This is a genomic window from Paenibacillus ferrarius (assembly GCF_002027705.1).
Lineage (GTDB): Bacteria > Bacillota > Bacilli > Paenibacillales > NBRC-103111 > Paenibacillus_E > Paenibacillus_E ferrarius.
This window is the reverse complement of record NZ_MBTG01000034.1, coordinates 1-57,671: the sequence shown is the minus strand read 5'-3', so window position 1 is coordinate 57,671 and position 57,671 is coordinate 1. Positions and strand designations below refer to the sequence as shown.

31 protein-coding genes (1 of these 31 running past the window's edge) are annotated in these 57,671 nt (G+C 45.7%); 1 reads left to right on the top strand and 30 read right to left on the bottom strand.

The genetic code is table 11. The features are described from left to right. From BC351_RS28765 to BC351_RS28695, 15 genes are all read right to left on the bottom strand, one after another. Positions 1 to 3,515, bottom strand: partial view of a glycosyl hydrolase family 95 catalytic domain-containing protein gene (locus BC351_RS28765; RefSeq protein WP_079417486.1) — the 5' portion only. It extends 3,088 nt beyond the left edge of the window; the window shows 3,515 of its 6,603 coding nt (coding positions 1–3,515); it begins with the start codon at positions 3,513 to 3,515; the stop codon falls past the left edge of the window. A 159-nt stretch (positions 3,516 to 3,674) separates the two neighbouring features. Next, positions 3,675 to 9,158 carry an NPCBM/NEW2 domain-containing protein gene (locus BC351_RS28760; protein ID WP_079417484.1) on the bottom strand — a complete coding sequence of 1,828 codons (5,484 nt, stop codon included), beginning with the start codon at positions 9,156 to 9,158 and terminating at the stop codon, positions 3,675 to 3,677. 159 nt (positions 9,159 to 9,317) lie between these two features. Then, positions 9,318 to 16,340, bottom strand: coding sequence for a discoidin domain-containing protein (locus BC351_RS28755; RefSeq protein WP_158082261.1), 7,023 nt, complete (start codon positions 16,338 to 16,340; stop codon positions 9,318 to 9,320). A gap of 157 nt (positions 16,341 to 16,497) precedes the next feature. Further along, a complete protein-coding gene (locus BC351_RS28750; RefSeq protein ID WP_079417480.1) occupies positions 16,498 to 17,814 on the bottom strand; it encodes an ABC transporter substrate-binding protein in 1,317 nt (438 codons plus the stop codon). A gap of 115 nt (positions 17,815 to 17,929) precedes the next feature. Further along, on the bottom strand, positions 17,930 to 19,570 hold the full coding sequence (locus tag BC351_RS28745) for a helix-turn-helix domain-containing protein (RefSeq protein WP_158082260.1): 1,641 nt from the start codon (positions 19,568 to 19,570) through the stop codon (positions 17,930 to 17,932). Between the two features lie 40 nt (positions 19,571 to 19,610). After that, positions 19,611 to 19,862: a hypothetical protein gene (locus BC351_RS28740; RefSeq protein ID WP_079417476.1), complete on the bottom strand. Its 252-nt coding sequence runs from the start codon at positions 19,860 to 19,862 to the stop codon at positions 19,611 to 19,613. A gap of 70 nt (positions 19,863 to 19,932) precedes the next feature. Next, complete coding sequence (locus tag BC351_RS28735) at positions 19,933 to 21,759, bottom strand: sensor histidine kinase (RefSeq protein ID WP_079417474.1); 1,827 nt, start codon at positions 21,757 to 21,759, stop codon at positions 19,933 to 19,935. Between the two features lie 264 nt (positions 21,760 to 22,023). Further along, a complete protein-coding gene (locus BC351_RS28730) occupies positions 22,024 to 24,045 on the bottom strand; it encodes a beta-galactosidase (RefSeq protein ID WP_079417472.1) in 2,022 nt (673 codons plus the stop codon). Positions 24,046 to 24,079: 34 nt separating this feature from the next. Then, entirely contained in the window at positions 24,080 to 24,961 is an 882-nt protein-coding gene (locus tag BC351_RS28725) for a carbohydrate ABC transporter permease (RefSeq protein ID WP_079417470.1), read from the bottom strand. Next, complete coding sequence (locus BC351_RS28720) at positions 24,958 to 25,833, bottom strand: carbohydrate ABC transporter permease (RefSeq protein ID WP_079417897.1); 876 nt, start codon at positions 25,831 to 25,833, stop codon at positions 24,958 to 24,960. Before BC351_RS28720 ends, BC351_RS28725 begins: the two co-directional genes overlap by 4 nt. Positions 25,834 to 26,111: 278 nt before the next feature. After that, the gene (locus BC351_RS28715) at positions 26,112 to 26,978 is read right to left on the bottom strand and encodes a carbohydrate ABC transporter permease (protein WP_079417468.1); all 867 of its coding nucleotides are present in this window, start codon (positions 26,976 to 26,978) and stop codon (positions 26,112 to 26,114) included. A 67-nt stretch (positions 26,979 to 27,045) separates the two neighbouring features. Further along, positions 27,046 to 27,918 (bottom strand): carbohydrate ABC transporter permease, encoded by an 873-nt coding sequence (locus BC351_RS28710; protein ID WP_079417466.1) that lies wholly within the window; start codon positions 27,916 to 27,918, stop codon positions 27,046 to 27,048. Positions 27,919 to 27,978: 60 nt separating this feature from the next. Then, entirely contained in the window at positions 27,979 to 29,259 is a 1,281-nt protein-coding gene (locus tag BC351_RS28705; RefSeq protein WP_079417464.1) for an extracellular solute-binding protein, read from the bottom strand. 51 nt (positions 29,260 to 29,310) lie between these two features. Then, the gene (locus tag BC351_RS28700; protein ID WP_079417462.1) at positions 29,311 to 30,393 is read right to left on the bottom strand and encodes an SIS domain-containing protein; all 1,083 of its coding nucleotides are present in this window, start codon (positions 30,391 to 30,393) and stop codon (positions 29,311 to 29,313) included. Beyond that, positions 30,390 to 31,364 carry an ROK family protein gene (locus tag BC351_RS28695; protein ID WP_079417460.1) on the bottom strand — a complete coding sequence of 325 codons (975 nt, stop codon included), beginning with the start codon at positions 31,362 to 31,364 and terminating at the stop codon, positions 30,390 to 30,392. The genes BC351_RS28700 and BC351_RS28695 overlap by 4 nt, the downstream gene beginning before the upstream one ends. Positions 31,365 to 31,617: 253 nt before the next feature. On the opposite strand from BC351_RS28695, the gene BC351_RS28690 reads away from it, so the two are divergent. After that, positions 31,618 to 32,682 (top strand): LacI family DNA-binding transcriptional regulator, encoded by a 1,065-nt coding sequence (locus BC351_RS28690; RefSeq protein ID WP_079417458.1) that lies wholly within the window; start codon positions 31,618 to 31,620, stop codon positions 32,680 to 32,682. A gap of 170 nt (positions 32,683 to 32,852) precedes the next feature. On the opposite strand, the gene BC351_RS28685 is transcribed toward BC351_RS28690, so the two are convergent. From BC351_RS28685 to BC351_RS28615, 15 genes are all read right to left on the bottom strand, one after another. Continuing rightward, positions 32,853 to 36,605: a CBM96 family carbohydrate-binding protein gene (locus BC351_RS28685; protein WP_158082259.1), complete on the bottom strand. Its 3,753-nt coding sequence runs from the start codon at positions 36,603 to 36,605 to the stop codon at positions 32,853 to 32,855. Between the two features lie 251 nt (positions 36,606 to 36,856). Beyond that, the gene (locus BC351_RS28680; protein WP_079417454.1) at positions 36,857 to 38,809 is read right to left on the bottom strand and encodes an alginate lyase family protein; all 1,953 of its coding nucleotides are present in this window, start codon (positions 38,807 to 38,809) and stop codon (positions 36,857 to 36,859) included. Positions 38,810 to 38,831: 22 nt separating this feature from the next. Continuing rightward, positions 38,832 to 39,947, bottom strand: a complete 1,116-nt coding sequence (locus BC351_RS28675; RefSeq protein ID WP_079417452.1) for a glycoside hydrolase family 88 protein — start codon at positions 39,945 to 39,947, stop codon at positions 38,832 to 38,834. Between the two features lie 47 nt (positions 39,948 to 39,994). Next, complete coding sequence (locus tag BC351_RS28670) at positions 39,995 to 40,867, bottom strand: carbohydrate ABC transporter permease (protein ID WP_079417450.1); 873 nt, start codon at positions 40,865 to 40,867, stop codon at positions 39,995 to 39,997. Between the two features lie 14 nt (positions 40,868 to 40,881). Further along, positions 40,882 to 41,796, bottom strand: a complete 915-nt coding sequence (locus tag BC351_RS28665; protein WP_079417448.1) for an ABC transporter permease — start codon at positions 41,794 to 41,796, stop codon at positions 40,882 to 40,884. 46 nt (positions 41,797 to 41,842) lie between these two features. After that, the gene (locus BC351_RS28660) at positions 41,843 to 43,462 is read right to left on the bottom strand and encodes an extracellular solute-binding protein (RefSeq protein ID WP_079417446.1); all 1,620 of its coding nucleotides are present in this window, start codon (positions 43,460 to 43,462) and stop codon (positions 41,843 to 41,845) included. Between the two features lie 520 nt (positions 43,463 to 43,982). Further along, complete coding sequence (locus BC351_RS28655) at positions 43,983 to 46,349, bottom strand: AraC family transcriptional regulator (protein ID WP_158082258.1); 2,367 nt, start codon at positions 46,347 to 46,349, stop codon at positions 43,983 to 43,985. A 169-nt stretch (positions 46,350 to 46,518) separates the two neighbouring features. After that, a complete protein-coding gene (locus BC351_RS28650) occupies positions 46,519 to 47,340 on the bottom strand; it encodes a PhnE/PtxC family ABC transporter permease (protein ID WP_079417442.1) in 822 nt (273 codons plus the stop codon). Between the two features lies 1 nt (position 47,341). Beyond that, entirely contained in the window at positions 47,342 to 48,127 is a 786-nt protein-coding gene (locus tag BC351_RS28645) for a PhnE/PtxC family ABC transporter permease (RefSeq protein WP_079417440.1), read from the bottom strand. Next, complete coding sequence (gene phnC, locus BC351_RS28640; RefSeq protein WP_079417438.1) at positions 48,117 to 48,917, bottom strand: phosphonate ABC transporter ATP-binding protein; 801 nt, start codon at positions 48,915 to 48,917, stop codon at positions 48,117 to 48,119. Before phnC ends, BC351_RS28645 begins: the two co-directional genes overlap by 11 nt. 41 nt (positions 48,918 to 48,958) lie before the next feature. Then, positions 48,959 to 50,020, bottom strand: a complete 1,062-nt coding sequence (locus BC351_RS28635; RefSeq protein ID WP_079417436.1) for a phosphate/phosphite/phosphonate ABC transporter substrate-binding protein — start codon at positions 50,018 to 50,020, stop codon at positions 48,959 to 48,961. Between the two features lie 43 nt (positions 50,021 to 50,063). Beyond that, entirely contained in the window at positions 50,064 to 51,203 is a 1,140-nt protein-coding gene (locus BC351_RS28630) for a phosphonoacetaldehyde reductase (RefSeq protein ID WP_079417434.1), read from the bottom strand. Next, positions 51,200 to 52,015, bottom strand: coding sequence for a phosphonoacetaldehyde hydrolase (phnX, locus tag BC351_RS28625; RefSeq protein WP_425270948.1), 816 nt, complete (start codon positions 52,013 to 52,015; stop codon positions 51,200 to 51,202). The genes BC351_RS28630 and phnX overlap by 4 nt, the downstream gene beginning before the upstream one ends. A gap of 230 nt (positions 52,016 to 52,245) precedes the next feature. Further along, positions 52,246 to 55,401, bottom strand: coding sequence for a glycosyl hydrolase family 95 catalytic domain-containing protein (locus BC351_RS28620; protein ID WP_158082257.1), 3,156 nt, complete (start codon positions 55,399 to 55,401; stop codon positions 52,246 to 52,248). Between the two features lie 104 nt (positions 55,402 to 55,505). Continuing rightward, positions 55,506 to 57,671: RICIN domain-containing protein (locus BC351_RS28615; protein WP_079417428.1), on the bottom strand; the 2,166-nt coding region annotated here is incomplete at its 5' end.

The window sequence follows — 57,671 nt, the reverse complement described above, 5'->3', positions numbered from 1 at the left end:
CCCTGATTATTGTTTTTAGCACCGTATAACTGCACTTTGGAGCCTGTAAAGTATAAGAGCGCATAAGCGTCCGATGTGTTTGAATAGTGGTTGTCACCGCTGAACGCGCCTGACTCGGATGCTGCGTAGCCCCAATCTGGGCCATACACAAACTGGTCAGCGCCTGCCCCTGTCACATTATCATTCACAGTTCTGTCGAATGAGAACTGAAACTTCTGATTGCTTCCCGTACCGGCTGTGCGCTGTACGAATTGTACGCCGCCTGATGTACTGCTTCCTGGAATCTCAATGACTTTACCGCTGAGCCGATTGTTAAATTGATAGTAACCGTCACCGGCATCTAATATGGACCATTCGTCATTATAAGTTGCATCTTTCGTGTAGCCAACTTGGACGATCCCCGCTCCATCTGCTACTGAGGCATTCTGAACAGCAAGCACTTTCGAACTGATTCTCGAGACAATTTTGTAATATCCGGGATCCGTCTTCATAAACAACCATTGTTGATTCGGCCCTGTGCCTGCTGACCATTGAATGATCTTGGTCCCGTCTGCGCTGGAACCGCCGTCTACATCCATGCGAAGCTGGCTGTTCTGAACGGTGAGGTTGAACGTTTTTTGATCGAATGGATCGCTCACGGGATTGACTTTCACCAATTGATTATCTGCATTCGTCAATGACGATTGGACCAATTGTGTACCTGAGGCACTACTGGCGCTTGGAACAGTCAATGCTTTACCGCTGCCGCGATTGACCAGCTTGTAATAACCGTTTGCTTGATCAACTAGTTGCCATTCATCGTTTAGATCAGCATCTGCGGTGTACGTTTGCTGCACAAGTAGTGCGCCATCGGATGTAGAGGCTCCAAGGACGGCGATTGCTTTATTGCTCTTGCTGTTGACGATTTTGTTGTAGCCATTCCCGAGGCTCACTACCTGCCATTGTTGGTTCGTTGCCCCAGATGATGGCATCTGAATAAGGGAAGCTTGTTCATCCGACGATGCGCCTGCGATATCCAGCATTTGGCCGCTGATCTTCATTTTTAGACTGTACAGTTGCCCATCTTTCGAAGGAATCGAGCTTATGGTGTACACATCCCCCACTTGCGTGTCAAAAGAGATCTGATTGCTGCTATCCGTCGTATAAGTAACGTTCTGACCTGCTTGATTGGTAACAATTGCCCCAGCAATATTGGGGTAAGAAAGCTTGGCTCTTGTTCCGGCAAGCGATTTGACCTGGATACTCGTCGCCCGGGATTTCGTCCAATCTACGCCAACTTCAAATCCGCCTCGCGCCACTATTCCCGAGAAATTTCCAGTTGTCCACGTTGAAGGCAAAGCCGGTAATATATCGATGATGTTGTCCACTTGACTTTGCACGAACAATTCCGGATAATAAGCGCCTCTTACTTGCCATTCGTTCACAAATTCACTTGTCGGATAAATGTCTGCAAGGGAAATTGCTCGATCCCCATCATATAGACGAGCCCACATGAACGCACTATCTGGATGGTATCCACCCGATCCACGCATGTTCAGCGAAACCTTAACGGCATTAAATAGTTCAGGCGTGTACTTTTTCGTGATCTGGTCGAGAAATCCAACGCCAATTAAATGGGAAGCATGGCGGTGGCTCGGATCTACGATCGAGTAGTCATTATTCCATTCCTTTATTTCTCCGCTGCTTCCAATTTGATAAGGAAGCAATTTCGGCAAGGCAGTTCGGATACGATTCAGCAAATCAACCTCCGCAGGAGAGTTTGCTTCCAGTATATTCCCTGCTTCAAGCACATTTTCAAACAACTCTCGAATGACTGTCATATCGATGGTTGAACCTTGACTGACTGCAATGGCAGTGCCATCTGACAATACATACTTCGTCTCGGGAGAGCTAGAAGGCGATGCAACCAGATAGCCATCCTTGTTTGTAACAAGTAAATCCAAGGCAAACTCTGCAGAACCCTTCATGAGCGGGAATGCTGTGCCCTGAAGATACGATTTGTCCTGTGTGAACCGATAATGATCATACATATTAAACATGAGCCACATGCCGCCCGTAAGCCAGATTGCCCATTCATTGTCACCTGCACTAAGTTCCGTTTTCGCCCACAAATCAGATGCTTGGGGCACCATCCACCCGTCAAAGCCGAAATCGGATTGCGCCGTTTTCGCCCCGTTTATTGATAAATTTCCAAGATACTTCCAGAGTGGATCGCCATTCTCTCTCAGATTCCCCGCCTCAATTAACGTATACGTTTTTTCTACGTTTTCATTAAACCAATGTGCCCCATATGAGTTCGTGTACCATTTGTTCATCCACATGCCATTCTGGTTCAGAGGACGGTCGAATGTATTGGCCCTAGAACCAGCAATGGAAACGTAACGGGCGTACTGGTAGGTAAGTGTGAACGGTTTGGAATTACCGTTAGCTTCCGTCCATAACCTGCGAAACAAACTCCGATGATCAGCTTGGTGTACATCCAAGAGCTGAGTATAAGTTTTGGCAAATGCAGCGTCCATGAGGCCCGTTACAATCGGAGTAGGATTATTGCCGCCTTGGCTCGGATTCGGATTGGTAAACGGATCTTTGTAACTAGTCGCGTCCGCATAGAGCAATTCGATAACCGCAGCGTTAGAAATGTTCAAATTACCATCAACTGCTGTTATGGTCCCTCCCGTCGTTCTGGCTCGAAGACGAGCATCAAATGTCATGCCTCTCCCGTTTTCCCACTGACTTGCGTAGTCATCGTATGGAGCCGTTCCTGTCATCTGGATCTCGCTCCCCGATGAAGATACCGTTCCATGTGTGTTCATTTCTGCCGGGAGCTCCATCTTAGCAGTCATGCTCATCGGCTGTCCGCTGTCATTGGTCATGCGTACGACCATAACGCGATCGGGGTTACTGGCAAATACTTCACGCGTATACGTCGTGTTCCCCACTTTATACTTGGTTGTAACCATCGACTTATCCAGATGAAGCTCTCGATTATAGTCCGTATATCCCGTCGTATTCGGGACATCCAGGACGATATTGCCAATCGGCAGAAATTCAGCCAATTTCTCTGATCCCCACATCCCCATTGCTGCCGTCTCAGCTGACTTTAATTTATTCTCACGATCCGTTACTGTCGTTGCTGTATCCGCCCCAGCAAGCAAACTTCTCGTCGCATCCAGCGCTGTTATGCGATTCGGATCAGATCGATTGAACGGTTCGCCGGAATTAAACGTTTTGTCATTAAGTTGAAGAATTTCGGTCGCTACGCCACCTGAAACTTTAGCGCCGAAGTAACCATTTCCAACGGGGGCTCCGTTAAAATCTGTCCCACTTGCCGGCGTTGACCAATTTATTTTCAAATCGTCCCAATTGCCCTTTTTCAGAACAGGCATTTCTGAGTTCCCTGTCTCAGCCGCAGATGCCTGCGAGATGGAAGGAACTCCTGATGCAAACAGCAACGTGACCAGCATTGATAACGAGGTTGTAATGGCTGTCATTTTTCTTAATTTTCGTATTCTCATCAAAATCTCTCCTTATTCGGGACAGTATCCGCATGCTTCGTTCTACTCATCATGCAGATGCATAGCCCTTATTTCATCAACAAGAAGAAAGGAGACTTACTGAATAAAGTCTCCTTCCCCGCACACACTTTTCTTTAATGAGTGATCAGATGTTTCGCATTAATTAATCAACTTCAAATATTGCATCGCTTGTTTGATAAGCACCGCAGCCTCTGCGCGAGTGGCTGCATCTTGCGGTGCAAAGGTTGTTGCTGTTTTCCCATGAACCAGACCTTTGCTAGTTGCTTCCGCTACCGCTTTGATTGCATAGTCCGACAACTGGTCTTGATCAGAGAATTGGTTATTCGCCACTGCTTCTGCTTTCGATTCTCCCTGAACGAGATGGACAGCTTTCATCATCATGGCGACCATCTGCTCTCTCGTAATAAGCTGATCCGGGTTGAATCGGCCCTCACCTACACCTTGAACCAAGCCGTACTTAGCGGCTGTACCTACTTCTGATGCATACCACTGGGTAGCGGCAACATCTGTGAACACGGATGGCGTTGTTTCCGTCGGTAACCCCAGTCCTCTTACGAGAAGTGCTGCAAACTGAGCCCGAGTCACTTGCATTTCCGGCGTATATGTGCGATCCGTTGTTCCGTCGATCACCATTTTGGAAGCCAGGCTCTCAACATCTTTCTGTGCCCAGTGTCCGTTCATATCGTCAAATGTTTTCTTGTTTTGAACGATCGCATACAGACTGTTCTTATTTCGGGTTATGATTGCTTCTGTTTTGCCGTTTTTCACAGTGAACACCGATGGTACAAACCTCAGCTCTCCTGTGATCGGATCGTAAACAACCGCAGTCGCAGTTGAAGAATCTTGAATGACTCCATCTACATTCATCACGCGTGTGATAAAACGGTTGCCAAAGTTCGTAATTTCCACTTCTTTATCCTTGGCTTTCAGAATCACTTTGTAATCGATCATATCGCTTACGCGTTTCATACCTTTATTTGCGATGGATTGTTCAAATTGCTGTTCATGCTGGCTTTTCGCTTTATCCATGCGAATGATCAGCATTGCGCCTTCCGTATTGACCGCACTCGCAACATCCTCACGGTTCAGGACAGATAGCGGCAAGTTATATGATCCCAAATGGCTTCTTAGGGTCAGAACCGTTCCTTTATTTTCTTTCATACTGTTGTACAAAATATCAAGCGGCAGCTCTGCGGCATTCCTTTCATACTCGCCTGGCATCTCGAAATTGAGGATAGAGCTGCCTGCAGCTTTAAGATCTGCTAATTTCTGCACCAGTCGTTCGCGATTGATGATTGCCGTTACAGCTGTTTGACTTTCTTGTACAGGCTCGATCCTAAGTTCCGTATCCTTGGGTACGTACTTAGTTGGATCTTCTTTCACTGGCGATGTGGTTGGATTGCCAGAACTGCTGGAACTGCCAGATCCAGAGTTAGTGCCTGGATTGTCATTTTGCCCAGATATCGTAATGACTTTGTTCCCATAGACCAGCGAACCGTCGTTTGCTGTGGCAACCACTTTTACGATTCCATCCTTCGCAGCTGCCAACAAACCGTTTACGTCAATTCTGGCTTTATCTGTAGGTGTTCTGCCATCCGCTTCATATACCGCCCATGTCACCGACTTATTCGTAGCATTGGCAGGAAGTACCGTAGCGCCTAATTGAAGGGTTCCGTTCTTCGCGGTAATCGTCGACCCATTGCCTGCGCTTGTGATGTTAATCGTTGCTACATCTACAGGATCAGTGCCTGGATCGATAATGTCCGTTTGACCGCTTATGATAATAACCATTTCCCCATGAACACCGGAACCATCAGTTGCCGTTACTACTACTTTCACGACGCCGTCTTTCACAGCCGTCAACAATCCGTTTGCGCCAATTGTCGCTTTATCCGTTACCGTCGTGCCATCCGCTTCGTATACAGCCCATGTCACTGTTTTGTTCGTGGCATTGGCAGGCAGCACCGCTGCTTGCAATTGAAGGCTTCCGCCCTTCGAGGTAATCGTCGTCGTCGAACTTGTGACAGCGATCGATAGTACGTTCACCTGTCCAATCTTGGTTAGCACAAACGCTTGCAGTGCGGTGTTCAACGCTGCCGTTTCAGCTTCGAATTCCTGCTTAGTAGCAGCATTCAGGTCTACAAGTTGCTGCGCATGTGCGATTGCTGCTAGCAGGGTTGATTTCGAGCCTGCTGGATAATTGCCGACTGCTGTTCCTACTACAGCAAAATCATATTGAACTTGGGCATTCGCGATAAGCGCCACTAGATTAGCTCTATACGTGTTTTCTGTAACCGTTACGTTCGCTACAGCGGGTATGACGGTGCCATCTACTGAACCATTCACGAGAAAACTGCCAGCTGATTTATACTTAGACGAATCTACCAGATCCCACTGAACCGACTTATCGGCAGTTGTCGCATTGTTATACACAACTGTGACACTCGCAGGCAGAACCGGCGGAACATACGTAGCCGTAACTACGTTTACTGGCATAACTCCCGAAATCACGGGTGTCGCTTCAACATTCAGCTTAGTCAGCTTCGCATTCGCCCAATCGCCGTGATCTTCACTGTTTCCATTGCCGGAATCAGTAACTTCCAATATTAGCTCTTTATAACCTTTAACATTCACCTTCACAAATTTGGCATCATCCGACACTCTCAACAAACTTCCGGAGTAAAGCGATTCGATCGTGTCATCGTTCTTCACTCCTGACACTTTAAACTGTATCGAGCCGTTGCCTTTGTAACTTCCGCCGTTCACTTCCTTATCTACACCGATAAAGGCGGAGAAGGTTTCATAATTAGCTCCAGTAAGATCATACTTGATCGTTGAATTGGCATGAGTCCCAAGGCCTTTGGCAAAGGAGATATCCTCGGCCCCATTCTTTAATACGATCGCATTGCCGGCGATGCTCTTGTCTTTCTTCACATCCAACCAGCCTGAGGATGCGCTTAGCCAGTTCAGATCGCTCAAATAGTCAACTTCAGGCAATTCTTCCTTCTGTTCGGATTTGCCTTCCGCAATTCTAAACGTTGCATTGGCCCAGCTTGCATGATCCTCGCTATTATCGTTATCGCTCTTCGTCACAACAAGTTCCACAACGCTTGCGCCAGCTACATTGACATCAACCGCTTTGGCCAAATCAGTAACCTTCATCACACCGCTCGCAAATTTCTCTACGCCGTCTACAAGTACCTTGAATTCCACGTCGGCATAAGACGGCGATTTGGCCATTTCTTGGTCGACCCCGACAAGAGCCGTGAAGGACTCATAATTTTTATCGGAAATGTCAAATATAATTCTCGACTCGGCATGTACGCCAAAGCCCTTCTCGTACGTTGCAGCGCCGCTATTGCCCATCAGCCTTATTGTATTTCCGTCCAGGCTTTTGTCCTTCTTAACGGTTAACCAACCTGAAGATGCACTTAACCATTCCAGGTCGCTCGCATAACGATCCGCCAATTCAAAGTTCAGCGTGTAGATTTCCTGTGTCGCTCCGCCGTCAGCTGTAGCTGTGATGGTCGTTGCGCCTGGCAAGCTGTCGGCTGGGTGGATGACCAATTGCACGTCTTCAGATGCTTTGTCCGCTGTCACTGTTGGCACTTCCAGGTTTTTCTCTCTCAAAACAGTCAGCGTCGCCGTACGATTCTCAGAATTAAGACCTTTGACGGACACTCCGTTCACTTTCACATTTTTAATCAGAGAAGGCAGTTTTTCCACTTTCCATAATTGACTGTCGCTTCCTGTATACGTGTTTTGAACAACCGGATTTCCGTCAGTTGCAGAACCGTTGCTGATTTCCAAGGCCAATCGGCTGTTTACGTTGGTAATTTTGAAGTAACCATTGCCAACATTGGAGATGGTCCACTGCTGGTTTATGGCTGGAGGATCTGCAGAAGTTTCAGAATCTGTCCATTGAATGACTGGTTTTTCTGGCGTTTTGCTGGCACCTGGAACATCCATCACTTGTCCGCTTTGCTTATTGGCAATCTTATATTTGCCCAGACCTACATCATCGATAACCCATTGCTGATCCAGCGCACCCGATTGGGTTCGCTCAGCAACAGCCGCTCCATTCGCTGGCGAATTCTCAACTCCCAATGCTTTGCCAGTCGCTTTATTGACGATGCGATACAACGTGTTGACATCAAAGGAGTCAATCCCCGTCCGAGTTGGAACTTCATTGGTGTATGAGCCGACTGCCAGCTCGCCTGCAGCAGCGAAGCCGCCTACGGCCGAATTCACTTCCATTTTGACATAGCGTGCTGTTTGCGATGGGAAAGTCACACGTTTCATGGTCTTGTCCCCATCCCATGTTCCGCTAGTAACCGAAGTGAAGTTCGTACCATCTTCGCTCACGTATAACTTATAGGAAGTAATCATACCTTGTGATAAATTTTGCGAAGGCAAGTAATTCAACAGATTAATCTTGTTGTACGTGTAGCCCAAATCCAATGTAATGGATTGAGGCAGAGATGTGTTGGTTTGCCAAACAGTCTCAGAGTAAGTGTCGTTTACATAATCCATAAGGCCATCAATCGCATTGCTTGCATTCCCGCTAGTAGCCGTTGCCGAATTAGCTGTAATCGGATGCTCCATCACGATTGGCTGCCCAGGCAGTGGAGGACGAGATGCATTCGGCGACCATGCTTGTCCAATCTCCCCCAATCGATTGACTACGTTGTTATCCAGTTCCCCATCCGGATTCGGTGAAACGTTGAGCAAAAAGTTTGTATAACGCGGTTCCAAAAAACCGAGATGATCCTGCACAATATTCTGCACGCTTGCCGGCTCTGTATTCGTCATCCAATTGTGCCAGAACCATTGACTGGACACGAGCGGCATGCCCTGGTTAGCGGCATACGCATTGTTGGAAGGCGCCCAAACGCCCTTAGGTTCTTCAAAATAAATAATGTCCTCATCCCATGGCTGCGTTTGTCCATTGTGATCCACAATAAGAATATTAGGCTGTAGTCGCTTTATGAATTCGCGGATTTCTTGATATGGAACTTCATTATGACCCATCTCCCAGGCCCAGCCGTCGATAATTAGAACCGGTATTTCGCCGTAATTCGTCAGCAACTCTGTTAGTTGCCCTTTAATAAATTCGATATCCGCTCTGCTGACGGAACCCTTTTGAATACCTTGCTGACGATCCCAAATGGAGAAGTATAGCCCCGGCAAAATTCCTTTAGCGCGCATGGAATCTACATATTGCCTTACGATATCTTTCTTGTAGGAGCTGTTCATCACGTTATAATTGCCATATTTGGTTGGCCACAGGGCAAATCCGTCATGATGCTTGGTCGTTAGAACGGTATATTTGATACCTGCGGATTTGGCGGCTTGCGCCCATTGGTCTGTATTCACATGCTCAGGATTAAAAGATAGTGGATCTTGTCCTGGCGTCACCCATTCCTGATCGTGATAGGTTCCCATGTTATAGTGGATAAACATACCAAACCTGAGATCCACATAGTTTTTCTGATTCGTGTAACTATCATTCACAACGGGGCTTGCTGTGCTTTGAATATTTGTACTCGCAAAAACGGGAGCCACCGTGACAAAAAGAAGCATAAATATAAGTCCTACACATGTTGAAATCTTTTTACACAATTAATTCCCCTCCTATACACTTGTTGTTTGTTTCACAAACATAATGATAAAGCGCTTACAATCGTGCGCTTCACAAAAGATTTTTCATCGATAATAATAAAACCTGATCTCGGCTCAACTTTTAATTGAACCGAAATCAGATTATCGAGCTGTTTGGTATTAATTAATCAACTTCAAATATTGCATCGCTTGTTTGATAAGCACCGCAGCCTCTGCGCGAGTGGCTGCATCTTGTGGAGCAAAGCTTGTTGCTGTTTTCCCGTGTACCAATCCTTTGTCAGCGGCTTCTGCTACCGCGCTGCGGGCATAGTCCGACAATTGGTCTTGATCAGCAAATTGGGAATTCGTCACAGCTTCCGGTTGCGCTTCTCCCTGAACGAGATGGGCAGCTTTCATCATCATGACGACCATTTGCTCTCTCGTAATCAGTTGATCCGGGTTGAACTTGCCTTCGCCAACACCTTGAACCAATCCGTACTTCGCCGCTGTACCTACTTCTGAGGCATACCACTGAGTGGCAGCAACATCTGTAAATACATTAGGCGTCGTCTCTGTCGGCAAACCAAGTCCTCTTACGAGGAGTGCTGCAAACTGAGCCCGAGTGACCTTCATTTCTGGCGTATACGAGCGATCCGTTGTTCCGTCGATCACCATTTTGGAAGCCAGGTTCTCAACATCTTTCTGTGCCCAGTGCCCGTTCATATCGTCAAACGTTTTCTTGTTTTCAACGATCGTGTACATACTGTTCGTATTACGGATCACAGTTACTTCTGTCTTGCCGTTTTTCACGGCGAACACAGACGGCACAAAACGAAGTTTTCCGGTAACCGGATCAAAAGCAACCGCTGTAGCAGCTGAAGGGTCTTGAATGATGCCATTTACATTCATTACACGTGTGATAAAGCTGTTGCCAAAGTTCGTAATTTCTACTTCTTTGTCCTTGGATTTCAGAATCACTTTGTAATCGATAATATCACTTACGCGTTCCAGACCTTTATTTGTAAGCGATCGTTCGAATTGCTCTTTAGGCTGCGCCTTCACTTTATCCATGCGAACGATCAGCGTTGCGTCTTCTGCATTAGCAAGACTCGCAACATCCTCACGTTTCAGGATCGAAAGCGGCAAATCATACGTGCCTAAATGACTGTGTATCGTCAAAATAGTTCCCGGATTTTCTTTGTACCCGTTATACAAGACCTGAATCGGCAGTTGTATGGCGTTCGATGCATGCTCACCAGGAATTTCAAAATTGAGAACAGAACTACCTTTCCCATGAAGATCTGTTAATTTTTGAGCCAACCGTTTAGGATCGATCGTCGCCGTTATTGAGGTCTGCCCGTCTTGTGTAGAATCGATCCGAAGTTCCGAATCATTCGGCACATAACGAGTCGGATCTTCTTTCACAACTGGCGGCGTAGTCGGGGTTACAGACACAGGATTCGAATTAGAACCTGAACCGGGATCGGGATCGGGATTTGATTGGTTGCTTGTGATCGAAATCAATTTGGAACCGACGACTCCAGAACCGTCATTTGCCGTTGCCACTACTTTCACAACACCGACCTTGGAAACGGTCAAGAGGCCAGAGTCTTTATCAATCGTCGCTTTATCTGTTGGCGAGCCGTCTCTTTCATATACAGCCCATGTTACTGTCGCATTCGTTGCTTCGTCCGGCGACACGACAGCGCTCATTTGCAGGGTTCTGCCGAGCAAGTTAATAAGATCGGTCGGGCTGGTGACCGTGATGCTTTGAACTTTCACTTCTGTGATCGCACTATTTTTGAATGTTGTCAGTGCGTTATCCAACGTACCCCTTGCTTGTTGGAGCTGCTCGTTGGCGGCAGACTCGTTATTGAAAACATTCTGTGCGGCATTGATGGCATTTTGCAAGGTTTGTTTCGAGCCTGCAGGATAATTGCCGACTGCCGTTCCTTCTGTGGATGCATGAAGCTCCAATGTAGCATTCAGGATAAGCGTCTCAAGCGCTTTTCTATCAAAGTAGACGCCCTCTATTACGCTTACATTGGCAACAGCAGCAAGCGTAGTTCCATCTACCACTCCGTTCACGCTAAAGCTGTTTTTCACCGCATAGAGGGAAGGATCGATCGCATTCCATTGCACCGCTTTGTTTTCCGTTTTGGCATTGTTATAACGAACCGTTACTGTCTGAGGCAGTTTTGGCGCAGTATAAACAACTGTGGTCACATTTACCGGCACGACTTCCGCTATGTCCACTGGCACCCATTTCGCATACAGCGTAAAATCCGCCTGAACCGTGTTTATTGTGAAATCCCAAGCATTTTGGAATACGACATCTTGATACCAGCCGTCAAATATATACCCTTTTCTTTTCGGATTCGCTGGCGCATTTATCTTCGAACCTTCCGTCACTCCGAAAGCACCTCGAACCACACTGCCGCCATTACTGTTGTAAGTAACCTTCTTACCTGGCTGGAAGTAAGAGAAATCCCACTCATCCTGCCACCAGAATCCGATTGTTTTGTCTTGCGTGTTCACATCGATCGGCAGCCATACATATCTGGAATCTTTTAGATTCGAAGCATTCCAACGATCCCCCATAAAGATGAACTTATTCGGAACGACATTTCCATTTCCATCCCTATACGGAAGCACAAAAGTACTTTGACTGTAAAATGTCTTGTCGTTATTATAGCCTCTGGCCGGGTTGTCTTTATCTGTCCATGGACCTAAAATATTGGTCGCTGTATGATATTGGGCTGCGACTGGTTCCCAGCCTTTAGTACCTGACGTAATCATATAATACACGCCGTCTTGCTTGAAGATCGCCGGAGCCTCTCGATGATTCCAGATAGCTTTAGCCCAGTGAACGCCTTCTACCGACTGGTTATTCTCGTTCTTCGCAGGTCCGGTATAGTCATCATTCAACTGCATAACAATCTCTGTTCCGTTACCTTCGGATGCGTAGATGAGATATGCTTTGTCATCATCATCGACGAACAACGTCATATCGCGAAGCATACCTTCGCCTTCGCCGCCGCCCCATCCATTGTTCGGCAATCTGGATGTACCTAGAAATTTAAACGGACCTGTTGGCGAATCACTGATCGCAACGCCGCCTTCCGCCGCCCAATATTCACCAGCGATCGGTCCGTCTTGATGCCACCACATCACATATTTGTCCGTTTTCTTGTTGTAGACAACCTTCGGACGTTCGACAACTTTATCCCAGTTAAAATCTTTATACATCACTTGCTTCTCGGCATTCGTTTTGTCCGCATACAAGGCATTTAGCTCAGCTATGCGTTCAGGTGAATTATACCTGCTCAAAGAATTAATTGGCGATTTCATTGATCCAGTATAGTCGTCATCTCTTTTTGTAATCGTAACAACACGTTTAGGGTCAAATGGTTTCCCGCTAGTCTTATACGTCTCCGAATTTTCGCTCAAGTACAATGGCAGATCTCCGGCAGGCAATACATCTTCGCCAAGTTGCGGGTTGTTGAATACCGGCAATACAATCCCTTCATTTTTCCAGTTGTACAGGTCTATAGAAGAGTACGCATGAACGCCTGTTACTGGTACATAACCCGAGCCCACATTATCTGCCGATTTGTCTTCGCCATACCAGTAGTACGTTTTGTTCTTCTCGTTGTACACAATGCCTCCGCCATGAGCCTGAATCGGCACGCCTTCTGTATCCAGCCATTTTTCGCCGCTAATAATGGACTTAACGCTGCCTAAGCCCCGATAGAAATTGTACATATCATTCAAGACTTTCGTGTAGTAGATAATCGATTCCCTGGTCATATCGCTAAGAACGCCGATCGAGGCAATTTGTTTTTCAATCGTGTCCTCCACTTCAGGACTGATACCTACTACCGTCCGTACTTGATTAATGGCTGCTTGCAAGCCGCTTGTATTGAAAACGGTTGTTCCTGCTTTCTGACTGACTGCAATCTCCGCTACACTGAGCGTGTTGCCGTCGCCGCCAGTCGTGATGGCCTGAATCGCAACATATCTGGCTTTGCTTGAATTGAATGTAGCATTTTGAACACTCTTGCTGGTTGAGTCGAAAGAACCATTTGCTGCAAACCGGAAATTATCCTTTAGATACTGTTCAGTACCGTCTGGCGTTTTCCCGGACAAATCGTTATCGCTCAAATAAATTTTGTATTCTTTAATTCTGCCGTTCTCATTGTCTTGCCTTGGCGTAACCAATAGCTTCCCAACGTCGACCTTGCTCTCGCCCAGATCCATAATGATATAATCGCCTGATCTAAATTTTCTGCCATTGGATGCCCAGTTTGATTCATAGAAAGTGTTGGCATTGTTATCCAGAATAAGATTGGAAGGATTGGATGCATAAGCTTCAGGCGCATAGAAGAGACTAATTCCACTAACCTGCTTGAAACCCGAGTTGATCGTGTTGATTTCAGCCGTAATTTTGCCTGCCAATTTCTCAATCTCTTCTTGCGTTGCCGCCGGGCTGTTCAACAGCGCATCAGCTTGCGCAAGCTGAGCTTTCAACGTAATCAAGTAGGCAAGATCTTTGTTAAAATTGCTTATTAAATCATTTGCAACGCTAATTGCTCCAGTTCCCGCTGCATTAAGACTGGACTTATCGATAGCAAATCCGTCCTTGTTATAAAGATTGATTTCGGCAGCCGATCCGTATTGCTTGCCGGCATCGCTTCTGGATTCAAGCGCAGTAAATCTTACATAATTAGCGCCTTGCGCATTAAAAGTTGCTGTTTTCTCCGTCTTGTCTGCGTTCCAAGTTCCCTCAGCAGCTTTGTTGAAATCGGTGCCATTGTCACTCACGGAAATTTCAAACTTGGTGACAACACCATTCCAGTCTGCGTCCTGCCGAGGCAAGTATTTTAGCTTGTAAACACCGTTATACGCCTTGCCAAGATTATACGTGATGGAGTGCGGAAGGGCCGTATAAGAACCATCCCACGCCGTATGCCAATTTGTTCCGGCATTGCCGTCCAGCGTACGTTCCGGACCTTCAGTGGCTGCAGAATTGTCTGATGTTGCCGTCATCTGATTTTGCGGGATAATCCCGTTCTCATCGCTGCTTACTAGCAGGCTATACTCTGTGTTAAGTTTTGCTAGTGTAGTATCGACTAATTCCTGAGTTACATTAGGAGTGTTTTTAACCGTGTTAGCTTCGTTAACTAATGATTGCAATTTCGTAATGTCAACGCTTGCACTATTGGCAGTAATAAAATCTGTAGCTCGCTGGATAGCATTGGCAAGCATCGAAATATCCACTGCAAATCCGGGCTTTCTCAAAATATTAATCTCGGCAGCCGATCCGAACTGCGTACCGTCTCCGTTATTTGATTCATTGATTGTAAGCTTCACATGAGTAGTATGAGGCCTTGGTGTGAACGTTGCCGTTTTTTCTGACTTGTCGTTACTCCACGTCCCTGCGGCAACCGGAGAGAAATTCGCTCCATCTGTGCTGACAGCGATTTCATACTTGGTCGCAACACCGTTGTAACTGTTATCCTGTCTTGGCAAATACTTCAACTGGTACACATCGTCATAGCTGGCTCCCAAGTTATATGTAATCGTGTGAGGAGCCGGAGCCGGTGTACCGGACCAAGCGGAATGCCAGTTTGTATTCGCCTTGCCGTCTAATGTTTTGTCCGCATCCTCACCAGAAGCGGAGGTGCTTGCCGTTGCACTCATCTGACTTTGAGGGATAACCCCAACCTCGCTGCTGTCCGCATAGTTTGCTCCGTCAATAACGAAAGTAGTAATTGATTTCGGAGAAACAGTCGCATTCAACATTTTATTCACGACCGAAACTTCGGCCTTCTGTGCCACATTCTCCGTAGCGGAAGAAACGTATGGCGTTGCATTTCCTGCAACAGCATCAAACTGTGACATGTTCAAAGAAATATCTTGACTAGTCGTATTTGCATTTCTATACACGACATAGATTTTTTTCTTGGAAGGATCGTAAGCGGCTAGTGTGTTGTCATTGTTGTCTGCGATGAATCTGGAGCCTTGCGGGATAAATTTGCTGAATTGCTGCATGGCATAATATTTCTTCGTATACCACCACTCTTGCGTATCGAAATCGGCATGAATGATACCCCAGTTCATGTCCTCATTATCTCTCATGTTTTTCTCGCTCTCAATAGCCTGCCAGAGTACCCAACCATTAGGCTCAAGCCAAGTAACGTCCGTCATAATTCTATCCGCTAAGCCCAATGCCGGTTCAAAATCATCATGATTGTGAGCAATTCCAGAAGGACCAATATCCACTTCAGACATCCATAACGGCTTGCCTGCAGCTTTGGCTTGATTGCTGACTCCGACCCGATCTGAACCGCCGTAGGAGTGGGTGTTCATTTTCCCGACATTTGCTTTCGTTGTTTCATCATACGAATTCCAATTGGTTATAAAGGTATCCAGAACGGATTCATCCATTGCCGCAATTTTAACCGATTGAAGGCCTTTGGCATCCAGTTTCGCACGGGTTGCATTAATGATCTTCATTTGCGAAGCAACGTCATAATGGGAACCTTCTTGATTCCCTTTGAATTTCCAGTAGTCCGTGCTAGGTTCATTGACCGGAGAAAGATAATCGAAATTAACTTGCAAGTCCGGATCATCTCTAAAATGCTTTACAACGGTTGCCATATAGTCGGCAAAGTTATTGTATTGATCCGACTTTAAGTTATCCTTACCACCATTTCCCGTTGTACTTCCGCTAACCGTCATATAATAGGGAGCCGAATTGGAAAACGCTTCCAATTTATTGGCACCTCTTGCTTTTGCTGCTTTCAGCCACCAACGCTGATTGGCATCCTGCGACCAGTCGAATACACCAGGGGATGGCGAGTATCCAGGAACTGCACCGCCTTGACGCATAGTCTTATAGGCAGGATTTTCACCGCCGCCAATATTATATCTGGCAATATTGAAATTTAATCCTTGAGGCGAATAAAGCGCATCGGCCAGCGCATTTCTCGTTGCATCTTCCCAGCCGCCTGTTATATTGCCGAACCAGGCGAGCGATGTTCCCCAACCGTCCCATGATTGCTGCATGTGGCTTGGATCTAAATCAATCGTAGTTGTAGCGGCGCTCGCCTCTTGAGCCGTTAACCCGTAAAATGCTGGTGAAACTAATGTCAAAGCAAGGCATGAAGCAAATAACTTTCTTCCAACTTTTGTAGTCATCCAGATAACCTCCTTCTTAGATGGCATAACCATCGGAACCATAATTTGGAAACGCTTACCAGTCTCTTCAAAAAAAACGGGATCTGATTTACATCAATTCCCCCTAATAAGGGGAGGAGATGACCATGCATCCCTCTCCCATTCTCAAGCGCAAAACTTACTTGCTTGCTCTCGCTTTTGTCCATTTATCATTCAGATCGTTAGCAATCTTATCAAGCGGAGTACCGCCCATCATTTCTTGACCAAGCTTTTTCCAATCCAATTGGATCGAGTTTACATATTTATTGAAGTTCTCTCCGCCTGGAAGAAAGCTGAACTCTTCAACTTTGTTCGCTTTGTAGAAATCATTAAGGAAAGGAACATCGGCTTTAACGCCTTCCATGACAGAGTTCGCTTGCTTCTTGTTCACATAGAAGGAGTAAGCATCCGAACTGAACATCCACTCTTGGAATTTCTTAGCTGCCTCTGCATTTTTGGATTTGTTGTTAATACCGAAGAAGTTGTCCGTGAACGTCATCACTTTCAGCGGCTCCGTCTCCGAATGACGAGTTGGCAGTGCGAATGCTGCTAAGTCATCCGTGTTGCCCACTTTCGATTTGTACTGCGGCAAGTACCAAAGTCCAGCAGCAATCACCGCTGCCTTTTTCGCTTCAAACAATCCAGTCGCTTGGTCATTGCTTAAGCCAAGCGGATCAGCGCCCATTACTTTGGCATCATAAAGGGTTTGAATATCCGTGTAAGCTTTGTAGAAAGGCGTACCTTTGTCAAAAGGTTTGTCCATTCCGGCCATTTTGTCGTAGTAGTTGGCGTCACCGGATGCCAATATCGGCATGAATTCATTAAACGGATAATTCGGCCAGGAGTCCTTGCCGCCCATCGCATAAGGCTGATATTTGCCGCCCTTTTTAATCGCCGTTAATACGCTTACAAACTGCTCCCATGTTGTTGGAACGCTTAAGCCCAACTCCTTAAATACACTCGGATGATAGTAAACAAGTTCAGGGAACGAGATAACAGGCAATGCTAGAATTTTACCATCTACAGCATATTGCTTGGCTTTCGTATTTTTAGCTGTAACGCTCAAGTCATTCAGTGGAAGAAGTTCCGCTTTGAAATCATTGATGAAATTCGGCTTCAATTCGATAATATCCGGAAGCTCGTTAGCCGCTAATCTTACTTTCATCGCTTGCAAGTAATCGCCATCACTTTTGAACGTTTCGACTTCCATTTTCACGTTTGGCATAACGGTTGAAAACTCTTTTACCTTTTTAGTCCAGCTATCCAAGAATTCACTGTCGCTATCCCACATCGCCAGTTTTAATGTAACCGCATTCTCTTTTGCGGTGTTCGCTGCTGTAGGAGCAGCTGAACTGTTGTTGTTCGTAGGTGCCGCAGGTGCCGTATTAGTACCGCACCCTGCTAATCCAAACGTCAAGGCAATTGAAAGTACAGATGTTACTAATCTTTTTTTCATAGTTTTTCTTAACCCCCTCAGGAATACGTAACTTGTTATTTACACCCTTATCTTACAAAAATACAGAATACGCTTTCATTGATATATTTGGTGATTCCCATGATATATTTTGGGGTTAATCTTTTTTCCTTGCATAGTTATCCCGATACTTCTGCGGACTCATGCCCCGGTATTTTTTAAACACACGGCTAAAATGTTCGGGGTTCTCATATCCCACTTTCACGGCGATTTCATACATTTTCATGTCGGTTTCGATCAGCCTGGTTGCCTCATTAATCCGCAGTTTTGTCACGTATTCAATGAAATGCTCGCCCGTTTCTTTGACGAACTGTTTGCTGAGATGGCTCTCCGTCACTTGTGCCCACTCGCTAACTTGACCAAGCGTAATTGAATTGCAATAATTTTTCTCTACGTAACGCTTGACTCTCTCCACCAACCGCTGCGGGTTTTCTTCGCGTATTTTGTCAGGATGCAGCAAATCTGCTAGGCGAAATACAAGCTTTTCAATCCACTCATGCAAGTCTTCACGGAAAGTGAATTGTTCAACAATCTCATAAGGTCTTCGCCGCGTTTCTATCACATGTGTCCAGTTCATCCCTTTTGCATGCAGCAATGCCCCTATATTCCAAATCAATTCTTCATAAATCGGAAGCGAGTTTTCCAGGCTTACATTGGGCATTTCGCTCAATTGATTTAATCCCGTGTACAATTGCTGCTGCCACTTGCTATCTCCCTTCTCCATGAGATACATCATCACCGTGTAATCATACGGCGTAGGCAGCTGTTTGTCGTGTATGCTTACCGTTTCAGGATAATATACGCGCCCAGGGCCTTCTGAGAATCGCAAACTGGCAAGACTGCTTGCCTGACTGTATCTCAAATGCCAGCTTTTCCAGTCTGTGCACGACTCGGCTACCCCGATAGACAGCGAAACATTCAGAAAGTTTTTGACTGTATTGCGCAGAGAATCCAGAAGTTCCATCACGTATCCCCGCAAATTCAAAAAGCTTGTGGATGACTCAAAACATAGCAGAAGTGCAAGCTCGCCCTCTTGGATCTGCAGTAATTCATAGGGATGCTTGACGATTTCCATCCCTTGTTTAATAATCCTGGCTACATGAACATCGTTGTCCGAACTTCCATGCAGCGTCATATCCGTTAGCGGATTGGGTTTATCCGACTTCACGGATACAAGGACATGCTGAAAGTTCGCGAATTGCAGCATCCATTGTGAGAAGGAGTCGTCCTGCGTTAAATTATGGCTATACATGTAATCTTTATCGCATAATAATCCACGAAGCCATGATTCTCGCTGCTTAAGCTCAGCGTCCCTATGATCTTTACTCAATCTAGCGGAAGAAATCGTGTTTTCTTTTAACTGATTAACAGCTTTCTCAATCACCGGAATGATATGTTCCGGATCAAGATTAGCTTTCTTAATGTAATCCACGGCCCCCAGCAGAAACGCTTGCCGGACGAAATCAAAGTCAGAATAGGCGCTCAATACAATACTCACTGGAGAGACAGCTAAATTCGCTTCCTGCAGCTTGGAAAGCAGCGTAAGGGCATCCATGATCGGCATGGTCATATCGACAATCATTAAATCAATGTCCTGCTGCCTTGAAATCCGTTCCCAAGCTTCATGACCATCCGCAGCCTCAGCTACCACCTCGCAGTCCAGCTCACTCCACGGAATAATTGCACTCATGGCAAGTCTCACTAGAGGCTCGTCGTCGACGATCATCACTCTAAACATTTCTTCATCCCCAATCTGAATAAAAACCGATAGGCTCGTTCTACTCCTGAACAATAACCTGATCATACCTTAACTCGATGACACCCGGAACTTCGTATAGCAAGTAAGAACGACCGCTAACTTCTCCACGAAATGAACTGGGAAAAGACAGGTATTCTTTCTCTGATAGAATTGGAAGTACAGCAATATCAACAGACAGAGCGAATTTATCCTTCAACGTCAACGCAGTAAGAAAGTTTTTCTCAATGAGAATAACTCGGTCATATTTGGTATCATATAAGCAAAACTTCATAGAACAAGTCGCCCCCTTTATCCATCTCTCTGTTCATCTGGATAAACTTATCGTGCCGGCAATCATCGGTCTAAACAGGCTTTTCATCAATCAATACACGAGTAGTCGCAGGCTGATCTGGATTGTTGGGCAAAAGCGGCAATACAACAATGACCTCTGTTCCAACCCCCAGCTCACTGTCAATTTCCAATCCATACGGCTCTCCGTAGTTTAAGCGAATTCGATCATTGACATTGGCAATGCCTATACCGCATAGCGACTCCACTTTTTTCGTTTGCAGCAAAGCTTCCATGGTCGGCTGCTTCATCCCCTTCCCATTGTCAGTGATTGTAATGATGAGCTGATCTCTCTGTTTTTTGCATGAAATTTTGACGATCCCCATCGCTTCTTTGCCGTAAAATCCGTGAATAATCGCATTCTCCAAAATGGGCTGCAAAAGCAGCTTGAGAATATAAGTGTCTGTCACACTTTCGTCGAGGTCGTATTCCACTTTGAATCGGTCGCCATAGCGGACTTTCATAATATGAACATATTTTTCCAAGCTCTGCAGCTCATCGTATAACTGAATATAAGAACCGCCGCGATGAAACGTAGATGATAACAATTTGATGAGGGAATCCGTCATTTCAACCAGATTGGTTGCTTTGGACAACATCGCCATGATTTTGATGGCATTTAAGGTATTGACCAAAAAATGAGGATTAATTTGAGATTGAAGCGCATCTATTTCTGCGCGGTTTTTGAGCCTTTCTTGTTCTTGCCTTTCGATGATAAGTTCCTGGATGCGCACAGTCATATTTTGAAATGTTTTTCCTAACGAATAAATCTCAAGTGGCCCTGAAAGCTCCAGATCGACATGAAAGGAACCGCTTTTCACTCTATTCATCTGATAGATTAATGATTTGATCGGACCTACGATACTGCGAACGAGGAAGAAAGATACAATCAAAAATATGACCAAGCCTGCCGCAGATACATTCATAATAAATTTATAGATTTGCCTGACCTCAGAAGTCATCTGATCGTACGGAGTAATGTAGATGATTTTCCAATCCGCTCGCTCCATGGTCAGAAAGGTAACGAACATCTGCTCACCATAAGCCATGGTTTTAAAATTGCCGGTTTTCTTATTCTGGGCTTGTTCGATCGCTTGCTTTTCAATACTTTGATTTTTATCTTTGCTCGTGTCCAACATGATATTTCCACTTCCATCAAGGATGATATAGCTGCCGTTTTGGTTGGAAGTCGATTCTGCCAAATTCTCGAACATTTTTGCTTGTATCACAAAATAGATCATCTCTACGTCGCTGAATGACCTTTCATACGGAGGAGCTATAGCTGCGGACAAAATATATTTGTCATTCGACTCAATCAACACATTCTCTTCAGAACCGAATAACTGGACTCGCCCTTGATTTTGAAGCGTTTTCCGATAAAGAGACGTTGCCTTCAAATAATTTTCGTTGATCCGCGTGTCGATGTTATGAAAATGGGTACCCTCAAAAAAGTAGGCGCCCCCGTCGCGATAGACGAACATCGCAGAAACAACGTCAGGCATATCGTGCAAATAACTTTTCAGTTGATTTTCTAGTTGAAAGGAATAATTGAATAAATCTTTGGATTCCGTGCTGCGATGGAAGGAAGTAGCAAGGGAAATGACATTATTATCGGAGGCAATGGCGGCAACAGTCCTGATATACCTGCTTTTTTCCTGATCAATGGAGTAAGAGACTTGTTCCAGAGTCTGCATTGTACGTGAGGTAATGTTGGTCAGTAAAATATTGGTGTAAGCTCGTAATGACAGCAACGCAACTAAAACAATGGGCATCACAACAACGAAAAAGAACATCACGTATAGAATCGATGTAATTGGCCATCTTTTTTTGATAAGTCTCATAGCGCTCGTCCCCCATTCTCAAGATACAACTGTGCACTGAGATTACATATTCCCTTATTTATCGGGATGACTGGGAGACCAGGTAATTTGGGTGAAATTAGTTGCGCTCTCATGAATATCTGATCCTGATTTCAGCAGGATTCGACATTATCTACCGTCATCATAGATTTTATTATTCACTTCGTCAATACCATTTTATTTCCAATTACTTCCTAATAATAAGCAAGAATAGGAAGAGAAGACATGACTGCCTTCCCTCGATAATCATAAGTCTAAATCTTCTAAAATCGCTACCCCGTGCGGCTCTAACACCAACGCATGCTCGTAAACTCGGTGAGACAATAAATCCTTATATGTTCCTTCATTTAATAGAATGACTGTTTCGTAAGCATTATGGTTCAAGACAAAGGTATACGTTCTGCCTTCTTTGTGTCTGCTCTTAATCTCAACACCATAAGGTGCTTGATGAGCCGGCCGCAAATTCAAGCGCTCGCACAGCGTTTGGCTGAACTCCTCCAAAAACTTAGGATCAGGGTCTGTTGCTACATAAAATGCTTCCCCTAGCCCGAATTTATTGAGGGTGACTGCCGGCATGCCAGCGTAGAAATCGCGCCCATAGACGCCAAGCGCCTCTGCTCCTTCAAGGTGAAGCAAGTCACATAAGAGTCCACATTCGTATTCTCCCCGCAGCTTTCCGAAAGGTGAATGCATGATAATGGTGTTGGTCATTTCTGGTTGAAGCGCATCTATTTCCTCAACCCAAATCCCCAGCAGATCGCGCAATTCACCCGGATAGCCGCCAAGTGTAACAAGATCGTTCTCATTCACAATCCCACTGAAGAATGAGGTGACGAACGTTCCACCCTGCTTCACAAACGACTTCAACCGTTCACTCACCCCAGGTTTCATCATATACATCACTGGAGCAATCACTAACTCATACTTGGAAAAGTCGCTTAGCGGACTAATGACATCAATGCTAACGTTTAAATCATAGAAGGCTTTGTAATATTTCTGCGCTTGCTTGAGATAATCAAGATCAACGTTCGGACCGCTGGTCATTTCCACTGCATTCCACGTATCAATATCAAACAGCAGCGCTACTTTGGACTCAGTGACAGAATCCAGCAGCGTATCTTCCAATGCATGCAGCTCTTGTCCCAATTGCGTACACTCTTTAAATACCCTTGTATGCTCATGACCCGCGTGGGCAATCAAAGCGCCGTGATACTTTTCGCATGCGCCGACTGAACGGCGCAATTGGAAAAACATTACCGTATCCGCTCCATGCGCTATCGCCTGATAACTCCAAAGGCGCATAACGCCCGGCCTTTTGAGACTATTATAGGGCTGCCAGTTTTGCTGGCTTGGCGTCTGCTCCATCAGCATGAAAGGCTGTCCATCCTTGAGCCCCCTCATGTAATCATGCCTCATCGCAACGTTGCTCATCGGCTCATTCATTTGAGGATAACTGTCCCAGGAAACAACATCCATCCGATCGGCCCATTTCTTTAAATCCAGACCGTTAAATAGTCCCCATATATTCGTTGTGATTTTGATATTCGGCGTGATCGCTTTAATCGTGTCATACTCGCCTTGGTAACACGCCAATATAGAATCCGACATAAATCTTTTATAATCCAGTGCGATCCCTTGAAAGCATTTATTATTTCCATTCAAATTCGTAGGAAGCACGATTTCTTCCCATTCATAAACCGTATGAGACCAGAAACTCATGTTCCACACACGATTAACGACTTCTAAGGAACCGTATTTATTTTGCAGCCAAGTTCGAAATGCTGACGCACAGGTATCGCAATAGCAATGCGGTCCGTATTCGTTGCCGATGTGCCAAATGAGCAATGAGGGATGATTCCCGTAACGTTCTGCTAATCGGGTTGCCAAGCGCTTGGAGAACATTCGGTATACGCTGCTGTTGGGACAGAAGTTCACGCGGGAGCCATGCGTGCGCTTTCTTCCATCCACATCAACGGGAAGCACTTCCGGATACAGCCGAGACATCCAGGCAGGCTGCGCCGCAGTTGATGTAGCCAAGCACAGGAAAATGCCTTCCTTCGCGACCGTGTCAATGATTTTATCCAGCCACTCAAAATCGTAGCTATCCTCCGATGGCTGCAGCTTCGCCCAGCTGAAGACGGGCAGCGTCACGATATTAATGCCCGCTAGTTTAAACATTCTCATATCTTCTTGCCACACTTCTTCAGGCCATTGGTCAGGATTATAATCGCCGCCATAATAGATGTATGGCAGTTTGTCATTAATCATTGGAAATACCTCCAAATAGAATAATCGAACAGATCTACTCTTTCATCGCTCCGTCCATGAGTCCGGCAAAAATAAATTTACGCAAAACCAAGTAAATCACAATGGTTGGAAGCATGACCAGAATAATAGCGGCTGCCAGCTCGTTCCAATAGGTCGCCCGTTCGCCTACAAACGTCATCAAAGCGGTTGATAACGTGCTTAGCTTCTTAGAGGGCATGTATAGATAAGGAATATACATGTCGTTCATAATATCAACCGCTTTGATAATCGCCAGCGTAGCCGTAGCCGGAAGCAAGAGCGGGAAAAGAATAGAGCGGAAAATCCGGAAATACGACGCGCCATCGAGAAGTGCGCTTTCATCTAATTGCTTGGATATCTTCTCAATGAACTGCAAATAAATGAAAATTTGCATCAAATCCGTACCCGCATAAATAATGAGCGGCGCGAAAATTGTGTTATACAGCCCTAGTGACTTAATGGTTTGAAAACGGGCTACTTCTGTGGTATAGGCAGGCACGACAGATGCCACGATAAACAACAGAAAGATCGTTTTCTTGAAACGGAAATTAAATCGATTCAGCACGAATGCCGTCATTGCTCCGAGAATTGCATTAATGACCACACTTGATACCGTAACGCTAAGCGAGTTCATTAATCCTACCAGCATATTCGCTTTCTCGAATGCGACGGCGAAATTGTGAAACGACAAGCTCTTGGGAAGCGAAAACGGCGATGTAGCCGCAAGCTCAGGCGATGTTTTGAAAGCAGCAAAAACGACGACAAGCAGCGGTACGAAAATAATTAACGTAATGATCGCGAGAACGACGTAATACAGTGTTTTACCGAGGAGGGAAAGCCTTCTAGCCTTTTCCAATTGGTTTGGCTTGACGGCAATCTCTGTTTGGGACAGGCTCATGATGATTTTTCTCCCTTCTCACGGATCAATAAGTTCTGAATGAAACTGAATGCAATGATCATCACCATCAGAATAATAGCCATTGCCGACGCTAAACCATAACTATTAAACTTAAATGCTGTATTGATCGTGAAAATCGTGAACGTACTGCTTGAAGTTCCCGGACCGCCTTGTGTAACTAAGAAAGGAATATCGAATACTTGCAGCGCTCCCCGAATATTCAGGAACAATATAATTTCAATGACGCGGCGAATGCCTGGCAGAACGATAAAGCGAATCTGCTGTATTTTATTTGCTCCGTCTATCGTTGCAGCTTCATACAGATCGTTCGGAATAGACTGCACGCCCGCTAGAAACAAGATGATATGAAAGCCTGCAAACCGCCAAAGCGAGATCGCAACAAGCGAATAGTTTACAATTTTCACATCGCTTAACCAGTTATGAATCCATCCTTCCATTCCGACAGCTGTCAGCAGCTCGTTGATTGGACCGTTCACTGGGTTGTACAGATAGCTGAAAATGTAAGCGACAGCTACACCATTGATGATGTAGGGCAATAGAATGATAGAGCGAAAAAATTCACTAGCTCTCATCTTGGCATTTAGCATAACCGCTAATAAAATTTCAAATGGTATCAAGAGCGCATGGATAATGAAATAAAGCCAGTTGTTCGAAAGCGACTGCCACACCTGCGACATTTTGAGCGCTTTCAAATAATTCTCAAATCCTACAAAATGCAGCTCCCTGCTGATCCCATTCCAGTCAGTCATACTGTATTCAAACAGCTTCACTGTAGGGTAAATCAGAAATAACAGCAATAATCCAACCGGCAATGCCAAAAAAGAAACAACAAGCACTCTCTTTTGCATCATGTTACTCACGTGCTACCCCTCATTCCTTGATCTATGATGTTGCAATGACCAGGCATATCCCTTAGATCATCCTTTTGTAAGCCTAATTCTAGAGAGATTGGACGCGCTTTCACATGATAATTTTTGTGCTTTTAATTGATAAATTTTGTTGGCATACTGCGCTTAAACAAACCGTTATCCTTCAGAAACAGAAAAAAAAGGTACAGCCTCCTCGAAAAAACAGAGGATATCTGCACCTTTCTTTTCATTAAGGGACTTTGAAATCAGCGAATTTCTGGTTATCCTTTGACTGCACCAGCCGTTAAGCTGCGCTCAACCTGAGAACTCATAAGTAAATACAGAATGATCGTAGGCAGAGTTGACATGAAAAGCCCTGCTCCGATCGGTCCCCAAGAAGTTGAATGCTGCCCCGACAGCGACATGATCCCAACCGTCAAAGTCTTCAGGTTGTCACTGCTGATAAACGTAATGGCAAACATTAATTCGTTCCATGAAGACAAGTACGTAAATATGGAAACGGTTGCGATAGCAGGCGCCACCAGCGGCATCATGATCACAGCAAATGTCCGATAAATTCCACTGCCGTCAATAAAGGCCGACTCTTCAAGCTCACGGGGAAGCGTAACGAAAAAATTAACGATGACAATTATCGCGAGAGACAATCCGAACCCTGTGTAAGGAAGAATCAACGCTAGTCGGGTGTCCAGAAGACCCGTGTTTTTCAGTATAAGAAATACTGGAAGCAAGGCTGCATGAATAGGAATCATAAGCCCAATCATAAAAACCATAAGTGTCACTTTACTGAGCTTCCATTTCAACCTTGATAAGGAATAGGCGGCCATAGTCGCCAAGATGGCGGTAAGTACCATCGTAACAAATGTGACAATCAAACTATTGATAAAATATAGACTTAATTTGCCGCCTGCAAACAAGGAACTATAATTCTCCCAATGCCATACCTTCGGAAAACCGATCACGTTGCCGCTGAATATATCTGCGTTATCTTTGAAAGAAAAAAGGAAGAGCCATACCAAAGGAAATATTTGAATAATAGCAAATACGATGAGAAAAAACTGCATGATCAAGGCGCTGATCCTGATCCCGCTTTTTCGTCGTGAAGCAATCGTTGCCTGTTGTACAGTCATTTTTAGGCCTCCGAAACGAAAGTATTGGGCTAGCGTCTTTTCAACGAAACATCCGACGAAAGACTCCCTAGTCCGTTTTAAACAATTTTTGAATCATAACCGTAAACAATAAACACTCTAGAATGATAATGATCGCGAGTGAGCTTCCGTATCCGTATTGATACTGCTTAAAAATATTGCTGAACATCCACGTACTTGGCACTTCAGTAGCATGCATCGGGCCGCCATTCGTCAACACATAAATGAAATCAAACGTTTTTAATGATCCAATAACAGCAAAGATCGTCGATAATTTCAACATCGGTTTAATTAGCGGAATAGTGATATACAGGGAGGATTTCATCCCCGTTGCTCCATCTATCCGCGCAGCTTCATAAAGATCCTCCGGTATGGACTTTGCCGATGCAAACAGAAGAAGCATATGATAGCCGATATATTGCCAAACGATAGGTATGAAGGCGGCAAGTAAAGCGGTTTTCTCGCTGCCTAGCCATTCACTCTGCCAGGATTCCAAACCTAATCTCCCCAAAAACGCATTCAGAAGGCCAAAAGAAGGAGAATAAATTTTCATCCAGAGCTGCCCGATTACAACCGTGGACATGACCACAGGGATAAAATATACAGTTCGATAGAAACGGTTGCCTTTCACGTAACCAGCCAGAATGAGCGCTAAGACTAGTGAGATCGGAAGCTGTACAAACACAGAAAGGATAGCAAGCACAATGGAATTCCATAACGACAGCCTGAAAATATCATCATCACGAAACATGGTTACGTAATTCTCTAGACCGACGAATACGCCCTTTCCTACGCCGTCCCAATCCAGCAGACTATAGTAGAAGGAGATAAAAACAGGCAGCAGCACAATGACTGCGTACCACAATAATGCCGGTAATGTAAAAAACAGTATCGCTTTCTTGTTGCTTAAAACGCGATCCATGACAAAATCCTCCTTGAGGGAAAGGAGGAGAGCGATAAACTCTCCTCCTCACGGATATGATTATCTCTCTAACGCCTGCATTTGAACCCCAAATTCTTGAGGCGTTATTTTGTTTGCCAACAGCTTCGCGACAAGGTTCATATGCGTTTCCCCTTGTTTGCCTCCCAGGTACAAATCATACAAAGGTACAACACCCGTTGATTTATTGAAAGCCGCTAGCACATCTTTTAATACCGGGTCGATTTTAGACTCGTCGACCTTCGTTTTCCAAGTAGGCAAACCCGCGCCCGCTTTGTAACCTTCGCTCGAGAGATTTTCAGTCAAATACTTCAGGAATTGAACGGCTTGTTCCGGATACTTGGTTTTTGAGCTTACCATGAACGTGTCAAGCACGCCGCCAATCCATTCGTTTTCATTCCCTGCGGCTCCTTCAATAATAGGGAATTTCATAACCTTAACTTTGGCTTTAACATTCGGAGCAGCATCCAATGATTTTGCAAACCAGCTGCCATTGTAGTACATCGGTATTTTACCTGCCAGAAAGACCGCTTCCGACTCATCCCTAGATAAGCCCATATACCCTTTCATAAAGGCATCGGCTTTCGCTAATTCCTGAAGCTTCTCTGCCGCTCTGGCAAATGCAGCATCTTCAAATGATGCTTTGCCTCTCAATGCATCGAGATTCAGCTTGGTTCCGCCTTCACGCAGTGCGAATATGTTATGGTAAAACTCGCTTGTCCAGAGATCCTTGCCGCCTACCGCCATCGGATCGATGCCTTTGGCACGGAACGCTTTTACAACCTCAAGGAGCTCGGGATATGTTGTTGGCACTTTAATATTGTTCTTGTCGAACAGTTCTTGATTGACGAAAAAAGTGCCAAGCCACATCGTATACGGCAAGCCGTAAACTTTACTGTTATATGTTAAATTGTCCAGCGAACCGGCTGTAAGCTTCTCCTTTGTTCCGTCGTTCAGATATTCGTCCAGAGCGAGAACCTTCCCGCCATCAACAAATGGCTTCGAGAAGCCCGCGCCATAACTGAAGAAAATATCCGGAAGCCCATCACCCGCTGCGGCAGTTTGTACTTTCGTTTTATAAGCGTCATTCTCGGCGGACTCGACATCCACATGAATATCAGGGTGGTCTTTGTTCCATTTGTCTACCAGCTCATCCCGTATAGGCTTGAAATCTCCTGAAGGCCAAATTGTCCAGAGCTTCAGGTTGACTTTCTTTGCTGCTGCCGGAGATGTACCACTATTTGACTCTTTGGTGCTGCTTGAGCATGCCGTTGCAGCAAACACTAAGAATAATGCTAATATCAGGACCCAAAACCTTTTCATCTTGCAGATTCCCCCTTTTATTAACTGCACCTTTACTATTCGCCTTCATAGTCAAGCATAGTCGCCAGGCTGCGTCTTGCTCTGCATGGCAACTCCAAAGTCCGTGTAGATCCGACAGGTCAAGTCAATGCCCCGCCCGCCCGCGATGTGATGCGCAAGGATCTGGAAGGGGACGATAAGTGCAATTGGCGCTTGGTATTCGTCCAATGACACGGGCAGCCCAAGCGTCCTTTCATCTTCTCCTTTGCCTAATCTAATGGTGTATGTATACGGTGTGATGCGAGATTCATATGCTCTCAACGCCTCGAGCCGTTGCTTGACCGGACTCTCCGTCTCCAAGAAAAAGATGCGGTGCTCGCTATTAACTTCCAAGTACGGGCCGTGCATGAATGCTTCCAGTTCGATCCCTTGTGTCGGCAAACGGACTGTTTCTGAGAATTTCGTTTCGGCCTCCTTCGCTGTTCCAACGGCCGGCCCGTTGCCGATCACCGTGAACCTGGGAGCACCCACGAATTCCTCCTTATAGCGCTCATAGAAATTTTCCGTTGCTGATATGATGTCAGGCAGAGCCGCTCCGAACTTTCGAAATGCCTCTAGCTCCCGGCTTACTTGGTCATGCGAAGCAATCCCTTTTCGCTCTGCGAGGCGAAGTCCGGCGAGCATGAAGGTGAGCACCGTCGCAGTGAATCCCTTGGTCACGTACCCTACTCGTTCTTTGCCGCAGCCGATATTTGTCGTCACATCCGCCGCCTCAGAGATCGGACTCGTTGTATCGCTTGCCATCGCAATTGTCCTTATATCGGATTCCTGACGTACGCGGCCCAAAGCGCCGATCGTCGATGTGCTCTGACCGCTCTGCGAGATGCCGATGGCAAGATCAACATGCGGGGAGATACGATCATAATGTGTAAAATGAAACGGCTCCCTGATTTCCATTCGGACATCCGCCCGATTCTCGACGTAATACTTAGCGCTTAAAGCAGCGTTATAGCTCGATCCCGTTGCGAATACGAGCCAGTCGGACGTACCAAGCGCGATGTCTACGAATTCCTCCACGTTGCCCGGAAAGCGCGAAAGGATCGATTCGACCATCTCCGACTGTTCCAGAACATAAGTCATCATTGTAGGTTTCATATTCTATAGCCCTCCTTGGTTATGCCGATCGCTTGCAAGCCTGCCAGTGCCGCCCCGACAAGTCCGGGCTCCGGCAGCTTCGTATTCACAAGCGATCGGGCAACGAACCGCATCGTTTTCGAATTCAAATGCGATTTGACTCTGCCGATGAAATAATCACTCTTCGTGACGCCGCCTCCTAGAACGATCGTATCGGGATCACTGACGCGCACGAGGTTCATGACGAGTGCCGCCGTGGCGCTGGCCGCTTCTTCGCAGACGCGTGCGCAGAGCTCGTCACCGCTTTCCGCCGCAGCGAAAATGGCTTGCGCAGTTACGCGTTCACCGCCCTGAACAGCAAGAGACGAATTCGGGAATTGGCTCCTCAGCGCCAGTATCCTCTCATGAAGACCAAGACCCGAAGCGATCCGTTCGACGCATCCTCTGCGACCGCAGCCGCAAATCACATCGCTGTGCAGATCGACAACCATATGCCCCACTTCACCCGAGTTATAGCTCGCGCCGCCCACGTAGTGTCCATCCACAATGAATCCTGCCGCGATACCAGTGCCAATATTCAAGTAGATGAAATTGTCGGACTGTCCTCCCCATCCGAACCGCTGTTCAGCCTTCGTTGCACAAGCAACGTCATTCTCGATGCCGCAACGGATTCCGAACGTTGATTCAATGATTGCCTTAACGTCGGTCTCTTGGGATTTTCCCGGCTCGATCTCTAGCCAGACGCCTCGCGTCCCATCAACACGCCCTACGACCCCAATGCCAATCGCCATCGGCTCAAACTGAATTGGAGAGGTCTTCTTATAGTCATCGATCGCATCGATAATTTTGTGCAGCGCGATTGCTTGACTTGTCGTATCGCTTGGATAGGATTTCGTTCGAATGACCTCCCCCTCTACCGTGACCTCCCCTATGAGAATGCTGGTACCTCCCAGATCAACCGCAATGACCGATCCTATAGACTGTTTCTCCATAAAATATCCTCCACCGATTTGGTAACGTTACCAAAAATAAATGTGTTAACCGGTTACAAATGTTAGCTTATCAGCAGGATGTTAGCGCTGTCAAGACCATATTTTACTTAATAACGCAAGTTTTCGCGCCTATTATTGTAGGTGTTAAATAAATGAGAATAATTTGGTATCCTTACCAAATATCTATTGCATCACTTTATAAGTTGCGCTAAAATCTAACTAGTGGGCAAGGTTTGCAAAAGGATGTGTCATAGTGAAGAGCAAGATTACAATTATAGAAATCGCCAAAAAAAGCGGCGTATCCGTATCCACCGTATCTCGCGTGCTGAACAACAGCCCCTCCGTTTCCCAGAAGAAACGCGAGCGTATCCAACAGATCATCGACGAGAACAACTACACGCCCAGCGTATTCGCCAGGGGCATGATTAATCAAACGACCAAAAATATCGGTGTTATTCTACCAGATATTACGAATCCTTATTTCGCCTCGTTATTTCTACAAATCGAGAGTTTCGCTTTGAAAAACATGTACGCCACACTCATGTTCAACACGATGTTCTCTCGCGACTCGAAGCGCTTCGACACACACTTAACTGAAGAAGATTACTTTAAGATCATTCTCGAGAAGCAAGTAGATGGCGTGCTCATTCTTGGCGGCCAGATTGACAAAGAGGAAATCGCAGATTCATTCATTCTCGCCCTTAACCAGCTTCACCAGCACGTGCCAGTCGTTATCGTCGGCAGCAGAATAGAAGGATGTGAATGTCTATTCGTCGAACGAAATCTCAAGCAGGGCGTAACGTCCATCGTGCATCATTTCATTGCGCTTGGCCATGACAGAATTGGGTTCATCGGAGGAGAACCCGGCATTCGCGTCACCTCTTCCCGGATCGAGGCTTTCACCAAGGCGATGAAATCGCTCGGACAAACCGTCTACGACCCTTACATCGTGACTTCGGATTATTACGCGCCGGACGGCTACGCCGCGATGATCCAATTGCTCGATGCCAACCCGAACGAGCTGCCTACGGCCGTTATCGCCCATAACGACATGGTAGCGCTCGGCGCGATTCGCGCCATGAAGGATCGAGGGGTGCACTGCCCCGAGCAGATTGCCATCGCGAGCTGCGATCAATTTCAACTGAGCGAATACAGTATTCCACGTCTGACTTCCATGGATCAACATAACGAATATTTGGGACGAATGGCCGTACTGCAGATGATCAGCGCGATTAACGGCTCCGACGAGACGATCACCATCAACCACTCTCCCGAGCTCGTGGTCCGCGAATCGTGCGGCGCCACACTCAAATCCTGATAAGAAAGACCTTCGGCGGTTAAAGGAAACCGCATACGAATCCCAAATATGATTCAAATCGAGTAGACCCATGCGCAATTGCATGGGTCTCTCAGAGGTTGGTACGTGATGCTGGTCCGGTCCAGTTGCTTACAGGAAAACAGCCGTTGAACCGACCATGAATCTGGCGTTTATTCCAAACTGCCCGCAGCCTTTTTCGTATAAACCACAATCTTCGGTTTGCCGCCTCCGTTCTCCTTCGCATAATAATAGTGAGAAACGTTGTTGGTCGTTTGTGACGTGATAAGCAGACTTAACTGCTTATCACCGGCAAGTTCGGTGGTATATGGAGAACTGATATCAACTTCCACGGAATTCTCAGCCGATGGCATGCTCCACGTTCCCAATACAGTCCCTCCCGCAGGCTTGTTATTATAGGCAATTGACGTTTCTCCCCAAGAATCATCTTGAACAAACTGCGCTTGGTCGGTAAAAGTTCCCGCTGAAGCCGATGTCAGCTTCAGTTTCGCAGCAAATGCGTTTGCACCTGCCGGCACATGACCCAAATCAAATCGTAGATAAGAATGGCGATAAACACTTGAACTCGTTGAGTTTCTTACCTCCAATTTTTTGCCGGTTCCATAGTTCGTCGTTGGATTTCCTGCCCACACATACGCATCTGAGGTGACATCTAATTCAAAAAAATCAGGACGGCCTAACGTATGGTTGTTGATCCGATACTGATCGTTAATTGGACTATTCATCACTAATTTTCCAATATCCGATAAGCCAGGAGCTCCTGTTTGAAACACAAAGTGGTCTGCAATCTGAATTTCCGGTTTGCCGTGCGGAGCGATATAAACGTTATAGGTTCTCGTGTCCAAATCGGCAAGCAATGTGACATGATAAAGCTCATTTGCTTGATAGTTCAGTCTGACATTTTGTCCATAAGTATTGCCATTCCGGACATCGAAATAACCGTCGGCATTCAGTCGGAGAATCATTGGCAAAGCAGACTCGCTGTTCGTGGCGGACGATTGTCCTGTATAGCCGACTATGCCCCCAATTTGATTAGCTGTCGGCAGCAGATCGAATTCAATGGATTGAACCCCGGAATGCCCCGCTCCCAAATCGATGCTATTCTGATAACCGGTTGAAGATGACCATGACGGCACACCTACCGCATAAATATACCCACCGGAAACCGTAAAGTTGGCAATCGGGCTGCCATTCAATTTCACCGCAGTAATGCCGGGGGCTCGTATCGCAACGGCCGAAACGGCATTAGGATCATTGGTGGCGACCAGATTCGATCCGCTAATTTCCAAGGTCGAGCCTTTCCAATCAACCGCAATATCGGTTACAGGCATTCTGGATGCAATCACATTTACTCCATTTTGCGCCAGTGTCGATCCCGATTTGATGATGGCTGATTTGACCGTACCGCTGCTCGTCTTTTCGATATAGGTCAGCTTCCCATCAAATGAAAAGGTATCAAAGTTGCGTCGGAACTGCGGATTTTCTTCGTGAGACACATAATAATACCCCGAAGTTCCAGCATCTCCAATGTTGTCGATCTTCAGCGAGCTGGCTACGGCAGTCGGAACCGATAGAGGAAGGCGACTGGCTTTGATGTCGCGCTTCTCGCCGCTGGCGGTCGGATACAAGACCGTGTCAAAGGTCGTGTTTCCGGACATGTTTTTGGTATAGGAAGCATATGTGGCACTCGACACCGAATAGAAAGCATTCGAATAATAGCCGTTATCGAGCGTTGCCGTTAATTGCTCGGGATCGGCAGGCACGACTTGGATATCGCCGTAAGTATCGCCAAAAACGGTGCTTACTTTCTTAGTGGACGCATCTAACGCCGGATTGGCCCTAGGCAAAAAGTGCCAAGTTTGCTGGTACTTATTCGTTCCTGAAGGCGCTTGCACAACATCTGAAACAATCGAGAAGGACGATTTCAGGAAAAGCGTATCACGAGAGTGCTTAAATCCAGGCACATTTTGGGTAACCCCCGTAACAAAGTTGAACTTGCTGTTATCCGTCCAATCTTGCAGCCAGCCCTCCGCCAAATTTTGCGGCGTATCGTTGATTTCAATCGTATTGTGCGATTCAGTCGAGAATCGCAGCCAGTTGGAAATCGGATCATCACTGTAGGAATAAGCACCAGGATCGACCAATAAAGGCCTGCCATATGCATAATAAGAGATCGCGTTATCATCGGGATGCCTGTGGGGCGCTGCTTGTTTCACGTTCGTAAACAAGAAGCGGTCATTTGGCGACCAACCACTGCGCATCACGGCAATTTTACTGTCCGGATACAGAATGGACGTGTAGGAAGGCATGGTTCCTTCCGCTCCCGCAGTTCCTACATAACGTAAGGCGTCATCGTTAGTAAGCTCACCTATTTGCTTAATCGTACCTTTGAGGTCGGTGTACTGACTGTCACCAAGACTGACGGAGTAACCGCCCGGATACGAAATATCGGCTAAGTATTTACCTAACCTACGCAAGTTACTGTCAAATGCTCCTTGGAAAGGCACATGATTCATCATTCCGAGTTGTTTGATTGCAATCATCGGAGCGGTTGTTACCGTCGTATAGGTATCACTGGACTCCATGTACGAGCCATCTTTATAAATCAGTGTCGTCATTAAAAAGTCATATCGGGAATAAGCCGTAGACAGCCAAGTTGCAGAATCGGTAAACTCAGGGAAATAAATGCCAAGGGTATATAACCCCTCTGTTTCAACCGTTCCGTGATTGCCATCGGGACTAAAGCCGCCAGGACTATTTAAGTAATCCCCTTTTTTCCAGAACGTTTTCAATATATCCGTATTGGACTCAGCACTCATGGAGGAACTCTCTCTTAACACATGGTAAGCTTTCACCCAACTGGAAGCCCGAATGCCCGCATCAAAATTTCTGGGAAACGACCCTGCGCCAGACACGCTCGTAGAGGCATCGCCATCAATGATAAAATCGATCATGTAGTCGATATATTTCGCCGCATAGATTTCATTCCCCGTATTGATGTATTCCGCTAAAAGAGGACTAAGCCAGTAAAACCGAGTGATCTGATAATGGTATTCGATATCTGCAATGGTTGGTGCAGGACCAGCCCAATCCGTACCCGTGGGCACACCTTGCCAGGAAAATGTTTTGCCATTATGGTTGGCATAAGTGAGCGTATTTTCATCCCAAGCCGTGTCGCCCGATTTATAGATCATCACATCTGTATTTTCATTTGAGCTGGAATACCCTGACAGCTTCAGCGTTGCCGCAGTAACCGTTCCCTTAATCGACGATAAATCAAAATTCAGATAAGCTTTACGCGTATTCGAGTCATAAGGAGCACCGGATTCCTGAACCTGAAGCAATGGCTCGCTAGCATGGATAACCGTATCATTTCCGCGAATGTAGGTATCCTTTGATGGCGTCAAGTTTGCTGTATGAGCACCCGCTTCATCCGAATACGCAATCTCAAGCGTGGGACGGCATTGCGGGAGCGGTGTTTGCGAGCAGTCTTGCTCACGGCTGTAAATATTCGCTTGATTCGTTCCTTTGTAGCGTCCCATCAGCATGAAGCTAAGATCGGATCCGATAGCGCCTTGAACCGTAGCAAGCATATTAACGTTGTACGTTGTGGATGTTGGCCCAACGGTAAAAGTATTCAAATAGAATTCTTTAAGCGGAGTTGCAATTTGATCCATTAAGAGAGGCACCATAGCTGGATTTGATACGAAATCTGTCGGAATCGTTCGGGTTGTTCGATTTTTATAATAGTCAAGCAAATCCGTTTTAGCCTGATCGTACTTTCCAGCTTTTACATTGGATTGCACCGTGCTTAACCCTGGAAAACCATCGTAGTTCAGTTTGCTCGGCGTTGTCCAACGTTGCCCAGTTTGATCCCAAACCCCGAAGAAAGACGCATCTGACATGCTGCTCGCTCCAGAGGAAGCGCTTACAGTTGGTGATTCAGTAAATAAAGTGAATACAACTTGAGAAAAAACCAATAAAGCAATAAGTAAGCAAGACCCCCTCTTTTTCCGTACGGCCTTTGCATTTTTCATCATACTGCCTCCCTTTCATTCGAATATTCATCCTTCCATGATGAGACCATTCACATTCGCTGAATGGGTTATTTGGACAATAACGCCATCCAACGAGGTTGTGAATTCATTTTGCTTGTTCAAGATGCACTAATAACCATATCCTGTTCTTCAACGGCAACCAGATAACGCTCCCCATAGCCGAATTCGAAGACTCCGTCCCTCACCTCCTTGATCTGAACAGCGGGCTGCTGCTCCCCTTTATAAGGAACAAGTACCGTCAAGAAGGTCTTCGTCCCGCTGCTGCGTCCCTGAAATTTCACTCTAGTGGAAGGCCTTGCAACATCATTGATGTCCGACAGTCTTCCGGGCAAAAATTCCAACTGCCCCTGCTCACTCGTAAAGATGGCCAGATTCGCGATATCGCTTGCTGCGATTATGCCGCCTGCCGCTTCTTTCACATCCGTGAAATCGAGATGCAAATAGCGCTGCACCCTATGCTGCTCCAGACCCTCAACCCGATCGGCAATCACAACGAAGCTGCCACCCACGAGGGAAATATGACGATGATGGACAATCGGCTCATAGTTCAGATGGCAAGCGCTTGCGATCTGGTAGAAGCCTCTATTTTCCACCTGATAGATTTCTCCCTTTTTTTGCGGACCATAACCCCAGGAGCCTCTATATTCAAAGTGATCACGGTCATCAATGAGAAGCGTAGAATGAAAGTTTGCGCTTTTGAATTGCTTGCGGTCTTCATCGTCCCTGAAGCAAAAAAGACCGGGATCGCAGATCATATCTTTACCTAGCGCAGTAAAATCAAAGCTCATCAGATCGATATGGGCATGAAGATTTTGGATCGGGCTGCGGCAAGTAAACAAAAAGCTAGAAGCCTCGCGATCCCAACCGCTGCGAATAATCGCTTGATGAAGCGTCCGATTCCAGAAAGTGGTTTGCTTATCGCATATGTATCGCGTTCCCTTCAAGGCCTGCAAATCGAATGCGAATTGCTGCACATCCAGCGCACGCCATACATGTCTGCTTGCTTCCTCCATAATCTCGCTCATATCGATCAAGTTAGCAGCAAGACCCAGCCAAGTCATATCCCCCAAAGCAAAATAACCGTATACGCCGCCCATGATCGCAAGATTGTTAGCATGTGAATCACCCACGGGCACACATTTTCCTGTCGGCCTTAGCGAATAGATCGAGTAATCCAGATTTTTCTTATAACGTTCCATGTATGATTCCGAGAACTGGAAGCCGAAGCGCTTGGCGAGCACAACGGCGAGGCCAAACCAGAACATGCAGCCATTATGATAGGAGGGGCAGCCTTCAATCTGCCCGCCATCCTCCGTCAGCTGGGCGAAGCAGCACTTCTCGATGCCATCGATCGCAAAGTCTCTCCATTCCTCTGCTTCCTTGAGTTCGGGAAAATAAAGCGCTGTGGTCAAAATCCCCAAGCATTCCATCAAATAATGGTTATGATCCGCTTTGGGCCATAGCTGCGGCGATACTTTGCGTAATATGTTGATCTGCTTATAGACCGCAGCTACATACTGCTCCAGCACTTCCTCCGTAAACAGCTCGGAATGCCCCAGATGCTCCAAGACAAGCGGCCAAGTTTTGTAGCTGCGTATGCCCATCTCCAGCGCACGAAGCGGATGACATTCCGAATAATAGCTGAGCGGAAGATCGATCATTTCTTCGGTAATTTCTACGGTTTCGATCCAGTTCAGCATTTCTTCAATCACTTTGCGGCCATATTTCTCATTCTTCGTGAAAGAATAAGCTTGCAATAAACCCTGCCAATCAGTCATACGGTTAAGCTGCCACAAATACTCGTTGTCATTGTGTCTGCGTTCCAGCCAGCGAGGCGGATTGCCTACGAATTCCCTGATACCGCCGGTGCCGGGAAGCATGATCATTCCTTGATATGCAAGCTCCGCCTTGGCTATCGTCTCCTGCACAAGCTCAGGCATATGACTGGCGATATAAGCGCTCTTCTCGTCCATCCGCTCTAAGCGGGAACGCAAATTGCCTAATAGCTCCGTTGTCGAGATCGGCTCCTTCAGCCATTTTTGTATGCTCATAGGTTCATCCCCCAACTTCTTCTTACCAGAATAACGTTTGACGTCCTTTCAGTTTCAAGAGAGCTTCAATGAAAAAATAGTCGCCGTATATAACAGGAACTTCAATGTGTCTATTATCAGGGAAGCTTACCGTAGCTTTCTTGAGCAAACCTTCCTCATCGGAATCATGAGAGAAGTAATTAGAATAGAGTGATTGCATGATGTCACATGCTGACCTATGGCAATGTTCAGCGATTTCCCCATGTGAATGTTTGGCGATTTCCAGCAATCCACTAGCCAAACACGCAGCTGCCGAGCTGTCTTTTGCCCAAATTTGATCCTCAGCCGCCTTGAAATCCCAGGGAGGCACACTATCTGCGGGAAGATTTTTCAACACATACTGGGATACTTCTATCGCCTTATCGAGATAGCTTTGATTCTGGGTATAGCCATAGGCAAGCGTCAGCCCGTACACCGCCCAAGCTGCGCCACGCGACCAAGCAGAAAATGCCGAGTAGCCTTGACCGCCTAACGCGCCTACGCGCAAACCCGTCTCAGGATCAAATACAACAACATGATGGACAGACCCGTCTTCTTGCAGAAACTCGCGCATCACAGTATCGGCATGCGCCTGCGCAATATGCTTGAATCTCGGATCACCCGTGGTTTCACTTGCCCAAAACAGCAAAGGCAGATTCATTAAGCAGTCAATAATCGCCCAGCCTTCTTTTCCCGTCCCGTTCCATGCCCTAATAAAGTTCCCTTTGCTGTTAAAACGACCCGCTAAATGACTCGCAGCCGTAAGCGCCCTCCGCTTCGACAACGCATTGCCCGTTAACTTGTAGGAGGCTACAGCAGATAAGCTCCACATGAATCCAACATCGTGATGAAGAGGCTCGAAATCCTGAAGAGGCATATCCAATTTATTTTCACAAGATTCAGCGATTTGTCTATACACCGGATTGCCGGTCTCCTGATGCAGCATCCACAGAATGCCAGGCCAAAAACCGTTTGTCCACCAATCAAGCTCGTTGTCATCGTAACGTCCATTCACCGATACATGCGGAAATGTATCTCCGATTCGTCCGCTAGTCCGCTCCATCTTCTTCGTCACATCAAGCCAGGCAGCATCGACCATTGTTTCTACTAAACTGTTCATTTTTGTGATTACCTCCATTTGACATAAAATCTACGAACGGCTCATTCTTATCCTTTTAAAGCTCCGACCATGACTCCCTTAACGAAATATTTGGAGACAATCGGATAGAAGAACAGGATAGGCAAAGTCGCCACCATAATCGTTGCATACTTGATCGTTTCGGCAAGCTGAAAGCCTTGATCGGACCCGCTTGTCATGCTTTCGGTCGAATTGGCAAGCAATATTTCGCGCAATATAAGCTGCAGTGGGAACAAATCTCTATCCTTCAGGAAAATCGAGGCATAGAACCATCCGTTCCATTTCTCAACGGCATAAAACATGATCATAACGGCTATGACAGGCATGGATAATGGCATAATGATCCGAAACAGGATGACAAAATGATTAGCCCCGTCTATTTTTGCCGATTCTTCCAAACTATCTGGAATAGCCGAAAAGGACGTTCTCATAATAATCAAATTAAAGGTATTTACAGCAAATGGAAGTACAAGCGCCAATAACGAATTGTAAAGTCCTACTCCTTTAACCATCAAATATAGAGGAATCAAGCCGCCCTGAAAGAACATCGTAAACAAGATAATAAAAATAAACATGCGATTCCATAACACGTTCTTTCGCGACAAAACATAAGCGCCAAGTGAAGTCAGGAGCAAATTTACCAATACTCCCAAGATAATAATAATAAACGTGTTGCTGTAACCCGTTAGAATACTACGATTGCTTAATACTTGCTTGTAGGCCTCGAGATGAAATCCGTACGGCTTTAGAAGCAAGCCCTTATGGGCCAAAAGCGAGCTTGCATCGCTAATCGAAGCCAACCCTACATAAACTAAGGGATATAGGGTAACAACAACGAGTACAAGCATAATCATTATATTAACCGCATCAAACACCTTTTCGGACCGACTTATTCTGTTCATGTCGCCCCTCCTCCTTACCACAATCCGTTTTTACTGATTTTACGGCTAATCTGGTTAGCTGTTACTAATAAAATCAAGTTAATCACGGAGTTGAATAGTCCTACAGAAGCACTGAAGCCCCAGTTAAATTCCAATAAACCTTTGCGATAGACGAAGGACGAAATCACATCAGCCGTGCTGTAAGTAACCGGATTATACAGCAAAATAATTTTCTCAAACCCGACATTAAGCAAATTGCCCATCCTCAAAATGAACATAATGGCGATCGTAGGAGCTATCCCTGGCAATGTAATGTATAGCATCTGCTTCAACCGGCCTGCTCCATCAATCTTGGCGGCTTCGTATTGCTCTTGATCGATTCCCATTAAAGCGGCCATATAGATAATAGATTCCCAGCCAATTTTTTGCCAAATTTCAGAGAGAACATAAATAGGACGAAAATACTCAGGCTTTTGCAGCAGTGCCTGCCCGTCACCGCCAAAATTAGCCATGAGAGAGTTAATCACGCCGCCACTATTGGTGAAATCCGTAAGGATTCCGCAAATGACGACCATTGAAATAAAATGAGGCATGTAAGAAATCGACTGTACAAACCTGCCGAACAATTTGTTCTTCAACTCATTCATGAATAAAGCTAACAAGATCGGAGCTGGAAACTCAAACAGAATGGAATATAGACTAAGGACAAGTGTATTCTTAAGAATACGCCAAAAATAAAAACCGTTCATAAAATCCTTGAAGTTCTGCAAGCCAACCCAATCGCTTTCCAAGATTCCTTTCATTGGAGAGTAGTCCTTAAAAGCAATAATGGCTCCATACATAGGTGCATAATGAAAGACAGCATAGTAAACAAGGACTGGAAGCATCATCAGATATAAGGATTTATTCAGAAGAAAATCCTTCACGAATAGATCTTTCTTAGCAGTCATAAGGTTTCCTTCTTTCAAATTGTAAGATCTGTTTGTCACAACTCATTCATCGCTTGTTGTATCGATCCAAAGCAGCTTTTTGGATTTCAATCGCTCTGTTAATATTCAACGTTTGCAGCTTCGACAAGTACTTGTCGAATTCTTCGACCGGTGAAGCTCCAAGAATAATTTTAAGCGATGTTTCATCCACCAAAGCATTCACTTCGTTCATAATTTTAGCCAATTCCGTACTTTCTTGCGGTGAAGCCGTAACTGGAGGAAGCATATACTTCGAAGCATCTGTATCTTGCCAAGCGACGATAGCGTCTTTTTGCTGCTTCATCGTATAGTACTGCTCGAGATATCGAATATCCTGAACGAATGGACCGCTTGTATTTCCTCTGATGTAGAGGCCCATCGCTTGCGCAAGGGATAGCTTCTCAGGGTTGTTCATAATCAAATCCGTGTATTTCGGATATCCATTTTCCATTTTGTAGCTGACTCCCTCGGTGCCAAAGTTAAAGAAATTATGTCCTTCTTCACTATAGCCGTAGTCGAGGAATTTAGCGGCAAGCTCTACATTCTTGCTTGTTCCCGTGATCGCAATCATTCCACTAGGCTCCGAGCCAAATGCAAAGCTCTTTTGACCGAATTTTGGTTTATCACCCTTGTTCAGAACGGGATATGGAGCAGCAACGAGGTTATATTTGGGATCTTTGCCTTGGACAGCGCCTATCCATTTCCCCATTCCGCTTCCAGCAGCACCGATCGAGGCACCGGATTTACCGGATGTCATATTGGCGTCTTGCGCTTTGATATCGACAGTAGCGATATTTTTATCAAGCAGCCCCTCGGCATACCATTTACGCATCGTAACAAGAAAATCCTTGTAAGCAGTCTGTCCCGGTCCAAACTTCACTTGGCCGTTATCGACATAGAAAGAGCGGTTAATGCCGTAGGCACCTATGAAAGCTCCATTATTTAGATCATTTAGACCTCGGAATGTCAGAGGAGACTCTATCCCTTTCTTCTCTTTAAACGCTTTCAGTACCGTATGCCACTCGTCTATCGTGGTCGGCACTTGAAGGCCCAGTTCAGTTAAATAGTCTTGTCTCAGCATTGGCCCTTGGAAAACCATCAGAGATTCATCTCCACGAACGAACGGAAAGGCATAGTAATTACCGCTGTCGGTTTTCACCATTTTATCGACCTCAGGATGCTCTTTTAAATACTTCTTCAGATTAGGAGCGTACTTATCAATGACATCATTGAGTTTCATAACAACTCCATCTTTAATCGCTTTTTCAGGGCCGCCCGGAAAGTTCGTCTTCCAATTATATTCAATCATGTCCGGCAAATCGCCGGAAGCCAGCATGACGTTCATCTGCTCTTTCTCTTGACCGGCAACAGGATTCAAAAAATTGATGGGAATCCCAGTCTTCTTCTGCCATTCCTGATAAAAAGGAATATCTTTCACGCTCGGCTTAATCTGTAAGATGGGGGTGTAATCCGCTGTCCATAACGATAGAGTTTTGTCTGTTTTCATTGGATACGTAGCTGCCGTTTGTTCGCTTGGAACGGACGACGATATTGGCTGTTTATCCGTTTTGTCACTGCATGCGATTGTTAGTGTACTTAGCATGATCATGGATAAGGTGCTTGATATAAGTTTCACTTTCTTCTTCATCTGTCTTTACCTCCCTATAATGTGTACAATTTCGCGCAATTTCCTTTCGCTTCTTTATTATGCTTTTGTAAACCCGATTTGAATATCTTAAAATCCTCCAACGGCATCAAAAAAAACATAAAATCGATCTGAAATTTGTACAATCGCATATTAAATTTTTCATTCCAGCAGCTAAAATAAGAAAAACGGCATCGCCGCCCTGATAGATCAGTCTCTTCTTAGCGGCAAAACCTAGTAAGGGAACTAGGGGACGCTAATTAGGCAAAAAGTAGAGATGCGAGGGCAATAGCGGAACTACAGGGTCTTATTTCCACAAAAAGCGTTGAAATTCCCATGAAACAGCAAAATAGCGTACTGTAGTTCCCTCAACCTCCCAAAAATGATACTTTTGGCTAGAATAGCGTACCATAGTTCCCTTACGTCCGCGCGAGGCAGCTGGATCAACTCTGTGTTCACTCCAAAACATATAAAACGCTTAAATTTCGAATAAAAAAAGACCGCTTTGCAGCAGCCTTTTTAGTTATTTTAAATACATTTCTTTATATTTGCCGGGCGTAACCCCCTCATATTTCTTAAATATCCGGATCAATGCGTTGACATCGCTGAAACCGACAAGACTGGATATCTCATTCATAGTGATATTCTGACTTTCAATCAATTCCTTAGCTTTCACAATACGAACCTTATTCATGTAATCGAGAAGCACTTCTCCTGTTTGCTCTCTAAATAATTTGGATAAATAGGTTGATTTCATATCAAACCGCAGACCGATCATGGAGATATTCATATCCGCGTCTTTATAATTTTCTTCAATAAAACGTACGATGTTTTGCGTTAATGTCTGCAGATCCTGATGTCTGATTTGAGTCAGCGTTGATTTTCTTTTGGCCAAGTTGTTGCTGCATACTTCTTTCAGCATTTCTGTGAGCTGTTCATGCATATCCTGCATGGTTTCGCATGCTGTCAGCTTCTCAATCTCTTTCAAACTGCCGCCAGACGATTCTTCCTGTGTATCGCCCATTTCATGAAGCGCCTTCAGCATCGTACTTACCAAATCAAACATTAGGCAGCGAGCCAACGGCAACGAAATCTGGTTAATCTTCAAATTCCTGTCCACGATATTATCCAACGTTTCCTTGGCCCTGTCATATTCGCCAATTTTCAAAAAATTAATGAGCTGCTGTTCCACCTGCAGCGGGTAATAATAGCCTTGAGGGATTTCGCCCAGCGCTTCATTCTGAATTTCATGAAAAGAAATAATTTCTTTTCTGCCCATAATTAGCTTATACTCCATCGCGTCAACGGACTCTTTGTAGGCAATCGGAAGATCGACAATGGAAGTGTGAATATTGCTGATCGAAACCGTAAGTTCGATTTGAAATTTATTTTTCAAAAATTTCTGCGCTTCGCTTGCCATCTGACGAAGTTCAGTCAAGCTGCCCGCCTGCCCCGTGTTGCGGAAATTAATGATGCAGGCAAGCATGTCATCGATCTCCGTCATATACCCAATATGCCTGGCGTTCATGATCTCCTCAACAACATTTGCAACGATAAACTGAAGCAGTTTGGCCTTTTCATTGCCACTCTTTCCTTCGATGCTCGCAAAAAACTGATCATTTGTTTCTAGATAAAGTAAAAGAACAGCATACTGTTCACTGTCAAAATGCATCTCGAAAGCAGGCAGCGCATCCTCGATCGGAATTTGGTTGTCTAACCTGCCTTTTAATAATCGGGTCATAAAATTAGATCGCAGCAAATAATTTTGCTGCTTGAGACGGACCTTAACTTGCTCCTTTTCATTTACAGTATGGGAGATCATGTTCTGAATAAATTGAAATTCGTTACTCCCGTCATGTCGTCGATCCGCCGACTCATCTGTGAAGGTATGAATTAATTGTTTAATCGGGTTGTAGTTCTTTTTCAAGAAGAAGAAGGTTAACAAACTGCCTCCGAGAATACTCAAAATGATGCTAATGTAAGTAATCCACCTCACATTAATTGCTTTTTGCCATACTACCGCGCTAGGCATTATGGTCACAAATTTAAGATTGGTTTTTTGGGAAGCAATATAGTAAAACACGGAGTCTTGTCCATTGTAAGTTTCATGGAAGAAGCCTTGATCTTCAGAAAGAACCCGATTCGTTAATACCGGATGCTGATTAGTTTCCAAAGAGGATAAAAGAATCTGGTTCTCATTATTTAATACCAGCACTTCGCCCCCATTGAACATTTGAACGTTCTGAAGAGCCGTTAATAACTTCGAACCGTCGACAAGAATTACGACCGCTCCCTCAGGCTTTGTGTCAAGGTCCGATGTAAAATAACTAATATGAGCAATGGACTGATGCGTGCTGCCGTTCACCCCTCTGTATGCCATTGGAACAAAAGCCGGCGCTTTTTTCGAAGTTATCATGGACATCCAGTCTTCATAGCTGAAATCCGGGTTGTTATGGACTTCCTCATACACATCCTTGCCGCTTCGTACTACCCCTGGCATTAGACCGGTATCACCCGGCGTGTAATAAACATAGAAGCCAGTAATTTGCGGATAGAAAGTTTTGTACAGTTTAAAATCCATCGCCACTTGATACAAGGAATACGGGTAGTCATCCCGGCCCAATTTATTCGCATACATGAGATCTTGGACTTTGGTATTCCAGGTAATCTCTGTATTCAGTCTTAAAACACTTTCAAATTCATTGTCCATAATTTCACGAACTTGTTTCAACAATGCATCATTAGCTCTATGTATTTCATCCTCCAGAGCCGCGTTGGATTCACGATAGACAAAGACACCAATTAGAATCGGCAGAAACAAAATGGCAACATAAGAAAATAGCCAGGTTAAGATAACACTTCGTCTTTTCATCCAAATACTGTTTAGCACGATGTGAGCCTCCAATCCCAAACAAGAAAAAATGTGTAGCTTCATGGTACACTACCACATCTTGATTTGAATAGAGCGAATATTAATCTTCATGTAACAACGTTGAATTGGTAGAAAAACCGCCAGGGGATTCCCTGACGGTTTTATCTTATGACGTGTATGCACATATTCACTTTTGAACCCTTAATTTCTTCTTGATTCTTCCAGCTATTAGCTCAAGCAGGATGGCAAAAGTCAGAATGAGATATGTAATAGCTCCGATTTCCCTCACATCATAATAATAGGAGCTGGCCATAAACATATCAAACCCAATCCCTCCAGCTCCAGCTGCTGCACCCATGGCCAGCGCTACGGAGAAGTTTATCTCAAATCGCATAAACGTCCATGAAATCAAATAAGTGATCGACGACGGCAGAACGGCTTGGAATACAATTTGAACCCAATTAGCGCCGCTTGCTCTTAATGCTTCGATGACCCCTTTATCTAACTCCTCGAAAGATTCCGAATATGTTTTCACGAGATAACTGACAGAATGGAACGTCATGCCAATGACTGCAGCCACACTGCCCAATCCCGCAGCAACGGCAAAAATCAATACCCATAAGACAGTTGGAACCGCTCTAATAAAAGCAACTACACCTTTAACTGCGATGGAAAGTGTAGGATTGGATAGATTGGTAGCGGCCATTAACCCCAGCACCAACGCAATGACAGCGCCGAACAACGTCGTCAGAAATGCCAATCCCAAGGTCATGAACAAATAGGTAACCGCCTCGATAAAGGTAATGTGTTTGAAGAGCGGCTGAAAGAACATGGTTTTAAGCGTATGGGCTGTCGATATGACAGCATCTAGAAACTGAATTTCCTTATAGTCAAAAGTTGCGAATGCGAATAGCGTCAATACTGCGATTGACACCAAAGTCAGCCGGATCACCATCTTTTGTTTGTTGAACGGCCTCTTTCTTTCCAGTTCGTCCATGGTCATTTCCATTTTACAAAATCACCTTCCTGATATGGGTGGAAACCGTTTCTATGAAAAAGATAGCAAGGACGAGAACAAGGACGATTAAGGATGCAGCACTGAAATTAAGACTTTTGTAATACAAGCTGAAAAGAAAACCAATACCCGTGCCGGTCAAAATGCCTATTAAAGTGGCCTGACGGATGTTCGTTTCCATCATGAACAAAATCCAACTGATCAACTGTGGAATACAAGCTGGAATCACGGATTGAGAAATGATGGAAAAATAGCCCGCTCCCGTAGATCTTAATGCTTCTACAGAGCTGCCGCTTACTTCGTCAATCGACTCCGTGAAGGCGCGGGTCAAAAAGCCGAAGGAGCCAAAGAATAGTGCGAAGTATCCGGTCAGCACATTTTGACCAAAAGAAATTAGCAATATCATCGACCATGCGGAAACATCAATGTTGCGAAACACTGTCGCGATCGATCGACTTACAAAACTGAACACGCCACCCGCTCCAGTCGTATGGGAGCCTGCAATAGCGAACATCAAGGCAAACAAGGCTGCCACGGCGGTTGCCGCAATAGATACAAGTACCGTCTCGGAGAGACTGCTGATAATAACAGGAAGCCGTTTCAAAGACTTTTCGTTCGGATAAAAATTGTTGAATGCCCATTCGGCCGCCTTAGGTATAGAAGTGAAGCCTTTAATGACGTTATAATTCGTTATGAGTATGGCGATTAGTGTTATGGCAAGCAAGAAAGCGCAGTATAACAGCGTTTTCATTCGCTTTCTGGCAAAGAAATTATGTTGCATAACTGCCCTCCAGCTCTTCTAGCTCCTCCAACTCCTCTTGATGCTCATGAAACTCTGAACCGTAAATTCTGCCTAGCTGCTCGCGGTTGATCCCGCTCGGATGACCGTCATAAACGATCGTTCCCTTGTTCACACCAAGTATCCGATCTGAGTATTTCAGCGCTGTATCCACTTGATGCAGGTTAACGATAACCGTGATGCCCATCGTGGTAGAAATATTGCGCAAATGATCCATGATTACCTTGGAGGCGTTAGGATCTAGGGAAGCAATCGGCTCATCGCAAAGCAGCATTTTCGGATTTTGCACAAGCGCTCTGGCAATCCCAACCCTCTGCTTCTGCCCACCGCTCAGTTGATCACACCGCTTATAAACCTGCTCTTCTAGTCCGAGAGTTCTCAAAATGGTAAAGGCTTGATGCTTCTCCTCCTTGGAGTAAAGCCCGAGAACCCCTTCCAGTGTCGACTTATAACCAAGACGCCCGTGCAAAACATTTTCGATGACAGACAGTCTATCCACTAAATTATAATGTTGGAATACCATTCCCATCTGAGTTCTCAGCCGTTTCAATTCGCTCTTCTTACTTGCCAACATATCGACGCCATGAAATAGAATTTCTCCACTGCTTGCATCAATCATACGGTTAATACAGCGAAGCAGTGTAGACTTACCGGCCCCTGAGGGACCGATAATCGACACAAACTCGCCTTCACTCACAGCGAAATTAACATTTGTTAACGCTTTGGTATCCGTACCATACTGCTTGGATACCTGCTTGAATTCCAATAGCATTGTGGCTGCTCCTTAATCGGTTTTACACGTTATTTTACCATTTAGTTGTAGAGCGTCCTGATTGGATTGAAAAACGCATCATCCACGGTAAGAAACTTTTCTTTGCCAGTCTTTTGCTTGAACATACCTGAATCCTTCGAATCTTTGGGCAGGAAAATCAGAGGGTTGTTCTTTACCGCATCAGCTGTAAATGCATCCTTTAATTTCTTCGTGTCCTCTGCGCTTACCGTACCTGTGTTAATGACAAATGGTTGATTCAGTACTGGCGTAACGGAAATGACCTCGAATTCTTTGCCAACCAGTGTATTGAACGGTTCTGCTGCCCCTTGCTTTACTTTATATACCGCACCAGGCATGTTCGCCTTCCCTGAGCTGAGCTCGATATAGTTAGCCACGCAAGTATCGCAGAAAGCAGCTACGTCAGCCTTGCCCGTCAATAAATTAACAGCGGAACCTTGGTGTGTTCCTCCAAAAAGCACATCGCTAAAGAACTTATCCTTGCCGCCTAGAATCAAATCATCCACGGTCAAATTCTTATACTTATCTTTTTTGTTAAAGAAGGTAAGGATTCTGCCAGAAGGAATTTTGAAGCCGGAAGTAGAGGAGTTGGATACGAACGAAAACTTCTTGCCGGCAATATTCTCAATGGAATAGATGCTGCCGACTTTATAGGCATCGCCATCGCCTTTGCGCACGTTTAGCCAGCTATTATAAACAGCATCATCCAGCGTTCCGGACTCCCCGCTCTGAACGACTAGCGGTTGCACTTTCTTATTCTTGGCATTCGCTTCGACATAACCTTGCGCTCCCATATAAACAATATCCGCACTGCCGCTGGCAATGGCTTCGATAGCGATCGTGTAATCAGTCGTCGTTTTGTGCTCTACCTTTTTTCCAGTTGCAGCTGCAACAACTTTCCCTATTTCTTCCCGAGAATTTTTCATTTCTGCACCGGATTCATTGGGGTACCAAGCGATAGTAATGGTATCTTTGCTCTTAACCGCTTGTGTGCCATTCTGTGCTTCACCGGCTTTCGTACCGCAACCTGCTGTTACAGCAACCAAAGATAAGGAAATCATGAGCGTTAACATCTTCTTTTTCATAATCAAAATGCCTCCCTAATTGTTTTTGATAAAAATAGCTATCCTATAATAACGAAACTAGCATACGTTCAAGTTCTTCTGGGGATATTTCAACTGGATTATTATCCATTCTCCCCTTCGTATACGAGTGAGACACAACCTCGCGGATGCCTTCAACTGTAACGCCATATGAGCTAAGACTACTCGACAAACCGTATATGTTATAAATACTTTGAATGAGATTGTCCACTTCGTTCACGTCCGCTGCTCCAAATGCACGGAATAATTTATCCGGTTCTATTAATGCATCCAGATTATGTCTCAAAACCGTAGTTAATGTGATGCTGGCGGCGATGCCATGGTCGATGCCATAAAGCATCGTAAGCGGATAAGATATGGAATGGCAGGCCGTCGTTCTCGTATTGCTGAATGCCAATCCGGCCAGCAGACTTGCCAAAGACAACTGCTCTCTCCATGCCACATTATCTGGCCGCTCGAGTAACAAAGGAAGCGTCTGTCGAATTCGTTCGATCGCTTGCAGCGAATAAGCACGGGTAATTGTGTTGGTATGAACGGACCAATACGCTTCCGTTGCATGGCACATTGCATCCAGTGCGGTAGCAACACTTAAACGCAGCGGCATCGTAACCGTCAACTCCGGAAGAATCAGAGCTGCGCGAGCATACAGCCTCTCATCGGAAACCGAATATTTGCTTCCGTTTTCTTCGTCCCATACGGTTGCCCAGCATGTGACCTCTGAACCCGTACCCGATGTCGTCGGTATCCCGATCCACGGCGTAAAATCCGGCTCCTCACGGTAACGCTCACTTGTAATCGCTTCTCGAACTTCGGCTGCTGTTTGAAACGTCTTGTGCTGCAAAGCCGACAAGACTTTGGCTGCATCCATGACACTGCCTCCGCCAATAGCCACAATAAGTTCATACTGGAAAGGCTCAATCTGCTGTTTCAGCTTGAAGATATCTGCCACATTGGGATTGTTCAAGGTCACTTCAATCAATAAAGTTTCCTTCTTGGAGATTGCGTTCAAGACAGGCTGTAAACAATCACTCTGTTCCACACCCGCTCCTCTTGTAAGCAACAATACTCTCTTGACATCTGCATAACGTTTGTTAAACAACTCAGCGAATGCTTCCGCCGATTCTGCTCCTAAGGATACAGCTACTGGATTATAGAATTGGTTCATCGCATTCCCCGTTCCAAGCCGCTTCTTTCAAGCTCTTCAATGACCAGTGGAAGCTGCGTGATTGAGCCGATAATATAGTCTGCTCCTGCTCGCTCAAATGTTAGTCTCGTTTGGTTCATTCGCTCTGCAAGTTCATCGTGATGCAAGTTCTCAACCTCAGCCTGTGTTAAACCTAATTCACTACTTCCGAGTATGATAGCAACCGTCCATACCCCTGCATTCCTGCCTTCATGAATGTCGGACACCGTATCTCCAACCTTGATGACGGATTTCGGAGGAAAAATACCAAGCTCCACTAGGTTCTGGAATATCATATACGGATAAGGCCTGCCAGCCCTCACTTCATCCGATGCAATCATGCAATCTGGTGAATATCCCTTCCGCTTTGCTTCCGGTACGATAACCGCCATCATGCCTGAGGTATAGCCGGTCGTCGATCCGATGGCAAGCCCCGCATCACGAAGCAGTTCCACCGTTTCCAAAGCACCCGGAATAGGATCCGTATAAGTTTTCAACGTTTCCATCAATATCGCTTCGAATCGAACATAGAGACGATCAATATCCTCCTTGACGGCTTGCGTACCGAACGCCTCTATCCATGCCCCCTTTACTCTTTCCATCTCCAGAATAGCTTGAATATGATCCCATTTCAGAAGCCCCATTGGAATTCTTGCTTCCCGAATCGTGATCGGCACCCCCGCTTCTTCAAAAGTTTGAATAAATGCATGCATAGGCGCGAAGCAACCATAATCAATTACGGTTCCGGCCCAATCGAAAATAACCGCCTTTATGCGTTCCTGATAAATCATCATGACTCCTCATTTCTTGCTAGCTGTGATAGTTCCAATTATAGATGAAAATAACGCAAACAAGCAATACTTTTTGCGATAATTTACGCATTATTAACATAAATATGCTGTTATATGCTGTTTTTTACACTGGGAAAACAAAATAAAAACGCAAGCTATAATAAGCTTGCGTTTTTGAACGAAATATTAGGGAAATTGACTTCGCCCTATCCTCACGGACTAAGGACTATGCATCAGCTTGCTGTATATTCAAAAGCATCTATTGCAGTAATCGTTCCAGAGGAAGAAGGATTCTTCGTACCTTTGTTCACGATTTTTATCGTATGCGACGCGTTCGATAGCCCCGTCTTCGAATAAGCGATTACTTGACCAATCCCTACTGGTGAATACAAATCAATATTGCTTTGATCAAGCACTCCGTCCAAATACACATCCACTAGGCCCATATTTCCCTGCTTCATGCTAATAAACTTGATGGAGGTGCCCGTAAATGTTAACTCTGCGTAGTTTCCAGCTATTCCTGTGTATTTCTCCGTACCCAGGTAATCATTAGCCTTGTTATAGTTCGTCCATGTGCCGCTGTGCGTGATACGGCTATCCCTGTCGTCCAGCTTTACGGTCGAAGACTGCTTAAATTGGAACCAGTTCAGATTAAAAAGAGGGCCGCCAGCTCCCTTGTAAACGAGGAATACGTTCTGCACGCCAGCGGCGCCCGTTACTCCGCAACTAACGGTTTGCCACGCTTGCCATCCTGCTGTAGACGGAACCGTACAAGTGCCTGCCAGCGTACCCGCTACACTCCCCAAACGGACCTCAATGCTCCCTCCGGGTCCGTTGCTTGCCACCCTGGCTGAAAATGACACGGCGCCGCTTCCAAAATCAACATTGTTGTAGGCGGTGTAGTCGTTATTGTCAATCGATGCGAGATGATAACCTGTGCCTTTATCTAAGGCAGTCTCAAGCTGGAGGCCTGATTGGCTGTCATAGTTCTCTGCTTCAATCTGGTTGAACGCAGATTGACTATTCCCACGAACGAATGTAATCCGGGAATCCGTAAACGGATTCAGAAGTTGATTACCGTACCGAATTACAGGTACCGTACCAGTCGGGGAATCGATTTGAGCGGATACGAGCTGACCGTTCGCCCATTTCATGCTGAGCTCATATCCGCCTCTCGCTTTCACACCCGTTATTTCTCCACTGGTCCAGGCTGAAGGCAGCGAAGGAAGAAGTTCAATTTCTCCAGTATGACTTTGCACAAACAGTTCTGGATAATAGGCGGCTCTCACTAGATATTCGTTCACCCATTGACCTGTCGGATAAACGTCTGCAAGGGAAACAGCTTGATTCCCATCATTCAGACGCGCCCACATGTACGCGCTATCTGGATGGTATCCACCCGATCCGCGCATGGTCAGTGAAACTTTAGTTGCATTAAATAGATTCGGAGTGCCCCTCTTCGTGATCTGGTCAAGAAAACCGACGCCAATTAAATGGGAGGCATGGCGGTGGCTTTGATAAGAGTTAACGTAGTCATTGTTCCATTCCTTGATTTCGCCGCTAGTTCCAATTTGATAGGGTAGCAGTTTTGGCAAGGCCGTTCGAACACGATCCAGCAAATCAACATCCGCAGGAGAATCGGCCTCCAATATCCCCCCTGCTTCGAGAACATTTTCAAACAACTCTCGAACTAACGTCATATCGATCGTCGAACCTTGACTGACTGCAATCTTGGTTCCATCCGATAGTGCATACTTCGCTTCGGGTGAAGTAGAAGGCGATGTAACGAGATAGCCGTCCTTGTTTGTAACAAGTAAATCCAATACAAATTCTGCCGAACCCTTCATAAGAGGGAAAGCCTTATCACGAAGAAAGGACTTGTCTTGCGTGAACCGATAATGATCATACATATTAAACATGAGCCACATGCCGCCCGTTGTCCAAATTGCCCATTCATTGCCCCCGCTTGAAAGGTGTGTTTGTGCCCAAACATCGGATGCGTGCGGCACCATCCACCCATCAGAGCCGTATTCGATTTGTGCAGCGTTCGCTCCGTTAATGGCTAAATTTTTGATATACTTCCAAAGTGGATCTCCACTTTCAGAAAGATTTCCTGTCTCAATTAACGCATACGTTTTTTCTACGTTCTCATTAAACCAATGCGCCCCGTTAAAGAGAGGCTTCCAAGCGTAATGCCACATACCATTCCCGTTTTGAGGACGGTCAAATGTACTCGCCCTGGAAGCAGCAATCGTAGTATAACGGGCGTACTGGTAGGTCAGCGTGTAGGGTCTGGAAGCGCCTGAGTTACCGTTTACTTCTGTCCACAGCCTGCGAAACAAACTCCGATAATCGGCTTGATGCGCATTCAGGAGTTGGGTATAGGTTTTGGCAAAAGCCGCGTTCATAATAGCCGTTACGATCGGAGCAGGATCATTGCCGCCTTGACTTGGGTTCGGATTGGTGAACGGATCCTTGTAACTTGTCGCGTCGACATACAGGAGTTCAATAACCGTAGCGCCTGAAATGTTCAAATTACCTCCTGCTGCTGTTATCGTTCCTCCCGTCGTTCTGGCGCGAAGACGAGCGTCGAACGTCATGCCTCTGCCATTCTGCCACTGAGTTGCGTCGTAATCGTAAGGGGCCGTTCCTGACATCTGGATCTCATTGCCAGATGAAGATACCGTTCCGTGTGTGTTCATTTCCGCTGGCAGCGTCATCTTGGCCGTCATACTCATCGGCTGGCCCCTGTCATTGGTCATGCGTATGACCATAACGCGATCTGGATTACTGGCAAAAACTTCACGCGTATAAGTCGTGTTTCCCACTTTATACTTTGTTGTTACCATCGCCTTATCCAAATGAAGTTCTCGATTATAGTCCGTAAATCCCGTCGTGTTTGGGACATCCAGGACGATTCTTCCAATTGGCAAAAAATTAGCATAATATGTGGGACTCGGTCCCCACATCCCCTTTGCCACCGTCTCAGCTAACTTCAATTTTTCCTCGCGATACGTTACTGTCGTTGCCGTATCAGCTTGAGCAAGCAAACTTCTTGTAGCATCCAGCGCTGTTTTACGATTTGGATTATAACCGTTGAAAGGTTCGCCGGAATGAAACGTTTTGTCGCTAAGTTGGAGAATTTCGCTATCCACACCTCCTGAAACTTTAGCTCCGAAGTAACCATTCCCGACAGGTGCTCCGTTAAAATCAGTCCCGCTGGCCGGCGTTGTCCAATTGATTTTCAAATCATCCCAATTTCCTGTTTTTTGGACAGGCAGTGCTGTACTCCCTGCATTGGCATGAGCTTGATTAGACGTCTCAACTGAAATCAAGCTTGTTACAAGAAGAGAACTAACAAGTATGCTTATTAAACCTACTTTTTTCATAACATCTCCTCCTTTTATGTTTCTTGCGTCATCAGTGAACAGCATATCAAATGCTATTCACATCAAAAGGCTCGACTTGACAAGCGATTAACGGCTTTCGGCCGTTAATGCTTCGTTGTAAACGGACTTGCCGGAAGTCCCGCCTGATTGAACAAATTAGGATTTTGAGGTACCATTTTGTACGCATAACGGACATAGACGGGAGATGGAACGGAAGCTGATGTTACCTCGATGGTGTTATTTGTACTATTGATCGTCGCTGTGGCCAATTTAAAGATCCCATCCGAACCCGCAATCTCGAACTCTTGCAGGGCGCCGCCGCTCGTATTTCCATATACGTCCTTGACTATGAGGCCGCCGCCGAGTGAGTTCGCTTCAAATGCAACAATCATTTTGTTGCCGTTTATGGTTGCGTTTTTGAATAACGGACCTGTGAACACAACCGAGGACTGACCCAGGATCATATTTTTTGCCAACAAAGACATCCGCTTGCCGATCACATCTTTGCCGGGCGGATGAATGTTGTTAGAAAAACCTAGGTCAGTATCTAATGTAACGACCATACCGATTTGAGATGGATTCGTTACATTCGTCAACGTAAGACGTTGAGCTTCACGCACAGCCGTGAAATCCGAGGTTTTGAAACGTGCCAACTGCGCATAGAAGAAGGGCAGGTCGGCTTGGCCCCATTGGTTCCGAAAATCATTGATCAACGTAGGGAATGCTTCCGTATAATTAGTTCCTCGGGAGGCGTCACTCTCCCCTTGATACCACAAAACTCCGGCTATTTTATACTTGGTTATCGGGGCTATATGGTTATTATAAATGCCTCCATTATTTGCCGTGAAGTTCGGCGAGTTGTTTTCCGGCGCGCTGCGAATCCATCTCGCTATATCGGTGCCGCCCCAGGAAACCGACATAAGCCCGATGGGGACGTTCGGATTTTCTTGCAGCATTTGTTCTGCAAAAAATAGGCCGACCAAAGACAAGTTCTTGTTATTATCCTCGGATAAGGTTAACCACGAGTTGCTGCTGTATCTAAATGGAACATTGAAACGAGCTTGGCTTGCATCGATGAAAGCTAGCGAGAAGTGTTTAATCATTGGGTTTGTGGGCAGGGGAGGGACGTATGGCGCAGACGCGGGCGAATGGGAATAGCTCCACTCCATGTTGGACTGTCCAGCAAGCACGAACACGTCGCCCACATATACGCCGGTAATCGTCTTTGTATAGCCGCTGCCTGCAATTGTAAGCGTGTATGGCCCTCCTGCAGGCAGCGGGGATAAAGAGGTTGTCCAATTCCCGCCTGCGTCAACCACTGTGTTCTGTTGTGACAGGGAACTTCCATTTGTCAAACTAACGGTAAGTGTTGTCCCCGCAATTCCTTTTCCCCAAATGACATGGTTTTTGCCCCGTTGCAGGACCATATTTGTCGTGAAGAAATTAGGCAATGTAATCCCTGTTTCGCCATTGGGAACCAGGATGACTTGAAGTTTGGAGTTATCCCCGTTATCTACGGTTGACTGAATAAATGGGGTTGCATTCTTTGTCGATGAGCCGGGTATACTGATCTCCTTGCCGCTATTGCGGTTCAAGACCTGATAATGTCCGCCGCCGAGGTCAGCCAACTGCCATTCATCATCAGCTGTATCCCCTGCCTTGTAAGACCTTTGGATAATTGTGGCTCCATCGGACATAGAATTGCCCCAAACGGCAAGCGCTTTACCGCTGTTTTGGTTAATAATCTTGACATATCCTCCGTCTAATTTAACTACGTTCCAAAGCTGACTGGGCGAGCCTGAATAAGGATTTTGAATAACCAGCGCGCGATCGCTCAAACTGTTTTCCGCCACATCCATCACCATTCCCGAATGGGCGACAACAAATTTATAAGTCGGAGCAAACACTTGTTTGATCATAAATTTCTGCGAATCGCTAGGTTCAATTGTCGATTGGGTCAACGTAGTCCCAGCTATTTGACTCGCCCCTGAAATATTGAGCGCTTTCCCGCTGTTTCGGTTAATTAGCCCGTAGTATCCGGATCCTGCGTCCGTTAGCAACCACTCATCATTTGCAACATCCCCGGATGTATACGTATTTTGAACAACGGTAGCATTGTTCGTAATGGCAGCGTCTTTAACGCTTAACGCTTTGCCGCTGTTCTTGTTGATAATTTTATAGTAATTGCCGTCCAGATTCGTAATTTCCCATTTGGCTTCGTCCATGCTGGCATCCGATCCTTGAATAACCGAAGAGCCTTCCTGGGTATT

Coding starts and splice junctions, on each gene's coding strand:
- BC351_RS28730 (WP_079417472.1), bottom strand. CDS start 24,045: ATGATTAATGACAAACTGCCATACATCTATTATGGCGGCGATTATAAT.
- BC351_RS28715 (WP_079417468.1), bottom strand. CDS start 26,978: ATGACTGTACAACAGGCAACGATTGCTTCACGACGAAAAAGCGGGATC.
- BC351_RS28685 (WP_158082259.1), bottom strand. CDS start 36,605: ATGTCAGATGCGTCTTTCTTCGGGGTTTGGGATCAAACTGGGCAACGT.
- BC351_RS28665 (WP_079417448.1), bottom strand. CDS start 41,796: ATGACTGCTAAGAAAGATCTATTCGTGAAGGATTTTCTTCTGAATAAA.
- BC351_RS28645 (WP_079417440.1), bottom strand. CDS start 48,127: ATGCAACATAATTTCTTTGCCAGAAAGCGAATGAAAACGCTGTTATAC.
- BC351_RS28630 (WP_079417434.1), bottom strand. CDS start 51,203: ATGAACCAATTCTATAATCCAGTAGCTGTATCCTTAGGAGCAGAATCG.
- BC351_RS28750 (WP_079417480.1), bottom strand. CDS start 17,814: ATGAAAAAAAGATTAGTAACATCTGTACTTTCAATTGCCTTGACGTTT.
- BC351_RS28695 (WP_079417460.1), bottom strand. CDS start 31,364: ATGGAGAAACAGTCTATAGGATCGGTCATTGCGGTTGATCTGGGAGGT.
- BC351_RS28680 (WP_079417454.1), bottom strand. CDS start 38,809: ATGAGCATACAAAAATGGCTGAAGGAGCCGATCTCGACAACGGAGCTA.
- BC351_RS28660 (WP_079417446.1), bottom strand. CDS start 43,462: ATGAAGAAGAAAGTGAAACTTATATCAAGCACCTTATCCATGATCATG.
- BC351_RS28755 (WP_158082261.1), bottom strand. CDS start 16,340: ATGACTACAAAAGTTGGAAGAAAGTTATTTGCTTCATGCCTTGCTTTG.
- BC351_RS28650 (WP_079417442.1), bottom strand. CDS start 47,340: ATGGAAATGACCATGGACGAACTGGAAAGAAAGAGGCCGTTCAACAAA.
- BC351_RS28710 (WP_079417466.1), bottom strand. CDS start 27,918: ATGGATCGCGTTTTAAGCAACAAGAAAGCGATACTGTTTTTTACATTA.
- BC351_RS28700 (WP_079417462.1), bottom strand. CDS start 30,393: ATGAAACCTACAATGATGACTTATGTTCTGGAACAGTCGGAGATGGTC.
- BC351_RS28740 (WP_079417476.1), bottom strand. CDS start 19,862: ATGAAGTTTTGCTTATATGATACCAAATATGACCGAGTTATTCTCATT.
- BC351_RS28720 (WP_079417897.1), bottom strand. CDS start 25,833: ATGATGCAAAAGAGAGTGCTTGTTGTTTCTTTTTTGGCATTGCCGGTT.
- BC351_RS28725 (WP_079417470.1), bottom strand. CDS start 24,961: ATGAGCCTGTCCCAAACAGAGATTGCCGTCAAGCCAAACCAATTGGAA.
- BC351_RS28635 (WP_079417436.1), bottom strand. CDS start 50,020: ATGAAAAAGAAGATGTTAACGCTCATGATTTCCTTATCTTTGGTTGCT.
- phnC (WP_079417438.1), bottom strand. CDS start 48,917: ATGCTATTGGAATTCAAGCAGGTATCCAAGCAGTATGGTACGGATACC.
- BC351_RS28735 (WP_079417474.1), bottom strand. CDS start 21,759: ATGAGACTTATCAAAAAAAGATGGCCAATTACATCGATTCTATACGTG.
- BC351_RS28670 (WP_079417450.1), bottom strand. CDS start 40,867: ATGAACAGAATAAGTCGGTCCGAAAAGGTGTTTGATGCGGTTAATATA.
- BC351_RS28620 (WP_158082257.1), bottom strand. CDS start 55,401: ATGAAAAAAGTAGGTTTAATAAGCATACTTGTTAGTTCTCTTCTTGTA.
- BC351_RS28675 (WP_079417452.1), bottom strand. CDS start 39,947: ATGAACAGTTTAGTAGAAACAATGGTCGATGCTGCCTGGCTTGATGTG.
- BC351_RS28705 (WP_079417464.1), bottom strand. CDS start 29,259: ATGAAAAGGTTTTGGGTCCTGATATTAGCATTATTCTTAGTGTTTGCT.
- phnX (WP_425270948.1), bottom strand. CDS start 52,015: ATGATGATTTATCAGGAACGCATAAAGGCGGTTATTTTCGATTGGGCC.
- BC351_RS28745 (WP_158082260.1), bottom strand. CDS start 19,570: ATGTTTAGAGTGATGATCGTCGACGACGAGCCTCTAGTGAGACTTGCC.